Annotated in this window: 41 protein-coding genes and 1 pseudogene (1 of these 42 running past the window's edge); 26 read left to right on the forward strand and 16 right to left on the reverse strand. The window is 39.9% G+C overall.

The features are described from left to right. Nucleotides 1–36: 36 nt before the first annotated feature. The 3 genes and pseudogenes from CWB72_RS13735 to CWB72_RS13750 all read left to right on the forward strand — a co-directional run bounded on the left by CWB72_RS13735 (nucleotide 37) and on the right by CWB72_RS13750 (nucleotide 3,167). Nucleotides 37–1,115 (forward strand): annotated as a pseudogene (locus tag CWB72_RS13735) (IS3 family transposase). A gap of 394 nt (nucleotides 1,116–1,509) precedes the next feature. Continuing rightward, nucleotides 1,510–2,331: a hypothetical protein gene (locus CWB72_RS13740; RefSeq protein WP_138632364.1), complete on the forward strand. Its 822-nt coding sequence runs from the start codon at nucleotides 1,510–1,512 to the stop codon at nucleotides 2,329–2,331. A gap of 464 nt (nucleotides 2,332–2,795) precedes the next feature. After that, nucleotides 2,796–3,167, forward strand: a complete 372-nt coding sequence (locus CWB72_RS13750; protein ID WP_138632367.1) for a hypothetical protein — start codon at nucleotides 2,796–2,798, stop codon at nucleotides 3,165–3,167. A 128-nt stretch (nucleotides 3,168–3,295) separates the two neighbouring features. On the opposite strand, the gene CWB72_RS13755 is transcribed toward CWB72_RS13750, so the two are convergent. From CWB72_RS13755 to CWB72_RS13765, 3 genes are all read right to left on the reverse strand, one after another. Continuing rightward, on the reverse strand, nucleotides 3,296–4,057 hold the full coding sequence (locus tag CWB72_RS13755; RefSeq protein WP_138632370.1) for a DsbC family protein: 762 nt from the start codon (nucleotides 4,055–4,057) through the stop codon (nucleotides 3,296–3,298). 108 nt (nucleotides 4,058–4,165) lie between these two features. Then, nucleotides 4,166–5,068 carry a winged helix-turn-helix domain-containing protein gene (locus CWB72_RS13760; protein WP_138632373.1) on the reverse strand — a complete coding sequence of 301 codons (903 nt, stop codon included), beginning with the start codon at nucleotides 5,066–5,068 and terminating at the stop codon, nucleotides 4,166–4,168. Nucleotides 5,069–5,344: 276 nt separating this feature from the next. Continuing rightward, nucleotides 5,345–5,668, reverse strand: coding sequence for a helix-turn-helix transcriptional regulator (locus CWB72_RS13765; RefSeq protein ID WP_138632376.1), 324 nt, complete (start codon nucleotides 5,666–5,668; stop codon nucleotides 5,345–5,347). A 276-nt stretch (nucleotides 5,669–5,944) separates the two neighbouring features. Between CWB72_RS13765 and CWB72_RS13770 the strand changes: the two genes are divergently transcribed. Next, entirely contained in the window at nucleotides 5,945–6,649 is a 705-nt protein-coding gene (locus CWB72_RS13770) for a S24 family peptidase (RefSeq protein ID WP_138632379.1), read from the forward strand. A 125-nt stretch (nucleotides 6,650–6,774) separates the two neighbouring features. Here the strand turns inward: CWB72_RS13770 and CWB72_RS13775 are convergent, their stop codons facing one another. The 3 genes from CWB72_RS13775 to CWB72_RS13785 form a co-directional block, all read right to left on the reverse strand. Next, nucleotides 6,775–8,751, reverse strand: coding sequence for a TonB-dependent receptor plug domain-containing protein (locus CWB72_RS13775; RefSeq protein ID WP_138632382.1), 1,977 nt, complete (start codon nucleotides 8,749–8,751; stop codon nucleotides 6,775–6,777). A gap of 99 nt (nucleotides 8,752–8,850) precedes the next feature. Continuing rightward, nucleotides 8,851–9,222 (reverse strand): hypothetical protein, encoded by a 372-nt coding sequence (locus tag CWB72_RS13780; protein WP_138632385.1) that lies wholly within the window; start codon nucleotides 9,220–9,222, stop codon nucleotides 8,851–8,853. Between the two features lie 89 nt (nucleotides 9,223–9,311). Then, the gene (locus CWB72_RS13785) at nucleotides 9,312–9,776 is read right to left on the reverse strand and encodes an Lrp/AsnC family transcriptional regulator (protein WP_138568106.1); all 465 of its coding nucleotides are present in this window, start codon (nucleotides 9,774–9,776) and stop codon (nucleotides 9,312–9,314) included. Between the two features lie 140 nt (nucleotides 9,777–9,916). On the opposite strand from CWB72_RS13785, the gene CWB72_RS13790 reads away from it, so the two are divergent. Beyond that, nucleotides 9,917–11,089 carry a PrnB family protein gene (locus tag CWB72_RS13790; RefSeq protein ID WP_138632388.1) on the forward strand — a complete coding sequence of 391 codons (1,173 nt, stop codon included), beginning with the start codon at nucleotides 9,917–9,919 and terminating at the stop codon, nucleotides 11,087–11,089. 4 nt (nucleotides 11,090–11,093) lie between these two features. Beyond that, a complete protein-coding gene (locus tag CWB72_RS13795; protein ID WP_138632391.1) occupies nucleotides 11,094–12,188 on the forward strand; it encodes an aminotransferase class V-fold PLP-dependent enzyme in 1,095 nt (364 codons plus the stop codon). 81 nt (nucleotides 12,189–12,269) lie between these two features. On the opposite strand, the gene CWB72_RS13800 is transcribed toward CWB72_RS13795, so the two are convergent. Next, nucleotides 12,270–12,614 carry a hypothetical protein gene (locus CWB72_RS13800; RefSeq protein ID WP_130256660.1) on the reverse strand — a complete coding sequence of 115 codons (345 nt, stop codon included), beginning with the start codon at nucleotides 12,612–12,614 and terminating at the stop codon, nucleotides 12,270–12,272. Nucleotides 12,615–12,836: 222 nt separating this feature from the next. Here CWB72_RS13800 and CWB72_RS13805 point away from each other — a divergent pair, with 222 nt between their 5' ends. Further along, nucleotides 12,837–13,952: a serine hydrolase domain-containing protein gene (locus tag CWB72_RS13805; protein WP_138632395.1), complete on the forward strand. Its 1,116-nt coding sequence runs from the start codon at nucleotides 12,837–12,839 to the stop codon at nucleotides 13,950–13,952. 83 nt (nucleotides 13,953–14,035) lie between these two features. On the opposite strand, the gene CWB72_RS13810 is transcribed toward CWB72_RS13805, so the two are convergent. Continuing rightward, nucleotides 14,036–14,620, reverse strand: a complete 585-nt coding sequence (locus CWB72_RS13810; RefSeq protein ID WP_138632398.1) for a hypothetical protein — start codon at nucleotides 14,618–14,620, stop codon at nucleotides 14,036–14,038. A 474-nt stretch (nucleotides 14,621–15,094) separates the two neighbouring features. Then, nucleotides 15,095–15,625 (reverse strand): RNA polymerase sigma factor, encoded by a 531-nt coding sequence (locus CWB72_RS13815; RefSeq protein ID WP_138632401.1) that lies wholly within the window; start codon nucleotides 15,623–15,625, stop codon nucleotides 15,095–15,097. A 313-nt stretch (nucleotides 15,626–15,938) separates the two neighbouring features. Between CWB72_RS13815 and CWB72_RS13820 the strand changes: the two genes are divergently transcribed. The 8 genes from CWB72_RS13820 to CWB72_RS13855 are packed head-to-tail and all read left to right on the forward strand — an operon-like array spanning nucleotide 15,939 to nucleotide 28,400. After that, nucleotides 15,939–17,591, forward strand: a complete 1,653-nt coding sequence (locus CWB72_RS13820) for a (2,3-dihydroxybenzoyl)adenylate synthase (RefSeq protein ID WP_138632404.1) — start codon at nucleotides 15,939–15,941, stop codon at nucleotides 17,589–17,591. A 15-nt stretch (nucleotides 17,592–17,606) separates the two neighbouring features. After that, on the forward strand, nucleotides 17,607–18,506 hold the full coding sequence (locus tag CWB72_RS13825) for an isochorismatase family protein (RefSeq protein ID WP_138632407.1): 900 nt from the start codon (nucleotides 17,607–17,609) through the stop codon (nucleotides 18,504–18,506). After that, nucleotides 18,503–22,828: a non-ribosomal peptide synthetase gene (locus CWB72_RS13830; RefSeq protein ID WP_138632410.1), complete on the forward strand. Its 4,326-nt coding sequence runs from the start codon at nucleotides 18,503–18,505 to the stop codon at nucleotides 22,826–22,828. Before CWB72_RS13825 ends, CWB72_RS13830 begins: the two co-directional genes overlap by 4 nt. Further along, a complete protein-coding gene (locus CWB72_RS13835; protein ID WP_138632413.1) occupies nucleotides 22,825–23,646 on the forward strand; it encodes a siderophore-interacting protein in 822 nt (273 codons plus the stop codon). Before CWB72_RS13830 ends, CWB72_RS13835 begins: the two co-directional genes overlap by 4 nt. Continuing rightward, the gene (gene dhbA, locus CWB72_RS13840; RefSeq protein WP_138632416.1) at nucleotides 23,647–24,420 is read left to right on the forward strand and encodes a 2,3-dihydro-2,3-dihydroxybenzoate dehydrogenase; all 774 of its coding nucleotides are present in this window, start codon (nucleotides 23,647–23,649) and stop codon (nucleotides 24,418–24,420) included. Between the two features lie 13 nt (nucleotides 24,421–24,433). Then, nucleotides 24,434–25,687: an aminotransferase class III-fold pyridoxal phosphate-dependent enzyme gene (locus CWB72_RS13845; RefSeq protein WP_130256669.1), complete on the forward strand. Its 1,254-nt coding sequence runs from the start codon at nucleotides 24,434–24,436 to the stop codon at nucleotides 25,685–25,687. Further along, nucleotides 25,687–27,219, forward strand: a complete 1,533-nt coding sequence (locus CWB72_RS13850; RefSeq protein WP_138632419.1) for an amidohydrolase family protein — start codon at nucleotides 25,687–25,689, stop codon at nucleotides 27,217–27,219. Before CWB72_RS13845 ends, CWB72_RS13850 begins: the two co-directional genes overlap by 1 nt. Next, nucleotides 27,216–28,400 carry an MFS transporter gene (locus CWB72_RS13855; protein WP_138632422.1) on the forward strand — a complete coding sequence of 395 codons (1,185 nt, stop codon included), beginning with the start codon at nucleotides 27,216–27,218 and terminating at the stop codon, nucleotides 28,398–28,400. Before CWB72_RS13850 ends, CWB72_RS13855 begins: the two co-directional genes overlap by 4 nt. A 102-nt stretch (nucleotides 28,401–28,502) precedes the next feature. Here the strand turns inward: CWB72_RS13855 and CWB72_RS13860 are convergent, their stop codons facing one another. Both CWB72_RS13860 and CWB72_RS13865 read right to left on the reverse strand, forming a co-directional pair. Continuing rightward, nucleotides 28,503–29,729, reverse strand: a complete 1,227-nt coding sequence (locus tag CWB72_RS13860; RefSeq protein ID WP_138632425.1) for an isochorismate synthase — start codon at nucleotides 29,727–29,729, stop codon at nucleotides 28,503–28,505. 215 nt (nucleotides 29,730–29,944) lie between these two features. Continuing rightward, a complete protein-coding gene (locus tag CWB72_RS13865) occupies nucleotides 29,945–32,005 on the reverse strand; it encodes a winged helix-turn-helix domain-containing protein (protein WP_138632428.1) in 2,061 nt (686 codons plus the stop codon). A gap of 136 nt (nucleotides 32,006–32,141) precedes the next feature. Between CWB72_RS13865 and CWB72_RS13870 the strand changes: the two genes are divergently transcribed. Both CWB72_RS13870 and CWB72_RS13875 read left to right on the forward strand, forming a co-directional pair. Then, nucleotides 32,142–33,299: an alpha/beta hydrolase gene (locus tag CWB72_RS13870; protein ID WP_138632431.1), complete on the forward strand. Its 1,158-nt coding sequence runs from the start codon at nucleotides 32,142–32,144 to the stop codon at nucleotides 33,297–33,299. 165 nt (nucleotides 33,300–33,464) lie between these two features. Further along, on the forward strand, nucleotides 33,465–35,636 hold the full coding sequence (locus CWB72_RS13875; RefSeq protein WP_130256675.1) for a M3 family metallopeptidase: 2,172 nt from the start codon (nucleotides 33,465–33,467) through the stop codon (nucleotides 35,634–35,636). Nucleotides 35,637–35,700: 64 nt separating this feature from the next. Here the strand turns inward: CWB72_RS13875 and gdhA are convergent, their stop codons facing one another. Next, nucleotides 35,701–37,044, reverse strand: a complete 1,344-nt coding sequence (gene gdhA, locus CWB72_RS13880) for an NADP-specific glutamate dehydrogenase (protein ID WP_138632434.1) — start codon at nucleotides 37,042–37,044, stop codon at nucleotides 35,701–35,703. A gap of 274 nt (nucleotides 37,045–37,318) precedes the next feature. Here gdhA and CWB72_RS13885 point away from each other — a divergent pair, with 274 nt between their 5' ends. From CWB72_RS13885 to CWB72_RS13900, 4 genes are all read left to right on the forward strand, one after another. Further along, complete coding sequence (locus tag CWB72_RS13885; RefSeq protein ID WP_138632437.1) at nucleotides 37,319–38,449, forward strand: efflux RND transporter periplasmic adaptor subunit; 1,131 nt, start codon at nucleotides 37,319–37,321, stop codon at nucleotides 38,447–38,449. A gap of 24 nt (nucleotides 38,450–38,473) precedes the next feature. After that, nucleotides 38,474–41,734, forward strand: coding sequence for an efflux RND transporter permease subunit (locus CWB72_RS13890; protein WP_138632440.1), 3,261 nt, complete (start codon nucleotides 38,474–38,476; stop codon nucleotides 41,732–41,734). Further along, nucleotides 41,721–44,789, forward strand: coding sequence for an efflux RND transporter permease subunit (locus CWB72_RS13895; RefSeq protein WP_138632443.1), 3,069 nt, complete (start codon nucleotides 41,721–41,723; stop codon nucleotides 44,787–44,789). The genes CWB72_RS13890 and CWB72_RS13895 overlap by 14 nt, the downstream gene beginning before the upstream one ends. 161 nt (nucleotides 44,790–44,950) lie before the next feature. Then, nucleotides 44,951–45,280: a hypothetical protein gene (locus CWB72_RS13900; protein WP_138632446.1), complete on the forward strand. Its 330-nt coding sequence runs from the start codon at nucleotides 44,951–44,953 to the stop codon at nucleotides 45,278–45,280. Here CWB72_RS13900 and CWB72_RS13905 read toward each other — a convergent pair. The 4 genes from CWB72_RS13905 to CWB72_RS13920 all read right to left on the reverse strand — a co-directional run bounded on the left by CWB72_RS13905 (nucleotide 45,261) and on the right by CWB72_RS13920 (nucleotide 50,901). Continuing rightward, nucleotides 45,261–48,470, reverse strand: coding sequence for an SPOR domain-containing protein (locus CWB72_RS13905; protein WP_138632449.1), 3,210 nt, complete (start codon nucleotides 48,468–48,470; stop codon nucleotides 45,261–45,263). The genes CWB72_RS13900 and CWB72_RS13905 overlap by 20 nt on opposite strands. Nucleotides 48,471–48,479: 9 nt before the next feature. Continuing rightward, a complete protein-coding gene (locus CWB72_RS13910) occupies nucleotides 48,480–49,247 on the reverse strand; it encodes a hypothetical protein (protein ID WP_138632452.1) in 768 nt (255 codons plus the stop codon). A 78-nt stretch (nucleotides 49,248–49,325) separates the two neighbouring features. After that, on the reverse strand, nucleotides 49,326–49,835 hold the full coding sequence (locus tag CWB72_RS13915) for a hypothetical protein (RefSeq protein ID WP_138632455.1): 510 nt from the start codon (nucleotides 49,833–49,835) through the stop codon (nucleotides 49,326–49,328). A 259-nt stretch (nucleotides 49,836–50,094) separates the two neighbouring features. Next, nucleotides 50,095–50,901 carry an AraC family transcriptional regulator gene (locus CWB72_RS13920; RefSeq protein ID WP_130256684.1) on the reverse strand — a complete coding sequence of 269 codons (807 nt, stop codon included), beginning with the start codon at nucleotides 50,899–50,901 and terminating at the stop codon, nucleotides 50,095–50,097. A gap of 77 nt (nucleotides 50,902–50,978) precedes the next feature. Here CWB72_RS13920 and CWB72_RS13925 point away from each other — a divergent pair, with 77 nt between their 5' ends. From CWB72_RS13925 to CWB72_RS13945, 5 genes are all read left to right on the forward strand, one after another. Next, nucleotides 50,979–52,154 (forward strand): MFS transporter, encoded by a 1,176-nt coding sequence (locus tag CWB72_RS13925; RefSeq protein WP_354384667.1) that lies wholly within the window; start codon nucleotides 50,979–50,981, stop codon nucleotides 52,152–52,154. 157 nt (nucleotides 52,155–52,311) lie between these two features. Continuing rightward, nucleotides 52,312–53,250: an ABC transporter ATP-binding protein gene (locus tag CWB72_RS13930; RefSeq protein ID WP_138632458.1), complete on the forward strand. Its 939-nt coding sequence runs from the start codon at nucleotides 52,312–52,314 to the stop codon at nucleotides 53,248–53,250. After that, entirely contained in the window at nucleotides 53,247–54,440 is a 1,194-nt protein-coding gene (locus CWB72_RS13935; RefSeq protein WP_138632461.1) for an ABC transporter permease, read from the forward strand. The genes CWB72_RS13930 and CWB72_RS13935 overlap by 4 nt, the downstream gene beginning before the upstream one ends. Nucleotides 54,441–54,685: 245 nt before the next feature. After that, nucleotides 54,686–57,430: a methyl-accepting chemotaxis protein gene (locus tag CWB72_RS13940; protein ID WP_138632464.1), complete on the forward strand. Its 2,745-nt coding sequence runs from the start codon at nucleotides 54,686–54,688 to the stop codon at nucleotides 57,428–57,430. A 240-nt stretch (nucleotides 57,431–57,670) separates the two neighbouring features. Beyond that, nucleotide 57,671, forward strand: partial view of a zf-TFIIB domain-containing protein gene (locus CWB72_RS13945; RefSeq protein ID WP_138632467.1) — a 1-nt sliver only. The gene runs 557 nt beyond the window's last position; a 1-nt sliver of its 558-nt coding sequence is all that appears in the window; the start codon is cut by the window's right edge — 1 of its three bases falls inside, at nucleotide 57,671; the stop codon falls past the right edge of the window.

Genomic DNA, 57,671 nt, shown 5'->3' on the forward strand with positions numbered 1-57,671 from the left:
TTATGCGCAGCTCAGGTTAAAATAGGAAAATTTACGATGAGAAAAAGCAAGTTTACCGAAACCCAAATTGTTAGCATGATCAAAGAAGCTGAGTCAGGTATTCCTGTGCCTGAAATTTGCCGCAAACATGGCATCGGCCAAAGCACATTTTATAAATAGCGCTCAAAATATGGTGGTATGGAAGCTTCGGATGTTAAACGCCTTAAAGAACTTGAAGAAGAAAACCGTAAGCTAAAAGATATGTTTGCAACGCTGAGCTTAAAGCACTCGATGCTTGAGGATATCATCGCAAAAAAGCTGTAAAAACAAGTAGACGCAGAGCTTGGGTCGAGCATTTAAAAGTTCAATTTAACGTCAGTGTCGCATTTGCTTGTGAAGTGGCAGGGCTAAGCCGCTCAGTTTTTTATTACAAACATAAACGGCCATCAGATGATGAGGTTATAGACGCATTGCTAGCATTGGTTGAACGTCACCAAAGATGGGGGCTGCCCAAACTATTTAAAAGGCTTCGCAATAAGGGGAAACCTTGGAATAAGAAGCGTGTTGAACGAGTTTACAACATGCTAAAACTGAATTTAAGACGTAAAGGAAAACGCCGTGTACCAACGAGAACGCCAGAGCCATTAAGTGCTCCAACACAGCATAATGAGTCATGGTCAATGGACTTTATGAGTGATGCATTAAGCTATGGACATCGTTTTAGAACACTCAATGTACTCGATGACTTCAACCGACAAGCATTAGCCATTGAAGTTGATACCAGTTTAACGGCAGAAAGAGTGATTAGGACATTATAACAGATTATCGCTTGGCGAGGTAAACCAAAAAAAATTAGAGTCGATAATGGCCCTGAATTTACCTCAACGGCGCTTGAAACTTGGGCTATAGAAAACAACATCAAGTTGGAGTTTATAAAACCAGGTAGTCCTTATCAAAATGGCTTTGTGGAAAGATTTAACCGAAGTTATCGTGAAGAGGTGCTAGATTTATACTTGTTTGAGTCACTACAAGAAGTACGTTAAATCACAGATGAATGTATAGATATTTATAATTATGAGCGACCTCATGATTCAATTGGTGATATGACACCAATTGTTTACCACGAGGCTGCATAAAATTCTACAAAAGAGCTGTACTAAATTGGGTGGAGTTACATTAATGCAGCCTGAAAGCATAAAATTTTAGAGATGACAGCTCCAAAATACAGGGGGCATTTCGTGGCTAACTCAAATAAATCTTCACAGGTGCAAACAAGGTACTTTAGGCAGCATGGAGTATCTTCGCCAGCAGATATGGCAGTATTGAGTAACTTGCTAAATAGGGTCGGAATGGGCAGCTATTTTATATTGGATCTGATGCTGACTTTGTTTGGACTTGCTGCTGAAAGTGATTGGATTTTACATATGTAGGTGTAACCCTGTGTAATCGACAAATTAAAGTGTCTTAACTAGCTTTTAAGTGGATTTCAATGTGAATTCGATTTGTTTAAAAACTTAAAAGGATGATTTTATGAATGATCAAGTTTCGAACCCGGATGTACTAAAAAACACCCATCCAGCACCAATGGAAAAAATTCAGCAAGCACATGACTTTATGGACTCTTTAGAGTTGCATGAGCCAGTTGTGCCTTTGCAAGTTGCTAACTTTGTTACCTCTACCGGAGCCAGTAAAGAAATCGAATCTGACAGTAAAGGGGCGTATGTTAACAACGGTAGCTTGGTTACTTTTGTTGATGGCATCAGTGCTCAGCACAAAAAAGATGTGCTGAACTCGACGCTACTAGCGCAACTGGCGGCGACTAAAAAGCATGATAGGTACAAAGATACCGAAGCCTGGTATAAGTTTTATATTGATACCCTTGAAAAAATTGGTTGGGTTGCTCAGAGCTTTTCTTTCTCAGAATATCAAGTCTCTGGCTCTACATTTACTGTCGACAAAGTGGTTCTTGATGTATTAAAAGCTATCGCATCAGAAAACGAAATGGCGGTAGTACAAGAGACATTAAAAGCGCTAGAGGCGTTATCAGATAAAGATGGCAAGCTAGTATTATTTGATAGTAATTCGCACCATCAAGGTAACGGAAACTTTCAAATTGCAAGCGCCAGAGAGGCTGATGGCGATGTAGCTGTTAATTTGGGGGCGTTTTATTTTGATAGCACGCAAAACTCTACCAAGGTGTTGTTTTTTGAGTTTAAAAGCTCAGATACTAAAATCTTTAAAGGCACGGAAAGTGCGGTGTTAAATGAAGAAGTTTACTCTCAAGTAAGAGACAAAATAGTCACAAAACTTGGGGGAAAGATTGCACAAAATGTCGATGAAATCGAGATTTAAGTAATTGTATTGAGAATGCGCTCACAGAGCGTATTCTTTAGCCTTTTCATTGTTGTGTATTCACCCGTTATGATTAGACCATTGCGTTTGTAGTTTTCAGGTGGCACTTTATCATGTCACATTACGTGGTAATGAATGAAAAGCCATTTTAGAGATTGGCAAGATTTTGCAATTCTAATGGGGGTTTTAGGGTCGGCTTGTGACAGATTTAATTGGGCAATACACGCCTATTGTTTGATGCACAATCACTATCATTTATTAAAATACCCAAGTGCTAAATCAATGTTATTCGCCATTGAATATAGGCTACTTAGTATACCTCTAGGAGGTAAGTAGAACTGTTGCCAATGCCACACCTGACACTAGCAGTTTCTAACTGATTTGCGCTCGTTCGTTGCTAATTTTTGCTTGCTATTTGATGTCAATTAAGCGAGTAATGATATAAAGCTCAAATAGAGGTATAGATGTTGAAAAAAGTTTTTCTAGTTTTGTCAGTGTTTCTACTTGCTTCATGTACTTTAAAAACAAATTTAGGTAGTTACTTAAACTCCAAGGCTGAAACTGAAATTCGAAGCAGTGGTGTAAATGTATACGGATCGAGTGAAATTTTCAGCTATCAAACTCAATTTCTTGGACAAGTTGAAACCGACTTCTGCCAAAATGATAAATTGGGTAAGTTACCACCTAAAAGTAAATTACAGCGTACTTTAAAAGTTAAGGCACAAAAAATGGGTGGTAATGGGATTGTTTATAATCAATGTAAAGCAGCCCTGTACTACAATGGCTGCGAAAAATATTTAAGGTGCGAAGGCTCAGTTTATTCTGTAACGATGTAAGTTAGCCTTTTGGCATCCATGCTTTAAAGGTAAGTATGAACAGGTAATTTGTTTACAGTTTTGTCCTAATTACTTCTTAAAATAAACTTGAATATCAATATATAACTTAAGCTGTCATTTCTTGACGTTCAAAGCGTATTGAGCTTATTTAATATCTCTTTTATAGTCATAAGACCTGGTACTATTTCGCCGTTAGCAAATAAAATGGTCGGGGTCGCGCTAAATCCAAACGTTTGTGCCAAGGCTTGTTGCGCTTTAAGGTTGTTAACACATGTTTGGTTGGCTTGGGTGCTCGACTCAACGTTTCCGTTATGCATTGCTGAGTCCATTGCTGCTTGCGGGTTTGCTGCACACAACGCATTAACTGTTTTAATAAATGCGACGCTGCCTGCTTTTCCTCTCGGTAGCATAACGTAATCTACGGTAACGCCTTGTTGGTTTAAGTCTTTTATTTGAGTGTGGAGTTTCCGGCAAAAAGGGCAGTCAATATCGGTGAAAATAGTGAGTTTATGTTGCTCTTTTTTTGCTGTGTAGGTTAAGAGCTTTTCTCTTGGGATGGATGCAACAAGTGCTTGTCTATGTTGCTGATTTGCTAACTCAATAAGATCAGCCCGAGATGAAGTATCAATCACCTTACCCCAAAATAAGTACTGCCCATCTTTACTGGCCAGTAAAATCTGGTTGTCGATTTTTATGCGATCAAATGTGTTATTGAATTGTGTGATTTCAAACTTAGCTTGTGGGCCGAGTAGTGTGCTCAACTTTTTATCTAGCACTTGATTAGTATAAGCCGATAAATACTGAGTTGAGGCTTCTGCTGACACTATATTTGCGTAAACAAAGACTGAAGAAATTAAGGGCAGAATTGATAATGTATAAAATGCTCTCATAAGACACTCACTAAAGTTTTAAAGTAAGCGCCTTTATAAAGTAGTTATTTCCCTGAGTTGAATATAATTACCTGCAAGTTTCTATAATTATATATATTCGTAACATTTTCATGTGGTTAGTTGTGTTCTTGTTGAAAGGTGAGTACGAGCGAGCATTGCTTCATATTGACTATCTTTGCACTCTAACTTTGACGTGACAGGCTGTCTGAGTTGCTTACAAAGTTGTGCATGTTCGCCGTTTAATTGTGTGCTTTCAGGTTTTTTTGAAGTGGCTTGATGTTTTACCGCTTGAGTAACGATTGATTGTTTAAGGGGCTCTATTTGTTGTTGGTCAACCAATGCAGCAATTTGTTGATCAAACATTTGCGCACTACAAATTGCAAGTCCTTGCTCTGCGGATTTTTTACCTCGAAGAGCAAAGTCTAGTGCGTCGTTAAAGTTGTTTTCTGTCGTTGCGATCCGACTGAGTAATGAAAGTGCTTGCCCTTGGTAATAACTTTGCGCCTCATTCTCTATGAGTAGCTCTTCTGCGAGTTGTTTGGCGTGAGCAATTTGATGCTGACTGAACTTGAGCTCAGCTAACAATAATTTGGCTTCTTGTGAGTGAGGGTTTTCTTGCAAGCTGAAATACAGCCACTTTTGTGCTGTTTCGTAGTCTTGTGCGTGGTAAGCATACACAGCTTTGGTGTAGCTACCGAGCGCTGGTGGTGATGCAGGTATCAAGGCGTGATTATATTTAACAATAATTCCTGCACTTAAAAAGCTGCAAACTAATAAGCTCGCAGCAACTGCATATTTTTTTATGCTTCTAGGTGTCTTTTCAGGCAGCTTGTGAACATTGGTTTGCCAATAATAGCCTTGATTGGGCAGAGTGCGAATTAGGGGTTCATTAGGGTCAAGCTTTCGTATTTCACTGATAACTTGAAATAGACGGTAATCTTGGCTGTGCTGTTGACCCCATAATGCTCTATGTAAGGTCTCTTTTGTGACCAAAGTTTGAGGTGTATTCATAAACACCTCAATCGCTTACGCTGTTTTTGGCCGAATGTTAACAACTTTGCCTGAGCGTTCTAAATGATAGCTTTGATCGCAAAAAGTAAAATCTAAAAATTGATAAATCGCCATTTGTTATTCCCACATATTAAGAATAAATCTCTATACTTTTATAAAGCTTTAATTTTAAGTTATCAATAGTAGGTCTTAGTTAGCATCCAACCCTTTAAAATGTTAAGTCTTCAAGTCTGCAGAAAATACTTGATTGAGATAGAGGTGGAGCTTTGTTTAATACTAATGTTCAGTTCTCAGTCCCTCAAGTACCTGTATTACTTCCATCATATAGACATCTTCAATTAGTGCTACTACATCATTCCATCTAGGGTTATATTCGTTGTTTTCCCAACGCCTAAGTGTTCTTTCTTCAATGCCATAATGCGCTGCCGACTCAGCTTGAGTAAGGCCTCTAAAGTTTCTTGCATATTTTAATAAATTTGCACCTTTTGGCGTTCTAGATAATTTAGGTCTTGCTCCAGACCATATTGGTTCAGCATGTTTGTACTTTTGGTTTGTAATACGAGTTTTGCACAATAAATTCAATGTATTTACTTTTGTCATTATGTTTCTCCTTAAAATATTACGCAATTGAGAGGTGGATGTGTTATTTCCTCTCAAAAACGCTTAATTTATCGTTTTTAGATAGAATGAAATGCTTTCTATAACGTTTTAAATGTATAGTTTGCGTAATTTTTTAAATATTTTAGATCCGTTTTTTACGCATGGCAAGAGTGGAATTATGAATTTTTGCGTAATAAGTTAATTTGATAATGAAAAAAATGACTGTATAATGTCGTTCTAATTGGAGTTAGAGCAAAAAGTAGGTGATTAGCAGTAATGGAACAACATAAAACTACATTACCAGTTCTTCAGAGTTTGTTTGAGCGCGTCGAATTTGCAATTAAACCAGATAGTATTAGAAATTTTGCGTCAAAAATTGATGTTTCAGAAGGCACCTTGAGAAGAGTTTTAAAAGGTGAAGATCCAAAATTAAGTATTATTGAACGTATTGCTGATACTGCGAGTATCGATCTTATGTGGCTTATTACAGGCCAAAGCAGTACTTCGATTGAACATTCTTTTTCACCTGCACAGACGAATGTAAGGTTAGAAGACTTTAATGAAGAATTTGTACTTGTACCTGGATACCATGTCACAGTAAGTGCAGGTCATGGTGCATTTAATGATCAAACGCAAATATCTCGTCATCTTGCTTTTAGAAAAAAATGGATTGAGTATAAAAACTTAGAAAAAAGTGAATTAGCAGTTGTTTTTGCTAAAGGTGATTCAATGGAACCAACCATTCACAATAATAACTCTATTTTGGTTGATCTTAGTGATAAAAAATTAAGTGAAGGCCTCATATATGTAGTGAGACTCGGAGAAGAGCTTTATGCTAAGAGGTTACAGCAATATCTTGATGGCTCGGTAAGGCTCATAAGTGATAATAAAGAGTATGTTGAACAAGTTGTGAAACCTAATGAGCTAGAACAATTAGAGATCATAGGTAAAGTTGTTTGGATTGGGAAAGATTTGGCTTAGAAACAACAAAATTTCCAACTTTGTATTAACCTGATTATTGTGATGCTGTCGTTATTTTTTACGATCTTTTTGGATTAGAAAAAAGGGGTTCTCGTCATAGATAGCCCCTTTTGTTTTATTGTATATTATTCGCCGAATTGAATTCTTACACCGGCATTGACGGTAAAGCCATCATTACGAGACCAAATATCTGTAGTCCAGCGGCCACTTGCTGATTGCTCAGGTAAAACCAGCGGGTCGTCTTTGGTCTGACGAACATTTAGCAGGTTTTCAGCATTTACAAACCAGCTTACATTACCAAATGTAATCTGCCCTAAAAGTCCCAAATGCCAGTAGGCGTCACTCTGTGCACGATATGGGTTGTTTTCGAGTTGTTGCGTGCCCGTGTAGTAAGCTTCAAAACCAAGTAGATGGCTACCATGTTCTTCCCACATGATCACAGCTCCGGCTGAGTGCTTGGGTGTTAGTGCAAGAGGAGCGCGCGAACCCGAAATTTCATCGTACTCAGTGGCATCGGTATATAAATAGCTGGTAGTGAATTTTATATCATGCCAACGAAAGCGAAGTAATAACTCAGCACCTCGGATCTCACTTTGCCCTTGGACGTTGACAATTCTCACCGTTTTATCACAGTTGATACAGCCCGTTTCTTCTAATTTAGTGACATTATCGATGTCAGAAGCAAACAATGTCAGACTTGTTTCAATGCTATTTATGGTATAGCTAAAATCAACAGAAGCAGTCGTGGCGGTCTCTTCTTCTAAGTTATTGAGCGGCTCTAAGCGCGATAGCCCGGCGTCTTCAATGTCTTCGATAAAAGGCGTTGGGGCATAATAGCCTTTACCGAAAGAGCCACGCACTGACCAGTTTTCAGGTTTATATAGAGCGGAGACTCTTGGACTAAACTGAGTGCCATATTCACTATGCCAATCTGTTCTAGCACTTAAAGAAAGGGCTAATTCGTCAGTGGCATTATAGTCAAGCTGTGAGAATAATCCGGGGACTTCGAATTTATAATCGAATTCATTGTATTGATCTGACTCGAATTGCTCTTCTTGGTATGCAACACCCACAATCCAAGCGGCTTTATTGGTAAACCCCGTGATGGATGACTCAACTAAATAGCTGTTATGCTGGTCGTCCTCAAATTCAAGTCCGTATTGATGTTCGTGCTCTTGTTGCATCAATGAACTACGTACATTTAAGCTCAGAGTGTCATTTAAAGGTTGCTCAAATATTAAGCCGCCATCAAGGCGTAACGAATCCTGATTTTGCACAAATGCTTGACCATCGGGCATGACCGCTCCTTCATCTGTGCCGCCATTTCGTTGCTCTTTCATGGCGCCCATAGTCATATACAAATTTGCGCCATTTTCACCTGACCAATAAACACGAGGTCGCATTGTCGCTCTTTCGTAATAGGCCATATCGAGCCAGCCGTCATCGTCTAAGTCTTGTTTTTCTTGATGGTGTGCACCAGCGGTAATTGAAGCGCCTATTGAGTCAGAAACAGGTGCGGCCAAATAGGCGGTAACATCTTGACCATTTTTTGACGTGGCATTAAATAATACTTCACCTTCAAATTCGTCAGAAGGTGTACGAGAGATCAGATTGATGACCCCGCCCAGAGCTGAGCCGCCATACATAGACGATGCTGAACCTTTGATGATCTCAACACTAGCTAAGTCGGTAGGGGGGATCTGCAGTAGCCCGATAGATGCAGTCTGCCCGCCATAAAGTGGCAAACCATCACTTAGCAACTGAGTATAACGACCATAAAGGCCTTGCAAGCGAATGTTGGCACTGCCCAGAGCTGGAGAGGTATTTTGTACTCGTACACCGCCTGTTTCAGCAACAAGCATAGAAATATTACCAGGGCGCATTAACGCTTTTTCTTGAACTTCTTCACCAATAATCACTTCTGTACGAGTTGCCGACTCTGTGACTATACGACCCAATCTAGACGCGGTGACCTGAATTTTCTCTATGGCCTTTTTTTCATGACCATGATGGTCGTGTTCATGCTCTTCATGACCGCCAGCATAAGATAAGGGTGAAAATAGGATTACAGACAAAGCCAGTTTAGAAAGTTTAAATTGCATTTTTACCTCAAAGTGTACACATGACAGTATGTTCAGCTGTCATTGATAAATTTTTATTTGCTTAGTTTGTTGAACAGGTGTGTTTTGGAGGGATCTGCCCTAAGAGGTAAAAATGGGTGGTCGGTATAACGACTCGACAATATTATTTGGCATATTTAAATGCGAGTTCATAATAGAGTCTGAAAAACGCATCATTGGTTGCAAGTAACCAATATTGCTAACAAAAACAAAGGCAGCACAGGCATTTGCAGGGCAAATACAGTCTGACTCGCAGCAGTCTACTTCACAGCAATCATCTGGGGTTTCACTATCTGTGTAAAAAGCGCTATTAGCTGGGGCATAAGTTTGTGCAAGTGATGAATGCTCTGGTTCGAGCTCAAAGGAAGGCATAAAACTATAAGCCGACGCTTGCCCAATAAAGGCAATCAAAATAACCATTGTCACAAAGACTTTTGAAAATGATTTAGGCATACAGCTCTCGAGTAATTAACGGCGCTACTTTACGATAATTTCAATCGGAAGTGAATAGAGCGAGAGAGCTTTGCCATACTAAATGGGTGTTATATTTTTAAAGGTAATTGATTGCGCGAGAAAGTCTGTTTAAGCACCACGGTTGACTCAATCGCTGCAATACTACTTATTTGCCCTAAAGACTTTTTAACAAAGCTTTCGTAGTGGCTAAGGTCTTTGGCGACTATTTTCAGCAAATAATCATAACTGCCTGTGATCACCGAGCATTCCATGACTTGTTCAAGGGCTTCAACGGCACTTTCAAATTCATCGGCGAGTTTATCAGAATTAGCATTTAGCCTCACTAAGGCATATACCAAAATAGATAGGTTGAGTTTTTCACGATCTAAAATGGCCTGATAACCCTTAATAATGCCTTCTTGCTCTAACTTTTTTATCCGCCTTAAGCAGGGGGTGTCAGATAAGCTCACTTGTTGCGCTACTTCAGTTGTACTCATGCGACCACGATATTGCAGCAGGTCTAATATCGCTAAATCTTTATTATCTATACTCATATTGGAGTTATTCACTATTTTTATTCTTTTATTTATTGAATATCACTCATTTGGGGTTTAATAATCAAGTTTATTGGTGAATTTTTATCACACTGAGCTGCTAGTATTATCCTTAAATAATAAACAATGACGAAAAGAGTATGACAGCGTGTACACGAGAGTTTGATGCTTGGATCCGCAGTTCATTTTGCGAAATAAATTCACGACTCGAAGCCTTATATTGGCAACAAAAAGACAAAGCCAACGTTGAAAATGTCGGTGAAACATTAAAACAACAACTGCAAACCGAAGGCACTGAATTAATAAAAGCCTTGGTAGCTGAAGGCAATACTGACGAAGGCTTTGATAATGCTTTTGATTTACTCGGCAATGTTGGACTCTACATGGCGGCTTGCAGACGCCATGAAATAACAGAGCCGAGTCGAGAGCGAACCTCTCCACTCGTTGAAGCCTCTACGCTGGCAATGCACATTGGTGCGTCAATTGGTGTCACGCCACGTTTTGCTACTGCACATTTGACGACACACAACACTGCCGTGAACGGTGTTTATAAACGCTTTACTGATCTAGCAGATGAAAAAATCTTCGTTGATTACAATACCAAGGGGATTTTAGCTTACAAACGCGCTGCCGATGCTTTACTAAAAATTTTGCCGCTCGGTGTCTCGCATCCAATCACAGGCGATTTATTAAAAGTAGCGAAATATGCGTTGCAAGATGTTATTGAATCTAATCAACAGCTATTCGATAAACTCGACACTGAGCGATTTTTTTACTGTGTAAGACCTTATTACAAACCACATAGAGTGGGCTCTCAGGTTTATCGTGGTGCCAATGCCGGGGACTTTGCCGGTATTAATGTGATTGATATGCTACTCGGGTTATGTGTTGCTAATGAGCCCAGTTACTCGCAAATGCTGGTGGACAAATTCTTATATATGATGCCTGAAGACCAACAAATTCTGCGCGATTGTATGCGTCGCACAAGTTTAATGGATTCATTTTTAAATCTTGGAAGTCAACACGGCGCTTCTTGGTATCAAGAGAATGTTTCGTTATTTTTAGAGGTGTGCGAGTTACACGGTGAAGGCGCTACCCAGCATCATAACCAATTGGTTGAAAAGTATATTGCGCAGCCTTCAAATTCCATGGCAGAGCAGCACCTTGATAAGGTGACGGCAAGCGGCCCGCCGCTGTCAGTGTTACTAGGCTCACTCGAAAAGCTTCGTGACCGACGTGCCGCCAATCAGCGAGACGATATTTTTACTCGTTATCATGATATTCAAAAACTCAAAGCCACGTTAAGTAGATAACCAGATGAAACAAGATTTTGTATTACCGAGTGACACCTATTTATTGAATCACTCAGTTGGAAGACCACTAAAAAGTGCCGAGAATCATTTTAAACAAAGTTATTTATCGCCTTGGCAAGATTCGGGTCGAGAGCCGTGGCAAGCCTGGCTTGCAATTATTACTGAGTTTCAACAATCATTAGGGCGACTGTTTAACTCATCACCTATGCAGTTTTGCCCGCAAGTTAATTTATCGAGTGGGCTAACAAAGCTCATTATGGCTTTGCCTGAGCTAAACGAAAACAGTGTGGTGTTGATGAGTGCGCAAGACTTCCCAAGTATGGGCTTTGCGATGCAAAAAGCACTGCCTGATGGGGCGACAATTCGCTATATTCCTGAAAATGAAGACATCACGCAAATTGACGTTTGGCAGCAACATTTAACTGCTGATATCGATCTAGTCTTTGTTAGTCAAGCTTACTCAAATACCGGGCAAGTCGCGCCAATAAATGACATTGTTAAGTTTGCCAAAGCCAATCACACATTGAGCATTATTGATGTTGCGCAATCGGCGGGGGTTATTCCACTTAATTTGAATGAGCTTGATACCGATTTTATGATTGGCTCGAGTGTTAAATGGCTATGTGGAGGCCCAGGTGCGGCCTATTTGTGGCTTAACAGTAAGCATATTGAGCGATTAGCGCCAAAAGATGTGGGTTGGTTTTCTCACGAAAACCCATTTGAGTTTGACATTCATCATTTTGCCTATCACGACAGTGCTTTAAAGTTTTGGGGTGGTACACCCAGTGTTGCCCCTTATGCATTTGCCTCGCACAGCATTGACTATTTTTCTAAGCTTGGCGATAAGCTCAGAGAGCATAACCAAGGCTTAATAGATTTACTGATCCAACATTTGGGCGAACAAGTCGTTTCACCTCATGATAGAAATCGCCGCAGTGGTACAGTGATTATTAAACCTCAAATTGGAGTAGAAGCAGCTTTAACTGAATGTGAACAGGCAAGGATAAGCATTGATTCCAGAGTGCATGGATTGCGTGTTTCACCGCATATTTATAATGACGAAAGCGATATTTTAAAGCTATTGGCAGTGTTAAAGTAGAGCACTTCTTATTAAAGTTATGAATGTGTAGTTGCTCAATAAGTATAGATTTATTGAGCAACTTTCTAGAAAGCTTAAAGTTTACTCACCATGTGTTTCATGGAAGTGATTGCCATGTTGGTGGTGCCAGTGACCATCATGTTTATATTCTACTCGCCCATTTTCGATACGCTGTTTATGACCACATTCTAAACTGTGTGCATGTTTGTGCTTTTTATGCGTTTCAGTTAACGCCTCATGAGTATGTCCTGCGTGGGTGTGGTGATCATGACCATCATGGTTATAATCAAAATGGTCAATATGCCACTCTGAGGCATGCCCGCATTTGGCATTATGCATATGTTTATGGTCATTATGTTCTTTGTGCTCACCGGCTATCACAGACCCTGCTAAAAGTAATGTCGAAAACAAAATAGTATTTCTCATCCTAATTTCCTTAAGTGGTTTTCAAATACCATTTTATATTTGCTTACATGATGAAAATGTCAAATTAAACAGTATGTTATAAGGTATCACGTTTAGCTTCGAGTTGTTGAAAAAATAAATTCTTTTGCTTGCATTTTCAATACTTTGTTACAAACAATCAGTTGCTAACTACAAAAAAAAATATGTAATTTTATTTAATTTTTTAATGACTCAAGGATAGTTATGAAAAGCAAACTTATCGCATTGGCTGTATCCGGTTTAATAGCAAGTACATCTTCACAAGCGACTTCGCTTAACAAAACAGAAATCGACAATGTGTTTTCAGAGATCAAATCAACAAGCCCTGGTTGTAGTGTGGGCGTGATCAAAGATGGAAAACTCATTCACAAAGCAGGCTATGGTTTAGCAAATATGGAGCTAAATGTGCCTCTTGATGGATCACATGTTCACCGTATTGCGTCAGTTTCTAAGCAGTTTACAGGGATGGCGGTCATATTACTTGCCGATGAAGGTAAAATTGATTTAAACGCTGATATTCGTAAATATCTACCAGAGCTTAGAGATTATAAAGAATCAGTAACGATTAATGCGATGTTAGGTCACTTTTCAGGCATGGGTGATTATGACTTTGTCGATGCAGAGCTAGACAAAGATGCGCTTAAGCTTAAATCGACCATGGGTGGAGAGTTCCGCTTAGGTAAAGAAGATTATCTCACCATTGAAGAGTTTTACGATTACGTCAAAACGGTACCTTTAAGAAATAAACCTAACGAAGACTTCCGATACAGTAACTACGCATATTTTCTTTTGTCTATGCTGGTTGAACGCGTATCGGGTGAGAGCTTGAGAGACTACAGTGAAACGCGCATTTTCAGGCCTCTAGGAATGAGCAATACCTTCTTTAGTGATGAGCCAACTGAAATTGTTAGAAACCGTGCCGATGGGTACAGTAAAAATAATGAGGGTGAATACTTTACTAATATGACCAATTTATTCTGGGTTGGAGATGGTGGGTTACACACAACAGTTGAAGATATGGCTAAATGGGATGCTTATTTCTATAACCCAACATTAGGTAAGGAACCTAAAAAGCTACTTGCGCAGTTTATGCAGCCAAATAATGCTGAGATCACTATTGAGGGTCGAAAATACGCAAACGGGCAATTCATAGGTGAGAAAAGCGGGATTGAAATAGTTTATCACAGCGGTGGTTGGCTTGGCACAGTGACAAACTACGAGCGCATACCAGAGAAAAATTATGCTTCGATTGTGTTTTGTAATGATACTTCAGTAGACATAGCAGAGCTAGTTGGCGGTTTACGTAAATTAGTTTTATAAATTCGGTCACAAGGCCATTTTTATGGCCTTTCAGTTAGTTGTTTGTCCTAAATCTTAACATCATTTAGCCCCTAAATTGGTTGCTAACAGGGCTCAATGGGTTGTATTTGTTGTTCTGGTGTGGGCAAGCTGTTTAGTTTCATCTTCTTTAATAATAAGCGAATATTTTCTTTGGCATCATCATTTTGAAAAAGACGCAAAAGCAATTCAGAAAACTCTTTTGTTCTTAACTGTGTATTATCTTTGAGTTTGATGGCGGTGTAGACCATATCTAAAAAGTTAATAAAGTCAGTTTGTTCAATATGAAATTGTTTTAATTTAATCTCTATGCCTTGGCGATATTGTTTGAATGTGGGTATGTCTTTTGCCATTAATGCCGCTGTCATAATACTAAACTTTAAACGCGTTTCGTCTCTGCGCTTATTAAGCGACTTAAAAAGCTTAAGCGCTTTTTGATAGTACTTAATTGCATCTTCAGTCTTATTTAAATGCAGTGCAAAATTACCGGTGGTGATGTAAATACCCGCACGAATATTTTTATCTAAAACCGTATATTCAATAGAGTTGAGTAAGTGGTAGCCCAAAGCAGGTTGGTTTTGAATACGATAAGCGGCAGCAATATTACTCTTTAAAGCTGCAATATAATTGGCATTTTCAGTCTTGGTCATTGCACACTGGAAATGTGCAATTGCATCATCTAACTGATTATTAATAAAAAAATTCTTCCGATATCATTAATAATCTGAATCGTTTTTTCAGTTAGGAGATAAAATCCTCGCATTTGATAGCATTTAGAATATTTAGAAAGTATTCATGTATTTTGTATCTATGGCTGCTTTGATTGAAATGCGAGTATGTTGAAATGCATCTCGCTAAAACTCGTCAACACTTCATGCGTGAACAGGGGGGAGCTAGAAATTGCAAAAAGTGAGAAAAACAAGTTCAATATACCAATCAGAATAATGCTATATTCTTTTTTTTGTAAATTACATGTTATTTTTTTAAGGGGCCTAAAATCTAAGAAGTTTGATAATTAAACGTAATATTTAGATGAGCACCCAGTAATAAGTTATAAAACTGGATGCTTATTTTAAAGACAAAAATGAATGCAATGACTCAGTCTTAAAACTTTAGTTAGCAGCCTAATGTGTGATAGCTCTTTTGCAAGTGGTTACCACTTCTTGAAGTGTGAAATTGACTAACGTTGGAGAAATTGCACATATTTTAGCAATTTCGTTTTGCTTATATCCGCCTCTTTTGTATAAGCTTAATATATGCTGATGTCGATTAGATAGGCGGTTTACAGCTTGTACTATACGCTTGTTAAGTTTCTGTTTAATATAGTTTTCTTCAAGATTCTCTTGCTCATCAATAAATTGAAGGTATTCAGTATTTTCAATACTTATCCAATTCTCTTTATTTTTTTTTCTCAACATATCAATCGCAATATTTTTGGCTGTTTGATAGCAATATGCGGAGTGATTAGATACAGAGTCAACTGGTTCATACATATGAGAAAGCCTAATAAATGTTTCTTGTAGTGCATCTTCAGCTAGGTGTTGACAGTTCAATATTGAAGTTAGATAAGTTATCAATTTCCTTCTTTGTGTTTCAATTATTTTTGACCAATGTTGATCTGCTTTTGGCAAATCTTTAGTTCGAGCAACAGTCATTCTACTTCCTTAAATAAACCGATAATGTGAATTATTATCATTTAGATCCTAATTCTCATTATTTCCTTATGTCAATGAAAAAATTCATAAGTTGTTGCGGTTTTGTAACTTGTAACTCTTGATTTTGATTTTAAGAAAAAACTTTAAAAAACCTCTAAATTTTTTGTGAAATGATTCGTCTTTAGATTGTTATAAAAAATATAGCTTAGTTTTAATTATGTAACAAGTTGATCTTTATATTGTTTTTTATTTTCTTGTTCATTCTTGATTTTATTTAAAGTTATTTTTGAAATTTATTCTTGAAAGGGTTGTCATGTTAAACAGTTGTATCAAATGGTCTGATGAAGAAGCTAAGCTGTATCGTAGTCGTGGCTGTTGGATTGATGAAGAGCTATGTCAAATATTAGAGCGTCAAGTTCAAAACTTGCCAGCCAAAATAGCTGTTATAGACAATGGCATAGAAAAAACTTATGGCTGTTTAGATAAAGAATCAACTCGATTAGCTGGATATTTAGCCAAGCAGGGACTTAAAGCAGGCGATACTGCGATTGTCCAATTACCTAATTGTTACGAATTTTATGTTGTATTTTTCGCATTGCAAAAATTAGCAATTTTACCTGTAAATGCGCTTATGAATCACAATGAATTAGAGCTAGCTCACTATGCTGGTGCGCTTAATCCTTCCCTAGTCATTGCCGATGCAACACATTCATTATTTCAAAATGATTCTTTTTTTAAAAAATTGCAAAGTGATTCATCAAACCTTAGCCATGTTTTACTGAGAGGAAATACTGATTGGGCGCCCAATATCAGTAAAAAGTTATATGCATCTGCAAGCTTTGATGATTTTGAATCTGTGCCATTTCGTAAGCACAATGCTGAAAATGTTGCTTTTTTCCAACTCTCAGGTGGTAGCACCGGCACTCCCAAGTTAATCCCCAGAACACATAATGATTACTTCTATAGCGTCAGGCAGAGTGTTGAAATATGTCAATGGAATGAAAATACACGATACTTGTGTGCACTTCCTGCAGCGCACAACTTTTCATTAAGTTCACCTGGGGCGTTGGGTGTATTTTATGCCGGCGGCACTTTAATTTGTGCATCAAACCCGTCTCCAAGTAGTTGCTTCCCTTTGATCTCAGCTCACCAAGTTAACTGGACTTCACTGGTTCCGCCAGCTGTAGCACTTTGGTTGGACTCTCATGAGAGAAGTCATCATGACCTTAGTTCACTCAAAGTCATTCAAGTTGGGGGCGCAAAATTGAGTGCTACTTTGGCAATCAAGTTAGAAAATGAGTTCAAGGTAATACTTCAGCAAGTTTTTGGTATGGCTGAAGGTTTGGTTAATTATACAAGATTAAATGACAATGACTGGGTAAGACATAACACTCAGGGCAGGCCTATGAGTGAAGCTGACGTTATCAAAATTGTAGATGAAAATAATCAGCCTGTTTCCCAAAATGAGGTTGGCTTGTTAACGACAAAAGGACCATATACTTTCAAAGGGTATCTAAATGCAAAGTTGCATAATTTAACAGCCTTTACGGAAGATGGTTTTTATTGCAGTGGTGATCTCGTCAAGTTGAGTCATTGTGGGAACATCATTGTAGAAGGTCGTGATAAAGACCAAATAAATAAAGGTGGTGAAAAAATCGCCGCTGAGGAAGTTGAAAATCAATTACTCGCTCACCCTGATGTGCACGATTGTGCTGTAGTCGCAATGCCTGATCACCTTCTAGGTGAGAGAGTATGCGCATTTGTTGTTAAACGTGAAAATAATAGAGATGCATTAACCAAAGTTGCTTTGAATCGCTTTATTCGAAGCAAAGGCTTAGCAGACTATAAGTACCCTGATCGATTTGAATTTATTAGCGCTTTACCGAAAACAAAGGTTGGTAAAGTCGACAAACGTGCACTTCGCGAACATATCAAAAACCTACTTGCCCCAATTAAAAGCGTTTAATAAGGAATAGAAATTATGGCGATCCCTCGCATTCAATCATATGCGTTACCTCAATGCTGCCCAGAAAATAAGACAAATTGGCAAGTCGATCCCGATAAGGCTGTCCTATTAGTTCATGATATGCAGTCTTACTTTGTTAATTTTTACGATGTTGAAGGTGAACTCGTAAAGAAACTTGTTAAGCATATAGATGCACTGATATTGGCTGCTCGTGCAGCTAATATTCCGGTTATTTATACAGCTCAGCCTGCTGATCAAAAGCCTGAGGACAGAGCATTGCTTACTGATTTTTGGGGGAGTGGGTTAACAAATCGAGACACCAGTATTCTTTCAACGATTGCGCCAAAAGATGGTGACAAGGTGTATACCAAGTGGCGTTACAGTGCGTTCAAAAGAAGCAGTTTACTGGATGACATGAAAGCACAAGGAAGAGATCAACTGTTGATTTGTGGGATCTACGCACATATCGGAATTTTATCGACCGCATTAGATGCTTTCATGTATGACATAAAAGCATTTGTGGTTGCAGATGCAATCGCTGACTTTAGCCTTGAAGAACACCTACAGGCTATAGGGTATATTTCTTCACGATGCGGTCAAGTTGCACTTTTAGAAGACGTAACAGCAAGCTTAAGCGTTGATCATGAAGATCGAAACAATCATAGAGACCTAGTATCAATACCATCTCTACAGTGTGCGGTTGCAGAGATTTTAAATATAGAGATAGACGAGGTCGATCCTGAAGAGAATTTATTATACCTAGGTTTAGACTCTATAAGAGTAATGACTTTATTAGAGAAATGGCGTGCTCAAGGTATCAATATAACTTTAGAGCAGCTCGCTGAAGGTGCTTCAATTCGCGATTGGCATGAAATCATGCAAACTAGATCTCAGTTAGAGGCTGTGATTGCATGATAAAAAAGTCTTTAACTGCAGCACAATTAGGTATTTGGCTTGGCCAAGCTAAGCACGCTGGTAGTGTTCGGTACAATACCGCCGAGTATATTGAATTAAATACAGCTGTGAACGCTGAATTATTTCTGCTGGCAGCTGCTAGGGTTTTACAAGAAACATCATCGTTAAACGTTAGCTTCGAGCAAAACCAAGGTTTACCAGTTCAAAGCATGTTGAATGCGGTTGAACGAACGGCTAAACATGGAGATTACCTAGACCTATCAAACCAAAGTGAGCCAATTATTGCTGCAGAGCAATTTTTAGCTCAGTGGCAAATGCACCCTTATGATTTAAGTAAGGGAGATTTGTACCGTCACATCTTGATCCGTATTAATAGTAATAAGTTTTTGTGGGCTTTGGGAGCGCATCATATCGCGCTGGATGGGTTTAGTTTTTCATTAATAACTAATCGTGTGTTAAATGCTTATGAAGGGAATGAGGTTGTCTCTGACATAGCTCAATATGAGGCCTTAATAGATGAAGACATAAAATATAAAAATAGCAACGCTTACCATAGGGATGAAAATTATTGGACTGAAGAACTCAGTTTTTTTGGCAATGCAGTCACTTTGACGCAACAACCGCTTAACGGTAATGCGGAAAAGCTAAAAGTAACCGCATTTATAGATAAGTCGCAACTGAAGAGTTTAGACACGCTCGCAAAAGAAAAAAACAGTAATTGGTCAGAACTACTATTTACAGCTGTTAGTTACCTAACTTATCAACAAACAGGCGTCGAAAAAACCATTATTGGTATGCCTGTTGCCAATCGCATTGCTTCTAAAGCTGCCAATACACCTTGTATGCACATGAATATAGTACCAATTAAGGTGTTGTTTAGTGAGTGTGTTGATTTTGCTGAGTTACTCGTCCAAGTAAGTAAAAGGCTCCAAAAGGCAAGGCGACATTTTCGCTTTAGATATGAAAATCTAAGAGCTAAAAGCAATGAGGGTCTTATCCCTAAACGCCTTTTTGGTCCAGTTGTTAACATTTTACCTTTTGAGCGTAATACAACATGTGAAGGGAGTCGAGTTGTTAATCATCCATTATCTGCTGGGCCGGTTGAAGATATTGCTTTCATTTTTATTATGCAGAGTAATGGTAGTGTCCGTTTTGAAATAGAAGCAAATCAGAGCGGTTATAGCTGTGAAGATTTGATTGGGTTGAAAAAAGCATTCATAACACTTTTAGATGACCTTACATCGCAACTATCACAGCCTTTAAAAGTAACGAGATCAGATTTTGCTTTATGTTCGATTCAAAAAGCGCCAGATAAGAGGAATGTTTTAGAAAGCTTATTTGCACAAGCGAAAGCTTCACCTTCAAAAAATGCATTGCAGAATATAGAAGGGGAAAGCTTAAGTTACGGACAACTCGTTGAAAAGGTTTCGCATCTGGCAAGCAAATTAATTCAGATAACTAAGCGCTCCGATAGATGTATTTTGTTGGCCTTACCCCGTAGTCAAAATACCATAATTGCAATGTGGGCAGTCCTATTAGCTGAATGTCGCTTTGTCTTTATCGATATCGATGCACCTTTAAGTCGAAACCGAATGATTATTGAAGACGCCTCTCCAGAATTGGTTTTAGTTGATGCTTCAAGTGCACATTTGACGATTTTTGATGAATCGAACATAACAAAAGTAAGTGTTGATTCAGCTTTAATTGAAGTAAGAGAAGGTGACATACATTTGCCAACTAAACTGGCAGATTCTAAACAGGCATATTTGATTTATACATCAGGATCTACGGGTAAACCAAAAGGTGTACAAATAAGCCAAGGAGCACTCTCAGGTTTTGTAAATGGTGCTAAAACGGCTTATGGCATTAGTCAGGATGATCGCGTATTGCAGTTTGCACCATTTCATTTTGATACTTGTATTGAAGAGGTCTTTGTTACTCAAACTTTGGGTGCGACATTAATATTGCGAAATGATGAAATGCTGAATTCATTCGAGTGTTTCATTAGCGAAGTCGAAAGGTTGCAAATAACAGTCTTAGATTTACCTACCGCCTATTGGCATGAGCTTTGTCACTTTGTTTGTGAGACTAAAACGACCATGCCAGCTTCAGTACATACCATTATTATTGGTGGCGAAGCAGTTAACAGAAAACGTGTTGAGTCTTGGTGCCAGCTATTTTCTAACTCAATTAGATTGCTAAACACATATGGTCCAACAGAGGCCACTGTAGTTGCTACTTTCACCGATTTAAGTACCAATACAAATACCAGCCTTATTGGTCATCCTTTACCGGGTCGTGAGACATTAGTGGTCAGGGAACCGAGACAACTGGCAAAATTTGGAGAGCGAGGTGAGCTTTGGTTATCAGGCACAGGCTTGGCCAGTGGATATTTGGGCTTAGATAAACAAAACGAAGCGGCATTTGTAAAATTTTGGCATCCAATAAAGCAACACTATATCGATGCATATCGCACAGGTGATGTTGTTCGAATGTTACCTGACGGGCAATTAGAATATATTGGTAGAGCTGACTCTCAATTAAAAATTAGTGGTTATCGAATAGAAATAGGAGAGATAGAAGCTGTGTTGCTTGGCTTGAAAGGGATCCAAGAAGCTGCAGTGACCATTATTAAGGACCTCACTGGAAAGCCAAAAGGGCTTTGCGCTCATATTGTAAGTGAGTACGAATGGAATTTAGCTACTTTACGTGAGGCGTTGGCTTTATCTTTACCAAGTGCAATGCTCCCAGGGCAGTATCATACTCATTCATCATTGCCTAAAACACCAGCAAACAAAGTCGACCGTAAACAACTCGAAGGTTTCCAAAGTTATGAAATGCTTAATGGCTCTCTTACTGAATTAGAACAAAGCATTGCAGCAGTTTGGCAAGAAGTTTTAGGCATTGAAGTACAAAATGCTGAGGACAACTTTTTTAATATAGGGGGACAATCACTCCAATGTATTCAAGTTGCAGCTCGGCTGAGCCAGCTATTTAATAAGCAGGTTAGTGTTGCTTTCTTATTTGCGCACCCAACTTTAAAAGAGTTGAGTTTAGCATTAGAGGGTAATACTGAAGAGCAACAGCAGGGCTCAAATAGTGTCGCTGCTCAACTAGACAAAGACTTATTAGAGTTCAAAGAAGCGCTGCAATCAGTTACGCCTATTAAGGTGAGTTCACGATCTGTTAATACGGTTTTATTAACGGGCGCTACAGGCTTTGTTGGTGCGCAAATATTAAAGAGTTTATTACTTCAACCTGATTTGAAAATAGTATGTGCAGTGAGAGCAAATGACATTGCGCACGCAAAAGCTAGGCTCCAAAGTGCATTCCAGGCACAGAAAATAGGCTCGATTGATTTTTCTAGCGTAGAGTTTCTACTTACCGATATAGCTAAACCACTTTTAGGTCTTGATGAGCAAGCTTACAATTCACTCGGTCATCAAGTAACTCAAGTGTTACATAACGCCGCACACACGTCTGTTCTGCGAGATTACAAAAGTTTAAAAACAGCCAATGTAACAACGACATCGCAGCTATTGATGTTTGCAAAGAGATTTTCAGCTTCTTTTAATCAGGTATCAACTATTGCAGTAGCACCGACTGATGGTGCGCCCCTTGCTGAAGAGTTTGTTGCGCGACATTCAGGGTTAAATGACGGTTATCAACAATCAAAGTGGTTGTCTGAAGCGATGGTTGAGACGTCAATTCAACAAGGTATTACTTCAAAAATATATAGATTGGCACGTGTGACAGGGTCGCTACAAAGTGGCTATATTAACCAAAACGACTTGGTATGGCGCATTCTTAGGACTGGTTTGAAACATCTTAAATTGCCCCAACTAGCCGTTTTTGAACCCTGGACCCCGGTTGATAAGGTCGCCAAATTTGTGGCAGACCAAACACTTCATGGTACGCAAAATAGCGTGTTCAATGTCACCCCAGATACTTTGGTCTCTTTATCACAATTATATTTATGGTTACAGGAATATGGTTTTGCATTCGAAATTGTCCCTCTGGATGATTGGTTAAAAACCATTGAGCAATCGAGCGATGAAGATGATTTAGCCATAGCGAGTTTTTTCAGAGCTCAAAGCCAAAAGTCTCATGAACCAATGAAGCTTGAAGCATTTAATCGAAACTTTAAATCGGCAAGTTGTTCGAGCGAGACTCGGTTAGAGTCTCTCACCAAAAGTGATTTAGCCATTTATCTTGATTATGCGTTTGACAGCGGATTAATCAATGTGACGTCTCACTTAGTTGCTTTCCAAAATATAAAAAAATTAATTGCATTTCTAAAACTTGAAAAGGAATTGTCATGACTCAGCGACAGCCTATTAAACCAAGTGGCCCTCGACGCGTTTATTGCGTAGCAAAACGCTATATTACAAAAAACCTTTTACGTATAACTGTCTCTGGTGAGGAGTTATTGGGTTTTCCCGATGGCTATCATGGGGCACATATTAAGCTCTTTTTTGCTAATCGTGAAAGCGGCACTTTAGAGCTACCAGTGCGAGACAAAATGGGCAAAATCAAATGGCCTGACAATAAACCTATCACACGTGCATATACGGTAAGAGCGTACCGTTCTCACAGTAATGAATTGGATATTGACTTTGTAGTACATGGAGATAGTAGCCCAGCATCGGGTTGGGCTGTTAATGCCAAGGTCGGTTCTGAGATTGGTGTTGCAGGTCCAGGTGGTCCTGATCCTCTTCTTGCAAAAGCTGATTGGCACATCTTAGCTGGTGATTTGACCGCAGTTCCCGCGATAAGTGCTTTAGTTGAAGGATTCGAGTCTCATGTTACTGCGAAAGTATTTATAGAGTTAGACAGTTTAGAAGATAAGCATTTTATATCTGCCCCGAGTGGAGTTGAAATTCGTTGGTTCGAGCGCAAGAAAGGTGACTCTACTCAACTGGCAAAAGCAATAGCGAATACAGCGTTCCCAAATAATGCAACATCGATGAGTGCTTTTATCGCTGGTGAAAACAGTGCTGTACTTGCCTGTAGAAAGCAGTTGATTCAGGATTTTGGGCTGAGCAAAAAACAACTTTATGCCATTCCTTATTGGCGACGTGGGCAAGATGAGGAGACTTATCATGAACAGCGTCACGTCATTATGGATGAGGTTTACTAAATGCCTTCATCTAATGAGTTTTACGGAAAAGTAGTTTTAGTTACAGGCGCATATCAAGGAATAGGAAAGGCTGTGGTTGAACTACTGATTGCTCGTGAAGCGATTGTTGTTGCTGCAGATATTGCTTTTAGCTCGTCCGAACTTGTTGAGCAAACTGCCAATCTATTTCAAATACATTTAGACGTTTCTAGTCAAGAAAATGTAAATGATGTAGTTGGGGTGATTGAGGATAAACTGGGCCATATAGAGTATTTAGCCAGTGTCGCTGGTATTTTGCATATGGGCTCAATCTTAGAGCAGGGCAATGCTGAATGGCAAAACACCTTTGCTGTGAATTGCCATGGGCCATTTTATCTGTGCCAAGCAGTTGCAAAAAGAATGCAACAGTGCCGCCGAGGTTCAATAGTTGCTGTTGGCAGCAATGCGGCACAAACGCCTAGGGTAAACATGGGAAGCTATTGTGCTTCAAAGGCCGCATTAACTGCATTAATTAAAAATCTAGCATTAGAACTTGCGCCATATAATGTTCGTTGCAATTTAGTCGCCCCTGGGTCGACAGACACCCAAATGCAGCAACAACTCTGGCGCGATACAAACGGCGCTGCGAAAACCATCGCAGGCGATCTAGAACAATTCAAACTAGGCATACCTCTTGGTCGCATTGCGACACCTTTTGACATTGCCAATACCATTTTATTTTTACTCAGCGATCAAGCTAAGCACATTACCATGTCCAATTTATTGGTAGATGGTGGTGCAACGCTGGGACATTAATTTCGAGGATACTATGAATAATCAGCCACTTTCTTTTACCCAATCACAAAAATTGCAATCGCAGGGCGAGCAAGTGATTGCCGGTTTTACCCAATCTATGATGAAAAAGCCAGAGCAGTTTTCACCAGGGGCCTTTCCTGTTTATTTAGCAGGGGGGGAAGGAGCAGTAGTGACAGATGTAGATGGCAATCAATATATTGACTTCATTTGTGGTCTTGCTGCAAATACTTTAGGTCACAACCACCCAGTTGTGACAAAGGCTATTTCAGACAATTTAAGCAATGGATTAATTCATTCTCTCCCCACGCCTGTCGAAGTAAAAACAGCCCAAACTTTAGTCGACGTGATCCCAGGGGCTGAGATGGTTCGTTTCTTCAAAACGGGTGCAGACGCAAACTCAGCAGCTGTGAGGTTGGCTCGTCACGTTACAGGTCGCGATGAAATAATGACTGTGGGTTATAACGGTTGGCATGACCAATACATGTTTGATACCCCAGGGGTACCTTCTGCTATTGCATCTCTTACGCATAGAATGCCGCTTTTCACTCCTGCTGATGAGCCTAAAATAATTGAAAAAATTGCAGACAGAAAAGACCAGCTAGCAGTCGTTTTATTATCAGTGCCTTATAATCGGGTTCTAGAAAAAGCCTTTTTGCAACAGCTCAGAGAGACCTGTTCTGAACATGGAGTTGTGCTAGTTTTTGATGAAGTTGTAACTGGGTTTAGACTTGCACCTGGCGGGGCTCAAGAATATTTCGGGGTCAATGCTGATTTAGTCACTTTATCTAAAGGGATTGCTGCAGGTATGCCACTATCAGCTGTAGCTGGTTGTTCTAAGTTAATGTCACGTATTAATGAACTTCAAGTGTCGACCACTTTTGGTGGTGAAATGCTGTCACTAGAGGTGTGTGATGCCGTTATAAAGGAATACAAACGTACAGACTTTACTTCATATATTGCTAAATTAGGCAGTATTTTAAAATCAGAAGTCAATCAGATCTCTGAGCAACTGGGAACCCCACTTCGCGTTGTAGGCTATGATGCGATCCCTATGTTTCTATTCGCTAAAAATCCAGAAGAGCATGTGAAATTTGCAATCCCATTTTTAGCACAAATGGCAAAGCGTGGCATTTTAATGCGCAGAGAGGTCAACTTCATTTCTGGTGCACATACAATGGAGCAGATTAATGACACGATTACTGCAGTGAAAGCATCGCTAATAGAAATGCAGTCAGAAGGCGTATTTGATACTAAGGAAAATACCTAATGGCATGTTCATGTTTATCGACGCAGCGTTTTGCTGCGCTTGCCAAAGCTATGAGTGAGCAGTCTTTTGGCAGTAATCAAGTAAGTGAGCTCAATAGCCTAAAAGCGGTATGTAAGAAACCGCATAATGAAAACCTTAAGACGCTGATTGATAATGTTTTTATTTATACAGCAGACTTAAACAATACAGTGATCTCAGACGGTTGGGTTTTAATTCATGGTAAGCAGATAGTTGCATTAGGAAAACAGGGAGAGCAACCGACAGATTTTGATAAGAAAGTAGATGGCGCCGGTAAGTTGATGCTGCCGGGGTTAGTTAATCCCCATTGGCATGAAAGCTTTGTTGCGCCAAACTTTGAATCGCCTGATGACTGTAACTTAGAGCCTACCGCTTATTCGAATGGCGGCAATATTGCAGCATTAGGCTCGATGTTTGGTTTTATCTCAACAGTAGGCGATAAGTTAACGCTCGAAGAAGGGTTAGCAATTGCAAGATGGAGTATGTGGACTCAGCTTCGATCTGGCACGACTGCTTTGGGCGATCTAGGTTCAGCTAATAAAGCAGACTCAATGGCATTAGCAGCCATTGATTTGGGAATGCGATTGCGAGTAAGTCGTTGGGGTTCTGATGTGATGTTAGAAGCTGATAAAGCTTCGCCAACGATTATTGCAGACACTCAATTGCAAACTGAGGATTGGCTGTCACTTATTGAAACTTGGGATAACCATAGTTCAGGTTTAATTGGTGCGATGCCTTCTGTTATGGGCGCGTTTGGTAGTTCTGACAAGCAACTGGAGGCTTTAGCGAGTATCACTCAACAATACAAAGTTCCTTATGCAACGCACTTAGCGCCTCTAAAGAATGAACGACGAGAGGTTGAACGAGTATTCGGTCTTTCACCTATTGCTCGTTTTGATGCTATGGGGTTACTGACAGATAAACTGCTCGCAGTTCATACAGCATATGCCAGTGAAAGCGAATACCAAAGGCTTATCGAAACTGGCGTTAATATCTGTCACTCACCGGCCCATTATGGGATGCTTGGAGAGTCGACAGTCAGTGAGACCGGACAAATCGGTAGATTCTTAAAAGAGGGGGTTTGGGTCTCAAGCAGTACAGATGGAGACATCTCCTTTATAGGTGGTATGTGCGAAGCAATGAGAGGTGCTCATCTAGGCCACAATGAAGCACAAAACTGTAATACAGCTTGCCCGCCAACATTAGCACTGAAAACTGCGACCTTGTTTGGTTCTAAAGCTTTAGGGTGGGAGGATAAAATAGGTTCTATCGAGGTTGGTAAACAAGCCGACTTTGTACTGATCAATAATGATGATTATCGCTATAAGTTATCCGGGCATCCACTTAGAACGTTTATCGTAACGGGCTCTAGTAAAGATGTAGACTCGGTCATGGTTGCTGGTGATTTTGTTGTTAAAGATGGTCGAAGTACTCGCTTTAATGAAGATGAGCTATATCAAGATTATCAAAAAGCTGTTGCAAGTGCCCGTAAACGCATAGGGGGACCTGGATGAGTCATTCAAGATTAACGACTTGTTTTTTGTTACTGGCAAGCACTATGACAGTGCTTGCCAGTGCAACCTTAGCACCAGCGTTACCAGCAATGACTGCGACTTTTTCACATATAGATAATGCTGCATTTTGGGCACAAATGATACTTGCGCTACCTGGGTTAATCATTGCTGTGTGCGCACCATTAGTTGGCGCTTTAGTCGATAAATTTAATAGTCAAAAACTACTGGTCAGTGGCTTAGCACTTTTTTTAGTTAGCGGGGTATTAGGCTATATATGGCAATACTCTATTTGGCTTATTTTATTTAGTAGAGCTTTGATGGGGGTGGCCGTAGCGTTAATTATGGTCTCTGGTACCACTCTCGCAGGTAGATACTTTGAAGGTCCTCGCTTTTCTAACTATATGGGTCTTCAAGCGGCCTTTGGCGGTTTTGGTGGCGTATTATTCCTTTCTGTGGCAGGCTTTCTAGCTGAGCAGCATTGGTCATGGGTATTTGCAATTTATTCACTCTCTTTGTTGGTTTTACCTGGAGTTCTGTTATGGGTAAAAGCACCAGAGATTAAAGAGTATCAGGGTCAAGCAGCAAATCGACCTAAAGGTTGGATGAATAAAACCTTTCTACTCTGCTGTGCTTTGGCGTTAGTAGAAATAGTCGTGCTTTATGGCCTGACATTACACTTGCCATTTCACTTAGCGGAACTTGGTCACTCTGCCAGTACAATAGGGCTAGTCATTGCGGCCTTCTTGCTCGCTATGGCAAGTGTCTCAGTAAGTTATGGGAGAGTTCGAAGTCTACTTAGTGTTAAACAAACTCATGTATTTGGTTGGTTCATTGTTGCGATTGGATTCACTTTACTCAGCTTTGTTAATGGCTTAACTAATATTACAGTTTCGGGTTTGGTGATTGGCGTTGGGCTTGGATTAGTCAGACCGAATTTGGTTGTGTGGTTGTTCGAATTTGTGCCTCCTATGATGCGTGGTAAAGCTATGGGCATTATGACGACCTGTTATTTTTCAGGTCAATTTATCAGTCCTTTAGTATTTGAGCCTGCAATTTTAGCACTTGGCTTTGAAGTTTTTTGTCTTGTTTTAGCAGCCCTTATCGCGTTGGTAATATGCTTAGCCATTATTGCAAACTTCAAATTGACAAAGTCATTACATTCACGTTTGGTTGATAATTAAACATTCAAGTTTTGAATAACTAAATGTTCAGAGTACTGGTTGATATTCTTAGGAAAGTTGATAGAAATGCCCAATTTGATTGGGCATTTTTTTATTTAGGACTTAGGCAATTTCTAATTCTAAAGCGCTTGTTTCACTGAGTTCACGATAGCGCTCTGCGACTTCAAGCGCATTAAGCATTGTTGACATTTTTGCTTCTGTTTCAAGCCATTCAGCCGTAGGATCTGAAGCTGCAACAATGCCTGCACCTGCAAATAGTCTTGCGTGATTTGTATCTAATTCACCACAACGTATTACGACGACCCATTCTCCATTGCCATGTCTATCACACCAACCAATGATCCCTGAAAAATAGTCTCTATCTTCGCCTTCTAACTCTTTAATTAGAGGGTAAGCAGATGGAGTAGGTTTGCCGCAAAGTGCGGGGGTAGGATGTAACTGATTAGCAAGTGACAGAATATGCGTATTCGGATTAATAAGTTGGCCTTCAATAATAGTTGATAAATGCCACATTGTTGCGGTACTTAATAGTGAAGGTGTACTTGGTATAGTCAGTTGCTGGCACCAAGGGTTTAATACTTGAGACATTTCATCTAAAACCACAGCATGCTCATAACGGTCCTTCTGTGAGGCCAACAATGCTTGCTTGCGTTTATATTCAATTTCAAGATCTTCAACACGTTTTGTTGACCCTGCTAAGGGGTTACTCATGATTGAGTGACCTTGTTTTTTTAGAAGCAGTTCAGGGCTAACACCGACTAATGTTTTCCCTTGCTCAGTGGGAAAAGAAAAATGAAAACCACTGCTGCTTTGAGATAATAGGTTTGCTATTACATGAGTTTGATTTATGTCTTGATCAAAAAACAAGTCTGTTTGTTTGGCTAGTACTATTTTGTCTAATTTTCTTTCTGAGAAATAGCGTTTGGCTTTGAGAATTGCATCTTCATAGTGCGCCTGATCTTGTCGATGAGATACCTTGTTGAGGTTCGCTTGTTTGTTTTTAGTTAATTGACTTCTTAACTTTAAACGATGTGTGAAAGTTGCTTTATCATACTTATTTATCTGATCTGTAACTATAAACTGAGCTTGTTGAGATTTGCAAAAAGGCAATACACCAAAAGCGACAGCATCTTGCTGATCAGTGTCATTGATTGCGCTTGTTATATTTTCGACTAATTCACGATGATTACTTATATCTGTCTTTAATCTCAATAAAGTTTTTCGTGTTACAAAGCAGTTTTCACCTGCTGCGAATAATGCATTTTGTGAAGGGTCAAATGATTCTATAAATGTATCAATTTGATTCACAGATGTTTGTTCGGTCAACATTACGAGTCCTTTTTAGCGAGTATTTAACGTACTTTGTTGACGAAATTGAGTGCCAAATATTTAGTAATATTACGAAGCTATGAAAAATAGAGGGAATGTAAGAATCAAGCTAGGCACTCAAGAATGCTTTTTAATGCAGGGCTGAGGTTGAATGAAAGGTGCAACAGTGAAACAAAAGAGCTTGCACTGATAATATTGCAAAAAGTGTGATTGTTTTAGTTTTGGTAATTATCACTTTTGACTATATCAGCATCTTGGTTTCGCCAATGAGAGTAAAAGTAAACAAGATTCTCCTTGGTTGGTTCGAAAAAAGCACTCGAGATAAACTGTACATTTGTCGGAAGTACAGTTGACTCTTGAACTTCTAAATTGGTTTTTAGAATAAACAAGTTGCTTTCAATCGCATTTCGAACATGAGCCAATATTAGACCTTTAACTGAAAATGCATGAACTATCTCTCCTTGTTCAGGTTGCCATGTTTTAAGTTTAGCCAAATTTTCAAGCGTATCGTTTTGCCAAATTATTTGCTGGTCTTCATCTTTATAGAGCACAGTGCCTTGCAGGGTAAAAGGCCAAACTATTTTAGTGTCTAACTCAATAATAGCGGCAGTGTTAAGCTGTTTTGTTGTGGCAATCAATTGGTTTGTATTATTTTGCCAATAATCAACCCGAATTATATGTTGATCAGACTCTATATGTGTAAGTTGCTTATTGGTTAAGTCATATAAATACACTTGCCCGCCAACAGCAAAGGCAAACTCATTACTATGACTAGACCAAATAGCCCTAGAGATGAAGTCATGTTGATGCGGGTTGTCAAAAATAGTCGCTACACCTTTTTTACCTTTAACAAAAAGCATGGGCCGACCATGTTTATGTGAAACAAATGCAAGGTGTTCACCTGAGGGAGAAACACTTGCTTGGTAGTCTTCGTACTTGCTATTCACATGAGTGAGAGTTGCATTATTCGATGCTATATCTATGTTTTGTTGAAAAGTAGTGCCAAAGACTGCGTTTTTAGTTACCTGAATTTGAGAAAGCGGCGATGGGCTTTCGAAATTAAAAGGAAGCAACTTTATTTCGCCTTGTTGCTTGGTTTTATTTAGCTGCTGAGCACTTAATGAGAATACACCCGCCTTTAACGTATCAGACAATATCAGCTGGTTACGAAGGTAATCCCAAGCAACATGATAAATCGATGCTAAATCTTTTTTGATGATTTTAAAATTTGCTGTACCTAAATCATATTTAAGAAGCTGCTGTATGCTATGGCTTTTAGTTGCAGTGAAATAGAGTGCATTGCTTGCAACTGCTAAGTCTTGCACAAAAGTATCTTCAGGCAGTACTGATAAAGTCTTAAATTGTGTGGTTTGCTCTTTAAATGCAACCAAGAGATTTCGAGCATTGACTAGTTTTGTCTCAGTCGCAAGCATATACAAGGTATTATCATGGCCTGTTTGAAGCGCGCGCAGATCAGTTATATGAGAAGGGACTTTAATTGTCCGCTCAGACATAACTTGGTTGTCAGCTAAAGTGAGTACCTTTAAATGATTATTACCTGAGTTAGGCTCGCTGTGTGTTAGCACTACCGTGGTGTTATTTAACCAAGCAAACTCAAATGTTTTATTTTGTGTGAGAAGTGAATACTCACTTTCTTTTTCCGTTGCCTTTAAAACTAACTCAAAACGTGACCCCGTTTCGCGCAAGAACAAAAGTTGCTGCGCATTTAAAGAGAGTTTCGGCATAGATTCATTGTTAGCAGTATGCGTTAGAGCAACAGGCTTATTGAGCTTTTGATCATTTGAATTGGTATTAGAGAGAAAGAAAACACTAAAACCGGCGATAAGTAATAGGCTAAGCGCAATTACCCAAAGGGGGTGTGGTAATACATAGAAGGGCGCCTTTAAGGGAGTACTTTCAGTCAGTTTTTTTTGTTTGTTTGCGTTATCTGACCTAAGGTGTTCAGCAAATGCGGGCTGAACTTCTAAGCTATAGCCACGTTTCGCATGGGTATGAATAAATTGAGCGGCTTTGGGGTCATCTTTTAATGCTTTACGAAGTAGGGTAATTAAACGCTGTAATGAACTAGGTGAAAAGATACGATTTTGCCAAACGGCTTCAAATAGTACTTCTTGGCTTAGCACTTTATTGGGCTGCTGAGCAAAAACACATAACAAAGTCATGGCTTTGGGCTCGATTAATAGACATTCATCGCCATGAAAAACTTGATTTCTACTTGGATCGATGAAGATTTGGTTTAAATAAAATGCGTCCATTTATGCTTTTAAGTTATTGAAAAATAATAATAGAAAAAACCTAAGCGATTCTTAAGAGAAACATAGTTTAATTAACATGTTCTTCAATTTCTTAATCATTACATTAGCCAATTCAAATTAATGATAAGGAGTCGCCATGCTAAGCGTAAAACATTGGCAAGTGTTAAAAACCCTCTTGGTAATTGTGTTTTTATTTATCTCACAAAATACCCAAGCCTCATCGGCAGCAAGCATTACTAAAATAAAGTCAAAAGTCTATGGTGAGACACGAGAAATTCTTGTTTCTTTGCCCGCTAACTACCAGCAAGATAAAGACAATATCTATCCGGTTATTTATTTAACCGACGCAAATATGCAGTTACCACATGCTGCGCCTATGATCCATTATTTAGCTGGTGGAATATCAGAGTTGATTGTTGTGGGCATTCAAACCTTTGACCGTCACAATGAGCTGAGCCCTTACCATCAAGATGGCACTGAATTTAGCAAGTCTCAGGGGGCAGAAAAGCTGCTGTCTTTTATTGAAACTGAGGTAAAACCACTGATTAATCAAACCTATCGCACAGCGCCATTTGAGATATTGAGTGGTCATTCTTTAGGTGGCTTATTTACTATGTTTACATTAGCACGTCACCCGGAGAAATTTGATGCTTACTTTGCGTTGTCACCGACTTTAGCTTGGGCTGATGGCAAGCTTTTAGAGGAGATAGAGCACAGCTTAGTGAGTTTGGAAAATAATAAAATACTTGTAGCCTACAGTGAAAAAGAAACCCCGTTTGTAAAACAGTATGCTGCTTTTGAAAAATTCTTAGCATTATTGGAAACAAAAGCACCTAGCTCTCTTGATATAAGTGCTCGATTTATTTCAGGTGAAGATCATATGACGATTGCACACCTAGGGTTATACCATGCGCTTAGGTATACATTTCGAGATTGGTGGCTGTCTAGCAATACTATGGTGGGAGCACCTGAAAAGTTTGATGCTCATTATGCGCGTTTATCTAAAAGGTTAGGCTACTCTATTCGTCCTGAGTTTAACGAGTTATGGGGGTTAACAGCTTATCTGATCAGGGAGCAGCACTATGTAGAAGCGCATTATCTGATTAAAAAATGGCAGGGTTATTACCCTAACCGCTCAGCGCCATTTTATGAGTTGGCTCAATTGTATCTCGCTCAAGGTCAACCGATTGCGGCAAACCGCAGCATTTTGCAGGCCATTGAAAATGCAAAGCCTAATTCCAGACAGCAGCGCAGAAGCCAAGACTTACAGGCCAAAATCAGAGCAAAACTATAACTGGTTAAGTTAATTCGTTAAATACTGATTTCAAATATGAAAAATATGCTGTAGGTCAAATAATGCAGCATATTTACATTTAGATACTATTCTCATCGCATTTTTTATTGCACTAGGGCATTTGGCTCGTAACATAGAAGCGTTAACTAACTGGGAAAGTACAAAATGAAACTTAAAATCTCTCTATTAAGTGCAGCGGTTGTTGTTGCACTTGCTGCTTGTAGCAGCACAGAAAGTACAACACAAAAACAAGCAGAATCGGTTGTACAGAAAGTAGAAAAACAATACGACAATATCTTATTACAAAAATACGCAGGCCCTTACCAAGGTGTGCCTCAGTTCGATAAAGTTACATTAGCTGACCTTGAACCTGCACTAGATATTGCAATTGCAGATAACCTTGCTGATATTGATGCCATTGCAAATAACCCTGAAAAGCCAACCTTTGAAAATACCATCGTTGCTTTAGAAGCTTCGGGCGATGCACTTAACCGTTTATTCCCATATTACGGTATTTGGGCTAACAACAATTCAAGCCCTGAGTTCCGTAAGCTACAAGGCAAGCTACTACAAAAGTTCTCAGTGATGAGTTCTAAGATCACGCAAAACAAAGCCTTATTTGAGCGTGTTCAAGCGGTTTATAAAAGCGATGAATTCAAGTCACTAACTGCAGAAGAGCAACGTATTACTTGGATGCGCTATAACGGTTTTGCACGAAATGGTGCAACACTGTCTGGCGATGAAGCAAAGCGTTATGCTGAAATCAACATGGAGCTGTCAGGCCTTCATACAAAATTCGGTAATAACGTGCTGGCTGATGAAGAAAACTATGTGGTTTATCTTACTAAAGATCAGTTAGCTGGCTTACCTAAGTCTTACATCTCAGCAGCCGCTGCTGCAGCTAAAGCGCGCGGTCAAGAAGGCAAATACGCGGTAACAAATACGCGTTCGTCAATGGACCCATTCTTAAAGTACTCTGAAGAGCGTGAACTGCGTGAGCAAGTTTGGAACAATTACTACAACCGTGGTAATAATGCGGGCGAAAACAATAACCGTGATGTGATCAGTCAAATCTTAAAGTTACGTCATGAACGTATTCAGCTACTAGGCTACGAAAATTATGCACAGTGGCGTTTAGAAGATCGTATGGCAAAAGCACCTGAAAATGCCATCGAACTGATGAACAAAGTATGGCCTGCAGCGATTGCGCGCGTTAAAGAAGAAGTAGCAGACATGCAAGCGGTTGCTGATAAAGAAGGTGCAAAAATCACAATTGCACCTTGGGATTACCGCTTCTACGCGGAGAAAGTGCGTAAAGCGAAATACGACCTAGATTCAAATGAAGTTAAAGAATACCTTCAAGCGGATAAGCTTACCGAAGCCATGTTCTACGTAGCAGGCGAGCTTTTTGATTTCACTTTCACACCAGTCGCTGAAGGTTCAGTGCCGGTATTCCATGAAGATGTGAAAGTATGGGAAGTGAAGCGTAAGTCGAACGGTGAGCACGTAGGTTTATTCTATCTTGACCCGTTTGCACGTAAAGGCAAACGTTCAGGTGCTTGGGCAACGTCATTCCGCTCACACACGACATTTGAAGGTAAAACAAATGTACTGAGCACTAATAACTCTAACTTTGTGAAAGCACCAAATGGTGAAGCAACGCTGGTTTCTTGGGATGATGCAAATACCTACTTCCATGAATTTGGTCATGCATTACACGCACTATCTTCAAACGTGAAGTACCCAAGTTCGAATGGCGGTGTACGCGATTACACTGAGTTCCAATCTCAGCTATTAGAGCGCTGGTTATCAACTGACGAAGTAATTAATAAGTACCTTGTTCATTACAAAACAGGCAAGCCAATGCCAAAATCATTAATCGAGAAGATCCAAAAGTCTTCGACGTTTAATCAAGGCTTCTCAACAACTGAGTACTTAGCGTCTGCGATTATGGATATGAAATTCCATATGACTGATCCTGAACTAATTGGCGATCCGGTTGAGTTCGAAAAGTCAGAATTGTCTAAGCTAGGCATGCCATCTGAAATCGTCATGCGTCACCGTACAACGCATTTCGGCCATATCTTCTCTGGTGAAGGTTACTCGGCAGGCTACTATGGTTACCTGTGGGCAGAAGTTTTAACCTCTGATGCAGCTGAAGCTTTTGCACAGTCTAAAGGCGGCTTCTACGATAAAGACTTAGGTGACCGTTTAGTTAAATATCTATTCTCAGTTCGTAATGCAATGGATCCAGCAGAAGCTTATAACAAGTTCCGTGGCCGTGATGCAGAGGTTGGCGCGTTAATGCGCGACCGTGGCTTCCCAGTATCTGAGTAATTATTAGCAATTAGCTAAAAAAAGACATCAAGCCCAGCGATTGCTGGGCTTCTTTGTACTCAATCTATACAACACCATAGGCGAGCATGGCGTCTGCCACTTTAATAAAACCGGCTATGTTGGCACCTTTGACATAATCAACATGTCCTTCTTGTTCTCCATGTAGCACGCATTTATCGTGTATTTGTTCCATAATGTGGTGTAATTTCTCTTCAAGTTCCTCATGCGACCACGACATACGGATGCTGTTTTGCGACATTTCTAAAGCCGATACTGCCACGCCACCGGCATTTGCCGCTTTGCCTGGTGCATACAGCACTTTATTGTCATGAAACACTTTTACGGCCTCTGGTGTGCAAGGCATATTGGCGCCTTCAGACACCGCAATACAGCCATTATTTGCTAATTGTATTGCGTCTTCCTCAATCAACTCGTTTTGTGTTGCACAAGGAAAAGCGAGTTGTGCCTTGATATGCCAAGGCTTTTTATTTTCGAAAAACTCGCAATTAAACTCACTGGTCAATACATCGAGTCGTTTGCGTTGTTGAATCTTAATTTCTTTGATTTTATCAAGCTGTGTTTGCGTTAGACCATCTAGAATAAATAGTGTACCAATAGAATCTGAAAGGGTGAGCACTTTGGCATCTAGCTGTATCAGCTTTTCTGCACAGTGAAGCGCAACATTACCTGAGCCTGATATTAAGCAGCTTTTGTCTTTAATTTTGTGGTGATGGTGCGCAAGCATGGCTTGCATAAAAAACGCATTACCGTAGCCGGTGGCTTCGGTGCGAACAAGGCTACCACCATATTCCAGCGCTTTGCCTGTTAGCACGCTTTCTACTCTGTGGGTGATACGCTTATATTGCCCGAACAAGTAACTAATCTCTCTTGAACCAACGCCAATATCGCCTGCGGGTATATCTATATTAGGACCAATATGTTGATAAAGTTGTGTCATAAATGACTGGCAAAATCGCATGATTTCTCTGTCAGATTTGCCTTTAGGGTTAAAGTCGGCGCCGCCTTTGCCAGCGCCTATGGGTAAGGTAGTTAAGCTATTTTTAAAAGTTTGTTCGAAGCCTAGAAACTTTAACACACTTAAGCTGACAGAAGGGTCGAAGCGAAGTCCGCCTTTGTATGGCCCGATGGCATTGTTAAATTGCACTCTATAACCACGGTTAATACGAATATTACCCTCGTCATCTTCCCAAGTGACACGAAAAGACACGACCTTATCTGGCTCTGTCATTCTTTCTAGCAAGTGCGCTGTTTTGTACTTTTCATTTTGATTAATAAAAGGGATCACAGATTCAGCGACTTCTTTTACAGCTTGGTGAAATTCAGTTTCAAAAGGATTACGTCTGATCAAGCCGTCCATAAAATGTTCAAGAGTTAAATCATCGTACATAGTTACACCTTCGGTATGTGCTTGAGGTTTTTTGAACCATTCATAGCTCAAAATAAAGCACTTATATTCTATGATGTTAGTCGAATTCTCATAACTTGTTAGTAATTAGTTCTGACAGTTAAGTATTTAAGTTGTATCAAAAAAGTACCTAATCAGTGTAGATTGTAATATTTTACAATCCCTTACAAATTAACAATGGTAGCATTATTTTTTCTTAACCTTTTCGCTTATGATGTGAGCAAGTAAGTTATGGCTAGTAAAATAAGAAGGGAATATGTCGTTGCTAAATTCATTTCAAAAATCACTTTTGGCATTATCAGTGTTAGGCTTAGTGGCCTGCTCAGGCGAAGAAAGCACTGAAAAAGCGGGTAGCAAAACCGAGCAAACTGCAAAAAAAGAAGAAAAAGAAGAGTTTGCAATTCCTGTTGAGGTCACTTTTTCAAAAGTAGGTGATGTTGCCAAGTTTTATCAAACCACTGCCATTTTAGAAGCAGAGCAAGAAAGTAAAGTGGTTAATAAGGTAACAGGCATGCTTGAATCAGTGCATGCACAAGAAGGTCAGCGTGTTAGCGCTGGTGACTTACTGGCACAAATTGACCCGCGTAATTATGAATTAGATTTTGAGCGTGCCAAGATTGATTATGAATCTGCTAAATCAGAATACCAACGAAGTCAGCCTGTTAATGGTAAACAACTGATCTCTGAAAAAGATTTAGATAAACTGCGTTTTAGAGTGCAAACCACAGAAAACCAACTTGAAGTTGCCAGAATTAAACTTCGCGACAGTAAAGTTGTCTCGCCGATTGACGGTGTTATCGCTAAGCGTTCAGTCAAAGCCCATAACATGTTAAGTAATTCAGGCAATGAAATGTTTCATGTTGTGTCATTAGACTCTCTTATCGGTGTGGTTTACCTGCCAGAGTCAGAACTTAGTAAAGTTAAGCTTGGTCAAGTTGCAAAACTTCATTTTCCTGCAGAGCCAAACCTACAACTAGAAGCAACCGTGCTGCGAATTGCACCTTTGGTAGACAGCAAGTTAGGCACATTCAAAGTGACACTGACGATTGATAATCAAGAGAACATTTTAAAGCCGGGGATGTTTGCCCGTGTTGCTTTATTGCTTGATAGCAAGCAAGGCGTTACCTTAGTACCTGAAAACGCTGTGATCAAAAAAGATGGTAAAGCAACCCTGTTCGTTGCACAGAATGACAGAGCTAAAAAGCTTGAAGTAGAAACCGGTTACACTCAAGACGGCTGGGTAGAAGTCATTACCCCAATTCCGAATCAAGATGGCGTTATAACTGTAGGTCAACATGGTTTGAAAGATGATGCATTACTGAAAGTGTTAAATCATGACCAAAGTGCCATCGTGACCAATACCGAAGAAAAGCCACAACAGCTTTAATCGCGCCAGAAGTAAGGACAGAGTATGAATATTGCTAGGCTTGCGGTAAAGCGCCCAGTAACCATAACCATGTTGGTTTTGGCGGTAATGTTGTTCGGTATGGTGGGGTTCTCACGCCTTGTGGTGTCGTTATTACCTGATTTAAGTTACCCAACTTTAACAGTAAGAACAGAAAACCCCGGTGCAGCACCCGCTGAAATTGAGCAACTAATTTCAAAACCAATTGAAGAAGCGGTGGGTGTCGTTAAAGGCATTCGTAAATTACATTCTATTTCTAAACCGGGTCAGTCTGATTTAGTGATTGAGTTTCAATGGGGCACAGATATGGATCTGGCCATTATGGAACTTCGCGAAAAACTCGACATGGTGATGCTACCTGTTGAGCTGAGAAAGCCCGTCATTTTAAGGTTTAACCCTTCATTAGATCCTATTTTAAGACTAAGCATCTCAGGGGATGCACAATCATATACGCAATTAAGGTCATTGCGTACTTTCGCAGAAGAAGAGTTAAAACGCGCCCTTGAGCCTATTGATGGGGTTGCTGCAGTCCAACTCAGTGGTGGTTTAGAGCAAGAAGTACAAGTGCTTATTGACCAACAACAAGCCAATATGCGTGATGTGACTGCTGAGATGATCACTAACCGTATTAAAAACGAAAATATCAATGTGTCGGCCGGTCGAGTTTACGATGGTCAGCAAGAGTTTTTAGTTCGTACCCTTAACCAGTTTACTTATATCGAAGAAATCGGCGATGTCATTATTAAACAAGATGCCGGACAAACGATTTACTTACGTGACATTGCCACTGTGGTTGATGGTGTAAAAGAGCGCCAAGATATTACTCGAGTTAATGGTAACGAAGCAATCGAGATGGCCTTGTATAAAGAAGGCGATGCCAATACGGTGGCAGTGGCTAAACGCGTACAGGCTAAAATTGAACAACTACAAGACGAGCTTCCAGAAAATGCTGAGCTGAAAATCCTTTCTAATCAGGCTGAGTTTATTGAAAAAGCCATCGATGAAGTGAAGCAAACTGCAATTATCGGTGGTCTACTTGCGATTGTGGTTTTGTATCTTTTCTTAGGTAAGTTTAAACCGACTATCATCATCGCACTGGCTATTCCAACGTCAATCATTGCGACCTTCAACTTGATGTTTGCGAATAACATCAGCCTTAACATTATGTCTTTAGGCGGTATTGCGCTGGCGGTTGGTTTATTGGTCGATAATGCCATCGTAGTACTTGAAAACATCTACCGTAAAAAAGAGCAAGGGCAAGATGTTGAGCAAGCTGCAATCGAAGGTACTAATGAAGTATCTGGAGCAGTAACCGCCTCTACACTGACAACATTGGCGGTATTTGCACCTTTGGCATTTGTCACAGGTTTTGCTGGTGAGATTTTCAGCGACCAAGCACTGACAGTCACTTTTGCTTTACTTGCCTCTTTATTAGTGGCACTGAGCTTTATTCCTATGTTGGCGTCACGTCAGTTTTCAATTGCCTCTGGTGATGTAAACCCTGAAAGCATTAAGGCTGAAAAGCCCGTGAAAACCGGTGCAAAGAAATGGCTCAGTTTGTTATTACTGCCGTTCAAATTTGTCGCAGTTGTGATCCCATGTTTTATCGGGCGTTGGATGTTACGCATCATTATGATGCTGTCGAAAATGATTGGCTGGTGCACAAGCAAAATTACTTATCCGGCTTATGTTGCATTCAATGGTGTCTATAAAGTTTTTGCCAAAGGGTATGACAAGCTACTGAAAGGCGCGATGAAGCAGCGTGCATTGGTTATTTCAATTTCGTTAGTTTTTGCTGTGGGTGTTGCAAGTCTATTGCCTAAGTTGGGCATGGAGCTGATGCCTGAAGTAGCACAAACAGAGCTGACGCTAGAAATAACGCTTCGTCAGGGCACGCCAATTGAACAAACCGACCAACAGCTTAATTTATTGGCGCGCTCAGTCGTTGATATGCCAGGTGTGGTGCACACTTACAGTATGTCGGGTACAGGTAGTCTGATGATGAGTAGTGCGACACGCGGTGGCTCTCATTGGGGACAACTGGTTGTTAAAACTGAAACGTCAGCACAACTAAGCGCAGTACAAGACGCGTTACGTGCGCAACTATCGGGTATGGCGCAGATCAATGCAGAATTCACCCAAAGTCGTATGTTTGAGCAAGAGCGTCCTTTAGTTGTAGTGATGAGTGGTTATCAGCTCGAAGAGTTAAAACTGTATGCCGATAGATTGGTGTCACAGTTACAACAACAAAACCGCTTTGCCGATGTCACCACATCGTTAAGAGCGGGGCAGCCTGAGCTGAAAATTGAGTTTGATCATCAACGTTTAAGTAGCCTAGGTTTAACCGCAGCTGGCATTACCGATATTTTGGCAACCAAAATTGGCGGTAACGTTGCAAGCAAATATAACCTAGATGATCGTCAGGTTGATATTATGGTTCAGGTCGACCGTGATTCGCGTAACTCAGTGTCTGCGATCCGCGACTTAATTATTCATGGTGAAAATGGTCAGAGTGTACCGCTGTCAGCAGTTGCGAAAGTTACAGAGTCTATTGGCCCGAACGAAATCAATCGTTTAGATCAGGCGCGCGTTGCCATCATTACTGCCTCTGTTAAAGAAGGTGATTTAGCAACAGCTGCGCAGGTTGTGCGCAGTGAAGTCGCATCTTTAGGCTTACCTGATCGTGTTTATAGCCAAGTCATTGGCCAAAACCAGCAAATGGAAGAAGCCTATTCGTCATTAATTATGGCGCTATTGCTGGCTGTATTCTTGGTTTATTTGGTAATGGCTTCGCAGTTTGAGTCATTGTTAAATCCGTTCATCATTTTATTCAGCGTGCCACTGGCGGTTTTAGGATCAATCTTTGGTCTATTTATTACTGGCACCAGTTTAAGTGTGATCACCTTTATTGGTTTGATCATGCTAAGTGGTATCGTGGTCAATAACGCCATTGTCTTAATTGACCGTATTAATCAATTACGCACGCAAGGCTGCATGATGTTAGATGCTATTTTAGAAGCGGCCAACTCACGCTTACGCCCAATCATCATGACAACCATGACCACAATTTTAGGCCTACTACCTATGGCGATGGCAACAGGTGAGGGCGCTGAATTACGCGCGCCATTGGCGATTACTGTGATGAGCGGTTTGTTGATTGCAACTTTCTTAACTCTGATTGTTATTCCTGTTTTATATAGTGTGTTTAACCGTGATCAAGTGCAGACTAATGAGCAATTAAGTAAGGCTGATTATGAAGCAGGATAAGTCAATTAAAAACCTGACAGCACTGGCCTTAAAACGGCCAGTAACCTGTTTTATGTTGATGATTTCTATGATCGTAGCAGGGCTGATCAGCAGTAAGCTTATTCCGCTTGATAGCTGGCCAGCGGTGAATGCACCAGCTGTGTTCGTAAGAGCATCTTACCCTGGCTCCACGCCAGAAGAGGTAGAGCGTCTTATTACCAAACCACTTGAGGAAGCTTTGGCAACCATGGGTGGGGTAAACTCTGTGACTTCTCGTACCTCTTCAGGTTCGGCGTCGCTCACTTTGCAGATGAAATTTTCAACCGACTTAAATGTGGCAATTTTAGAAGCCCGAGAAAAGGTTGATATGGTTCGACACCTACTACCTGAGGACTTACAACGCGTAGATGTGATGAAGTTCTCAACCCAAGATATGCCGGTTGTTGAACTAACATTATTGAGTGAGAAATCTTTAAATAATGACTATGAGTTTTTAGAGAATAACCTAAAAATGCCACTAGAGCGGATTCAAGGGGTGGGGCGCGTAGAGCTTTATTTACGTCAGCCGAGAATTTGGATACAGCTTGACCCAGACAAACTGGCTATGCATCGCGTTGATATTCAGCAAGTGACTCGAGTGCTTCAAGAAGCGAATTTCTTAAAATCGGTAGGTGAAGTTCAAACTGATGATTATCGCTATGCGGTGACACCGCAGGGCCAATATCGTGATATCGAAGATATTCGTGCGCAGAGGATTAACGAGCGTGTGAAACTCTCTGACATTGCTAACGTGCACTACGCTTTGAGTGAACGCCAATGGCAACGCCGAGTAGATGGCCAACCCGCTGTGGGCTTAGATGTATTTCGAGAGTCAGACTCGAATGTGGTAGATGTTTCAAACCGTATTCGTGAAACTCTTGATGAAGTAATGCAAAAGCCACAACTACAACATATCGATATTCAATATGACCGAGATGATGGTAATAGTGTTGAAGTGTCTATTTCTTCGTTACTCAAGGCGGGTGCAATCGGCGCAGTATTATCATTCTTTGTATTATGGTTCTTCTTACGTAACCTTAAACTCACTGGCGTAGTCGTCCTTGCCGTCCCTGTTTCTTTAAGTATTTCACTGGCGGTTATTTACTTTATGGGTTTCAGCTTAAATATGCTGACACTGATTGGTTTGATCATCGCAATAGGTTTGCTTATCGATAACTCGGTGGTGGTGTGCGAGAGTATCTTGCAACAGCGAGCTCAAGGTGGCTCGGGTAAATCTGCGGTTATAGAGGGGGTTGATAAAGTCAGCACGGCTATTTTGAGCGCAACACTCACTACAGTGGTCATCTTTTTACCTCTGCAAATGGGCGACAGCAATTTTCTAACTGTGATGTTACAGCAAATTGCAGTGTCTATTTGTGTGCCATTGTTGGTGTCGCTACTGGTAGCGAAAACCCTTATTCCTCTTTGTATGTATCGCGTACTTCCAGATAGTGCAGCTGAAAATGAGTCTATGCCAGACAAAATTCAGCAAAAATATCGCAAAGCTTTAACTTGGGGGCTTAGTCATCCTAAGCGCGTGGGGGCACTCTTTTTAATCATGTTCGTGAGTGTCACACTCGCAAAAAGCGTAGTTGATAAGAGTTCTAGCGACGCTCAATCTCAAAAGCGCCAGCAGATTTTTTATGAGTTCAAGGGCGAACCTGATCTCGATAAAAAGCTCGCATTTTTGCAAGAGATAGAAACTTATTTATTAGAAAATAAAGAATCTTTGGGCATTAAAAAAGTATATTCAGGCGTCTATCAAAGAGGGGCATGGACCAGCATTCGCTTCGTTGAAGACTTGCCTAAGTCGATTGATGAAATAAAGAAAAACATTCGTGATAACTTTCCTGAATCAGCCTATGCCAAAGCGTCTTTGCAGCGCGAAGTAGGTTCACGCACCGCTGTTAGTGTGTATTTATTTGGTCGTTCGACTGCTCAATTGAACGATTTAGCAGAGCAACTCATTCCTGTGATGGAAGCACATCCGTATTTTGCTGATGTCAAAAACAGTTCTGAGGGCGATGTTTACGAAATGCAGTTAATCGTAGATAGACAGCGTGCTATGCAGCTAGGCGTATCGACGCAAGAAATAGCCACGAAAATTGGTAATGCCATGCGTGGCCTCAATTTGAAAACACTGAGAACTTTAGACAAAGGTGAAGTGGAGATCATCGCAGGTTACTACGAGCAAGGTGCTATTCCTATGGAAGAGCTGAAACGCTTACCTGTGATGGAGTCGAACGGTGCTATTTTAACGTTGCAACAATTGGTTGAAATCGAAACTCGCCCAGCACCTCGCACAATTTCGCGCGTTGATCGTCAAACTCAGCTTTCAATTGAAATGAACATAGAAGAGGTCAGTCATAAAGAAGCTGCAAAAGCCATTGAAGAAATGATGAATGCGATGACCTTACCGCGAGGCTATTCTTGGGGCTTAGGTCCTAAATTTGCTGAGCAAGATGAGTCAATGAAAGACATGGCTTTTAATATGGTGATTGCGCTGTTCTTGATCTTTATGATCATGGCAGCTTTATTTGAGTCTCTTTTATTACCTATCGCTATCTTGAGTTCTATAGGCCTTGGTTTTGTTGGCGTTTACTGGACGTTTGCATTACTAGGTATCGGCTTGGGTGAAACAGGCATGTTAGGCATGTTGGTACTTATGGGTATTGTGGTAAACAATGGCATAGTCTTGATTGACCAAATTAACCGCTTTAAGGGCTCAGCCGAGCACTTACAACAAGCGATTGTTGATGCCTGTTCAACGCGTTTACGCCCAATCTTAATGACGGTGGCAACGACGGTAATTGGTATGTTGCCTGTGTTATTCGATAGCAGCTCTGCTGATTCTGGCGTATTAGATTACAAACCCATGGCGATTGCCATTATTGGTGGCTTAATCTTTTCAACCATCACCAGTTTAGCTTTTGTACCTTATTGTTATTACCTGCTTTATCGTTTAGGGCAGGGGACTAGTAACAGACTTGCTGAGGCAAGGGCCTATGCCAATCATAAGTTAAGTAGGCTTAGCTAAACTTAGAAGATAAAAAGCGCGACGAGTTCGCGCTTTTTTGTGCCAGTAGGTAGATGAAAAGAAATCTTCACTTTGTTTAATCTCAATATCCCTTCTACACTCATACAGTAAATTATGTCTTAACTTAGGAAGTGAAGCCTTTATATAAGGACATATTAACCATGCGTTTACTGCTTATTTTATTGTTATTACTAATAATCATTACCTTACCTTTTCAGTCTGCTAAAGGTGCTTCGGCCAGTTTCAAAGCGAGCATCAAAGGTTGGCGCCCAGAAGTGCAAAGTAAAATTCAAGTATTGGGAGAGTTTTCCAGTTGTAGAGTGGTTAACGCCTTAAAATTTGATAACTTCAATTCGGCTTGTTTCTTGAAAAAAGAAAGTAAAGGCTGGCAGTTAGAGTCTTTTGCTAGTCAATGCGAAGTGGAATGTGTCAAGGTTTCGAACATCACTAATACCACTAATACAGTGCGTTTTAATCAAATAAATCCGTAATCTTATTAAGCTCTTTATAGCGTTTAATGATGGGAGCGCTTTTTTCATTTAGTGCAGTACTTATTTTTGTGTCACATTCTGCTTTACCAATAGATTCAAATGGCCCAGATAATACAACCGTGTAGCGCTTCCCTTGCTTGTTTATTTCAGAAAGAAATATATTTTTACTTGATTCAATGAGTGGCACATTCACAGAAGAGCGCTTTGCATAAAGTGCATATTGGCAATAGTAATGGGCTGTTTTAGGTCTAGTTTGAGTTTTGGGATTGGTAGGTAACTCAAAATTACTATCGATCCGCTGCCAATTTACAGAATCATATTTTCTGGCATCGATCATAAAACTACCAAATAAAGCTGGTTCAGAGTAAGCCTGATTAATGACGGATTGTGCCTTTTGTTTAGTTTTGTACGGACCCGCAACAAGGTAATAGTTTTCATGGTTTAAGTGTTGATAAAGTTGTAGCGGGAAGTTAAGCGCTTGAATACTGTGAGCAACGATATTTGCTGATAACCTTTTCTTAAATACACCAAGTTGAACAAAATATTGCGCTTTAGATGTGTCAGTGTGCTGTGTAAGCAACTGTGTTTTATCTTGAAGTACGATGTCTCTCAAAATAACAGTATCTCCATACTCTGGCGCGACTATCTTCTCTGGGAGGTTTTTTGTGATTAAGTTATCTACAGCAAATTGGTTTTGCTCAAGCTTGATACTGTATTCGCCAGCTTGCACTCTAGGAAAAAAATAGTAACCATCATATTCACTGATGGTTTCGTATTGAATATTGCCTTCATCATCGAGTAATAGCACAGACACGCCTGAAGCAGGCTTAGTCTTGTTATTGGTTGTATAATAAAGCGTGCCTTCAACCTCATTGACAATATTAACAGGGATTTTGATATTGGTTACGCCACCTCTGTGAGAAGACGCTTTTATGCGATTATTAACTGGCTGATAGTACGGGTTAGACAAGCTCATCAAATCTAAACTCAAAATTTGCCCGCCAGTACTGCTAGGAAGTAAAACTTGCCCGTTGGAGTTCGTTCGATGCTCTTTCCATAAATAATTTCCAGTGAAACTTGCATCCGCAATGGGTTGATCTTGTGTATCAAAAACGCCATTGTTGTTCTTATCAACAAAAGTTTCTACTGCTAGTTGCCCTGAGCTTAATGAACGAGGGGGCAAAAAGTTGATGTTATTATTGAATTGGTCGAAGCTGATTGTGCCGCTGATCCCCAAGGATACTAGCCACTCATCTTCACTATCATATTGCCCGGTAAGGCTAATATTAAATACATCATTACGGTAAGTATATTGATGGCCGAGCACAACTTTTGCTGCAGAGCGTGGGTTATAGCTTAATTGTGTTTGGTTAAACATTTGGCTGGTTTGTGGCCACCGGAGGCTGCTTCGATAATTGAGCAGCTCTTTGTCTTCAAATGGCTTCCAGTCAACAGAGTTAGTCCAATGCCATTTACCAAGATCCATAGACCAATAACTTTGATTAATTAATTCATCTTCAAGCTTGTCATATTGAAAACGACTGGACCAGTTCCCTCCTAAATAACTTGCATTGAGACCAAATTGGGTGAATTGACGCGTTTCTTTTTGTTCTCGCTTTTCATTTAAAAATCGTAAATTCCAGCTTAAATTATAAAACTGACTAAAGCGACTATTGAGGCTCAGTGAGGCACGAGACTTTAAAGGGTAATTCTGTTTTAAAAATACAGCGCTATTGAATTGATTCAGGTGGCTGTATTCAAAGTTAATATTTATATTCTCTTCAGTAAATAGTGAGGTTTCGCCACGGTAACCTGCAAAATAAGCTGAGCCAAACTCAACTTGTTTTGCACCCACAAATTTGAAACTGCCAAGCTCAGAATTGCTCTGCAAACCCGTACTTAGATAGCGACTATCTTCATCCCCAGTTAAATAATTCAAACCCATATCATAGGTGAGGTTATCTGATAAACCATAAGACACGCTGCCAGATATAGACTTACCAAAACTAGCAGCATTGTTAGATTGTCCATTTAGTAAATTACGCGTGCTATCTAATAATTCTAGCTGGTAACTCATTTGACCTTTAGCAAGTGCAGTATTACCCACAGAGATCTTTCTGGTTTTAGTGAGCTGCTCACCTTGGGGACCATAGAGTCGAATTTCAAAGATGTTGTTGCCATAAAATGTTTCCACATCTTCAAAACGCACAATATTTTCATCGGTAGACTCCGAAGACGCGACAAATTGCCCATTACGGTAGAGCTCTGCGAGCCAGCCTGGTAGCGTAGCTTCTTCTATTGTTATTGTTGAGAAGCTTTGTGAGGTGTTCGGGTTTATATTTGATAGGTATACACCACGACCTTGGCTAAAGTTCATGATGAGTGGATCTCGTTGAGACTGAATATCACCTAGTTCGTAATGTAGTTGAGTGATTAGTCCTTCTTGGTTTGAGTCCTCATATGACTTTGTGAGTTTAATGAATTGGTTAGTGCCAGTTTCATTTTGGTTAAATCTAAATTGAGCTTGGTGCTCAAATGCGTCGAAATAACTATTGAGAGTAAGTAAATTTTTGCTTTTTTCTAGTCTTGATAAATAGCTAGAAGTAATAGAATAATCAGTTACAGGATATGTAATATTTTGAAACTGATCGGTTATCTCAATATCAAACTCAGGGGTTGAAAGTTGAGAGCGTACCATGGGTAATTGAGAGTTTTTATTCTGTGTTGATTCTAGTTGGTTGGTGGTTAAACTTAATTGCATCAATGCGTAATCAAAATCTGCATCAATATTTAGTACTGCATTAATCACTTGCAGGTCAATATAATGGTCAAAATCATCTTCTGTCCAAACAGGTTCTTCCTCTGAATTAAATGAGGTTGATTCCATAGCAATAGAAAAAGTCAGCTCGCTTTTTTTAATAACTCCAGTTATTTGTTGATTCTCTATTTTTAAAGCAATACCGAGCGCATCATTTAAGGGCGATATGGGAAGTAAAAACCTTCCTGATTGAGTGTAATAACCCTCTAAGTCAGAAATTACAGAGCGACCGTTTAGCTTTACATTAACAATAACAAAGTCATCGTCCACTACTGGCCAATGGTATAAAGTGTAATTGGCTGCACTTACATTAAACGTAAAAAGTAATGTATAAAAGAAAAGTACAGCCTGAAGATGAAACCGAAGTTTCACTTTGAGAAGTTAATCATTAATATTTAACGTTTCAGTAAGAGAAACCTTACCGCCATAACGAATATTTTCTTCGTACTGGATTGTTAGAGGTCCAGAGGCGCTTTCTGTTAAAGGAATAAACACCTTACGACGAGTAAGTGGGGTATAAACGCCCAAGTTTTTTATTTCTCCAACTACTTCTTCATCTTCATTGAGAATTTTGAAGTCACCAAATAATGAACGGTTACCATTAAGTGTCTGCCAAAACATCACTGTAGGCTGGCCATTTTGCGTCACTAATTGCGGGTTCACAATATCAGACTCTACTTCCAAGCGACCATGTCGAACAATCACAGGAATGCTATAAGCCACTTTAGGTTTGATACTGATACCAGCTTCATTGGGGTCTTGGGCTTCCGAAGCAATAATCTTCAGTACAGCACGATATTCACCATGTGCTAAATTTGCTTTTTTGCGCACCGTCATTCTAATGGCTTGCATATCTTTGGCTTTTATTGTGCCTCTGCGCGGTGAATATCTTAACATTGATTTGGCAGAGCGGCCTTGTACATCTGCTTCTGAGACATTGATGAGATTACCTTCTTCGGTCATGTCTTTGTGCACAAGTACTAATCTGAAATCGAGGTTTTTATCAGAAGTGTTTCTGATCATTAAAGAGTTGTTTTTGGTACGACCATCAAAGTAAAGGCGGTATTCTGATAATGCAAGATTGGCAAATACAGATGAGCTACAGGTCACTAAAAATAATATAAAAAAGAAGAATAGGGGAAAACGCATAACATTATAACAGACTAAGAAAGTAAAAAGTGTGAGCAATGCCCACACTTTAGTTTAAAAGATTTTGACGAATAGTTCTTATTGGAAAGACACGTCAACAGTATAATCTACAGAGTAGTTACCATCTGCAGTTAGTGCATTGTCTACAGTCATTGTGCCGTATACACTGATAGTGATATCTGTTGCTGAAGCATCAGTCGTGAAAGCAGACGCTACGCCATCAGCTGTTGTTGCTGAAGATGTTCCATCTGTTGCTGTAGTTACAGGTTCAAATGTTAAGTTAGCACTTGAACTGCCTGTTACAGTAATGTTCATTGCAGAGTTTGGCGCAAGACCAGATACAGTTACGCCACCGATTTGGATGTTAGCATCAGATGCGTCACAGTCACCTGTTACCGCACCAGCGTTGTCCATAGTACAGCTTGAAGTTGCCGCCAAACGGATTTTACCGAAGTTTAGCGCACTAGTTTGTGCAAAAGTTGGTTCACTCCATCCACTGATAGTTGCTTGAAATGTGTCACTAGATGCAAAAATTGAGCTTGAAGTAGCTGCTAAAAGCGCCGCTGAGAATAGAAGTTTCTTGTTCATTAATACTTACCACTTAGTTATTAGTTTTGAACTTCCATGTATTAAGGGCTAGCTAAAAATACACAACGCCGTAATCCATTAGTATTGATTTAAACATACTTTGATACATATCAAAAATACTTTATTTACATTTGTGCATTTTTATAAATAACTGTCTTTAAATTGGGTAATGTAGGAAACTAAAGTGCTAACTAAAAAGATGCCTCCTAGTCCTTTAGTAGTTTTTTATTGTTGGTATTGTAATTAAATTGTAATGTTTCTATTTCTTCAAATATTGCCCCGGCGTGCATTTAAACACCTTTTTAAACGCGGTATTAAACGCAGAGCTAGATTCAAACCCTAATTGCTCAGCAATGGTTTGTTGTGTGTAACCTGCTTCAATCATTTCAACAGCACGAAGGCCTCGGAGCTTCTGTTTCCATTGGCTAAAGTTCATAGAGAAACTTTTATGAAAAAGTCGGTTTAGTGTGCGTGTCGAAGCGCCAACCAGTTCGCCCCATTGTTCAAGGGTTTTATTACAACCAGGGTTTGCGTGCAGTTCAGAAATAATTGGCAATAAGCGGTCGTCTTGTGCGCTAGGCATAAAGAAACTACTGGATTGCGCACACTCTAATTGGTCAATAAATACTTGGGTAAATCGTAGCTTTTTATCATCAGGTTGATAGTTTGGTGGCCAGTTACACACTTCTAAAATCATGGCTTTAAGTAATTCATTAACATGAAGAAGCTTGGCTTCACTACCAAGTATTTGAACATACTTTTCATCAATATAAACACTTCGAAAATGCCCACCGTAGCGGCAAAAGGTTTCATGAGGTAGATGGGGTGGGATCCATAAAGCCTGATCAGGGGGAATAACAAATTTACCAGCCGGGGTATGAATGCCTAATACCCCATCACTGGTATAGGCAAGTTGTCCCCAAGTATGTGAGTGGGTTTGCACATGCTGCCAAGGCGGCATTTCAGTGGCTCTTGGGTAAATGGGCTTACCTAGCTCTTTTAATTTAAAGCGGGTTTTCACACTCACCCAATTTGAAATTGTCTGATTTGATAAATTATCTGTCATAAATTTACATTTTGGTCACTATGGGCAAAGCATACAATATGCTCGCGTTTTAATCAAAGTGCTTATGTGAGGGAAAAGTGAAACAAAATAAACAGTGGCAATCACCGTTTGGATTTTTAACTATTGCAACCATTGTGATGGCAGTGACGTTTTCGGCGTGGAACGCGTTATTGAACAATTTTGCAGTAGAGGCGGCACAATTCAATGGTGCCAATATGGGAATGCTGCAGTCTCTAAGAGAGATCCCTGGCTTGTTAGCATTTACCGCAGTTTTTATTTTACTGGTATTAAAAGAGCAAACATTTGCGTTAATTAGTTTGTGTTTATTGTCTGTTGGTGTGGCGCTAACAGGCTTGTTTCCGAGTGTTTATGGGCTTTATGCCACAACGGTATTAATGTCGATTGGCTTCCATTATTTCGAAACACTCAATCAATCATTGAGCTTACAATGGTTTAGTAAAGACGAAGCACCACAAAAGTTGGGTCAGTTGATGTCGATAAAATCGATGGCGTCATTGGCAACGTTTGCCTTAATTTGGCTAGGTGTGACTTTCTTTAGCAGCGTTTATCAGGGGCTGTATTTATTCTTTGGTGGTGTAGGCCTATTACTGACTTTATTTATGATGAGTGCATTTCCTCATTTTCCTGAGAAAAACCTTCAGCATAAAAAGCTAATCGTGAGAAAAGAATATAGTTTGTACTACATTTTACTGTTTTTCTCAGGTGCACGTCGGCAAATCTTTATGGTCTTCGCGGGTTTCTTAATGGTAGAAAAGTTTGGCTTTGATGTTGCACAAATAACCATGCTGTATATGTTCAATCACTTAATCAATATTTTTGCCGCACCTGTGATAGGCAAAATGATTGGGCGCATTGGTGAGCAAAAAGCATTAACCATTGAGTACACGGGGCTAGTATTGGTATTTGTTGGTTATGCTTTAGTTGAGTCAGCAGAGTTTGCAGCAGTGCTTTATGTGGTTGACCATCTATTTTTTGCCATGGCGATTGCGCTAAAAACCTATTTTCAGAAAATAGCTCGCCCTGAAGATATTGCCGCTACGGCAGGAGTGAGTTTTACCATTAACCACATTGCTGCAGTGATTATACCGGCAAGTTTTGGCGTGGTGTGGTTATATGACAGTTCATTGGTATTTTATTTTGGTGCAGGGCTGGCTGCATGTTCATTGATTATGAGCCAGTTTATAGGCGGTCATTTGGCTCGTCATAAAGCACAAGTAGAACAAACGGCGTAAGTTGCATCTTTTCAAGCGCACTGATTGATACATGCAAAAGTGCGCTTTCTTTCTTCGGATCATTTTACATTCGTTCATAATCTGTAACGTTTCTGCCTGTCTATCGTGATTGCTATGTGGTTATAATCGAGCCAAATGTTTATTCATAGGGAACGTTATGCATATCAAAGTGGACAACATCAGCAAGCATTATAAAGAAGTGACGGCAGTTAATCGCTTAAGCTTTGAGGTCCAACAAGGTGAAGTATTCGCATTGCTTGGGCCAAATGGTGCAGGAAAGTCTTCTTTAGTGAGAATGATCGTCGGATTCACGCAGGCCGATGAAGGGCAAATTATCATTAATGTCGATGGTCAAACACATTCGTCTATCCCCGCTTCAGAACTTGGTTATTTACCTGAAGATCGTGGCCTTTATTTAGAAAAGTCGTTATTACAAAACCTTATGTACTTTGCCACCTTACGGGGCGTAAATAAAAAGACTGCGAAAGAGCGGATCGACTATTGGCTTGAGCGATTCGATTTGCTTGAACGAAAAAATGATCAATTAAAAAGCTTATCTAAGGGTAACCAGCAAAAAGTACAATTGATTAGCGCAGTATTACATAAGCCGCAATTGGTGTTACTAGACGAGCCATTTTCGGGTTTAGATCCCGTTAACCAAGAAAAGGTTGTGTCATTTTTAAAAGAATTAAAAGCGCAAAACATGACTGTGATTTTAAGTGCGCATCAGATGTCTATGGTCGAAAAACTAGCCGACAGAATGTTACTGATGAATCATGGACAAAGTGTTTTATATGGCACATTGGCTGATATTCAATCTCAAGTTGGCGTAGGCAGTGCTCTAAAAGTTACCTTTACTCACACCGTCAATTTAATTGAAGCGAATGCTAAATTAGTGCATTTTGACGTTGAGCAACTCAACGATACCACTTTGGCAATTCGCGCAGAGCGCGCAGATCAACTAAATCAATTATTAACCCATCTACCTGAATTAGGTGATATTGCATTTATCGATAGTCAAAGAATGGATTTACATCAGCTTTATTTGCACGCCATAGAGTCTGATCAGGCTGCGAAGAAAGGAGAAGCCGCATGAGTCGCTTAAATCAGACCCTAACAGTCGCTAAATGGGAATTCATGCAATTCTTTAAATGGAAGCAAGAGCTGATCGGTAAATCAATTATGTTACTTTTGGCGCTTGGTATGTATTTATGGCATAACCAAGTCTTATACCAGCCTGAGCCGCAGCAAATCGTCTCTAATATTGAATTACAGGGTCTTCAATTAGATGATGACTTTGTGCTTAGAACAGAATCAAAATCGAACGATGCACTTATTGCTGAAGTCAAAGCGGGCAATATTGATGGTGCATTGATCTTTGCTTCACAGGCGTTACCACAAAAAGTGACTTTATATTCTCAAGGTAAAATGTCTTGGCAAAATGACTTGCAAGTCCAGTTAAACGACTATGCGCGTTCAAATGCTGCCGCTTCTTTAAATCTTGGCCCAACTCAACTGGCTTTACTTGAGCAGCCACTGCAGTTTGAAACAAACTACCTAGATGAAGCAGTCAAAAATGCAATGCAACAATCTTCAATTACCGCTAATGGTTTACTATTTTTAATGGCCATTGGTGTGTTTATGACTTTCGGGCAGGTGTTTGTTGCAATTACCGGCGAAAAGCAACAACGCGTTACTGAGCAGCTTTACTCTTGCATTGATGCAAAGACGTGGATTGAAGGTAAAATCATCGGGCAAATGTTGCATGCGGTGAAAGCCATGACCACGACCGCCATTACTGCATTGTTGGGGTTTGCATTTGTACAGGTCATTTTGAAAGGTAGAGCGCTTGATTTCAGCATTTTCGACTTTACTGTTTTACCTTGGTTTATTGTGTTTGTACTCGTGGGCATTTATATGTGTACAGCATTTATAGCCGCTATTGCAGCTGCGATCGATGACCCGAACCACAGTGGTAAGTCAGCGTTTATGATGATCCCCCTGATCCCGATTGTGGCTGGTTTTATGATGATGGATAGTCCAAGTAGCTTGGCTGTGACTGTGTTAAGTTATTTCCCATTAACGGCATTTGTCTTTATGCCAATGAAAATGGCGCTGATTGATGTGGCATTTTGGCAAGTAGCCATCGCCTTCATCAGCTCATTGCTTGGCTGTATTGTTATTCGCAATATGGCTGCTCGCATGTTTAAGATGGGGATGACAATGTATGGTAAAGAGCCAAGTTTTAAGACAATGTTAAGATGGGCAATGGCCATTAGATCTTAATTGAGCCTGATTAGACAAAAAATTTAAAAGGCAGATCACGTTCTGCCTTTTTATTTTAATTAAATTGAGTTCTATAACATCGGCATTAATATTTGAATCTGAAAAAAGAAGTAGTCTTATGCGATTTGAATTTTACCTTGTAAACTTTCTTAAAAAATGACCGTATTTAGTAACTTGTGTATTGGCTTGACTCAAATCTTCTACTATTGTTTTATTTAATATAAATAGCCATAGAGCACATAGATATGTTTTTTAATGCAAGCAAAGAGCGCGAAATTTCTAATGCGCTTAAATCTAAGCTTGATCTACTCTCACATTTACACTCATTTTTAGAAATTAATGCGCATGGCCTTATCACATATGCAAGCAATCACTTTTTAAATATTACAGGTTATAGCCAAATAGATTTAGAAAGACAAGTTTATGGAGAAGTAGTTAAAGCTGATCTTGAAAAACTCAAAAATAAAAATGGCTCTATGGTTGTAAAAGTTATTTGTAAAGATAAAAGCTACAAGTGGTTTTCACTAACAGTAAGTTCCGATGCGAATAATACGATGCTGTCGTTAAATGATGTCGATAGCTATGAAGTGCAAAGTATAGATTATAGAGGTCAGCTCTCTGCAATTAGTCTCTCTCAAGCAGTTATAGAGTTTGACTTAAATGGCTATATTTTAAATGCCAATGACAACTTTTTAGATGTCATGGGATACAGTTTAAGCGAGGTTGTAGGCCAGCATCACAGTATGTTTGCTGAGCCAGATTATGCGAAAAGTGAAGAATATGCCAATTTTTGGTCTGCACTTAATCGTGGTGAGTTTAGTTCAGGTGAGTATAAACGCTTAGGTAAAGGAGGCAAAGAGGTTTGGATTCAAGCGACCTACAACCCAATTTTTGATAAAGATAACAAGCCTTTTAAAGTCGTTAAATACGCTTCTGATATTACTCAAAGAAAACTGCAAGCGGCTGACTTTCAAGGTCAACTTGACGCTATCAGCAAATCGCAAGCAGTTATCGAGTTTAATATGGATGGCACCATCTTGACTGCCAATGATAACTTTTTAGCGGCCATGGGCTATGCGTTAAATGAAATTCAAGGTAAGCATCATAGTATGTTTGCCGAGCCAGAGTATGCAAAGAGTGAGGAGTATCGAGCATTTTGGGCGCATCTAAACGCGGGCAAGTTTAGCTCTGGCGAATATAAACGGTTGGCTAAAGGGGCCCGAGAAATTTGGATACAAGCCTCGTATAACCCAATTTTTGATTTAAATGGTAAGCCGATTAAAGTGGTTAAGTATGCCACAGACATCACGCAACAAAAGTTACAAAGTGCCAATTACGAAGGTCAGCTGCAAGCCATTAGCAAATCTCAAGCGGTCATCGAATTTAATATGGACGGCACCATCATTAATGCCAATGAAAACTTTTTGAATGCGATGGGTTATAGTCTCGATGAAATTAAAGGCCAACATCATAGTATGTTTGCAGAAGCAGACTATGCAAATAGCCATGAGTATCGAGAGTTTTGGAAGAAATTAAATCAAGGTTTATTCGATTCTGGTGAATACAAGCGAGTTGCGAAAGGCGGTCGTGAGATATGGATACAAGCAACTTATAATCCGATTGTTGATGCCAGTGGTAAACCTATAAAAGTCGTTAAATTCGCCTCAGATATCACAGAGCAAAAGCAGCAGAGCGCAAACTTTGCAGGCCAATTGCAAGCAATCGATAAATCTCAAGCTGTGATTGAGTTTAACCTTGATGGTACCATTATTACTGCCAATGAAAACTTTTTAAATGCAGTGGGTTATACGTTGAAAGAGGTTCAAGGTGCCCATCATAGTATGTTTGCTGAGCCAGAATATGCTCAAAGTTCTGAGTATGTGGAGTTTTGGCAAAAGTTAAACCAAGGTTTATATGACACTGGGGAATACAAGCGTATTGCAAAAGGTGGCAGTGAAATCTGGATTCAGGCCTCTTACAACCCGATTTTAGACAGTGACGGTAGACCTTACAAAGTCGTTAAGTACGCAACAGATATTACTGCTAGAAAGCAGGCCATTCGCAGCATAAAACAAGCCATTATTTCTTTAGCCAATGGCAATTTAACTCACAGTATTGATAATAATTTGGGGGACGAATTTAATATTTTAAGAGATGCCATGAATGGTCTAATGCAAAACCTTAATAACATGGTGTTAGATATCACCCAAGCATCTGAGCGAGTGAATAACGGCGCGCAGAAAATAGCATCAGGTAATGAAGAGCTTAGCAAGAGAACTGAGAGTCAAGCGGCCAGCCTTGAGGAAACTGCATCGACCATGGAAGAACTCACATCAACTGTACAGCAAAATGCCCGAAGTGCCAATGATGTATCTATTCGAGCTGCTGAGGCTATGAGCAATGCGGAGCAGGGAGGAGAGACAGTTTCATCAGCCGTCACAGCGATGTCTGATATTGAAGACTGTAGTAAACGCATTTCAGATATAATTAGTGTCATTGATGAGATAGCATTCCAAACGAATTTATTGGCGTTAAATGCCTCTGTAGAAGCCGCACGTGCAGGAGAGGCTGGGCGTGGTTTTGCAGTGGTAGCCAGTGAAGTACGTAACCTTGCTCAGCGAAGTGCTTCTGCAGCTAAAGAGATTAAAATTTTAATCAAAGACAGTAGCGAGGCTGTTCATAATGGCAGTGCTTTAGTAGCGGAATCAGGCGGTAAGTTCAAAGAACTGATTTTAGTTGTTGGTGAAGTGAACAAAATGATCTCTGAAATTACTAAGGCTAGTAAAGAGCAGTCTGATGCTATTTCAGCGGTATCTTCAACTGTTGCGCAGCTTGATAACTTAACGCAGAAGAATATGCAATTGGTCGCACAATCCACTAGTTCGAGCAAAGAGATGCGTGAGCAGGCGAGTCATTTACTCGGCCATGTATCTAATTTTGAGACTTCAACATCACAAGATTTACTTCAGCTGAAATCGTTTTCAGCCTAACCACGAAAAGTTAAAGGGAAGCCATGCTTCCCTTTAGTCTATTTTCTATCTTATCTGTTAATAATCTAGTTATCACATGAATTTACTCGCATATGAGTAATGATACAGCTGTACTTTTTATACTTAGCCTGATTTGTTTTAAACCGATTTTTATTATAGTGTTGTTGGCGTAAAGACATTCGAACATACCTCATAAGACGTTCAAGTTATTGATGAAGTGTAAGGGTTTAAGGGATAAATA

Source organism: Pseudoalteromonas phenolica, assembly GCF_005886345.1.
GTDB lineage: Bacteria > Pseudomonadota > Gammaproteobacteria > Enterobacterales > Alteromonadaceae > Pseudoalteromonas > Pseudoalteromonas phenolica_A.

Bases quoted from the DNA above. Each gene is read 5' to 3' on its own strand.
- CWB72_RS13740 (WP_138632364.1), top strand. From the start codon at position 1,510: ATGAATGATCAAGTTTCGAACCCGGATGTACTAAAAAACACCCATCCA.
- CWB72_RS13750 (WP_138632367.1), top strand. From the start codon at position 2,796: ATGTTGAAAAAAGTTTTTCTAGTTTTGTCAGTGTTTCTACTTGCTTCA.
- CWB72_RS13755 (WP_138632370.1), bottom strand. From the start codon at position 4,057: ATGAGAGCATTTTATACATTATCAATTCTGCCCTTAATTTCTTCAGTC.
- CWB72_RS13760 (WP_138632373.1), bottom strand. From the start codon at position 5,068: ATGAATACACCTCAAACTTTGGTCACAAAAGAGACCTTACATAGAGCA.
- CWB72_RS13765 (WP_138632376.1), bottom strand. From the start codon at position 5,668: ATGACAAAAGTAAATACATTGAATTTATTGTGCAAAACTCGTATTACA.
- CWB72_RS13770 (WP_138632379.1), top strand. From the start codon at position 5,945: ATGGAACAACATAAAACTACATTACCAGTTCTTCAGAGTTTGTTTGAG.
- CWB72_RS13775 (WP_138632382.1), bottom strand. From the start codon at position 8,751: ATGCAATTTAAACTTTCTAAACTGGCTTTGTCTGTAATCCTATTTTCA.
- CWB72_RS13780 (WP_138632385.1), bottom strand. From the start codon at position 9,222: ATGCCTAAATCATTTTCAAAAGTCTTTGTGACAATGGTTATTTTGATT.
- CWB72_RS13785 (WP_138568106.1), bottom strand. From the start codon at position 9,776: ATGAGTATAGATAATAAAGATTTAGCGATATTAGACCTGCTGCAATAT.
- CWB72_RS13790 (WP_138632388.1), top strand. From the start codon at position 9,917: ATGACAGCGTGTACACGAGAGTTTGATGCTTGGATCCGCAGTTCATTT.
- CWB72_RS13795 (WP_138632391.1), top strand. From the start codon at position 11,094: ATGAAACAAGATTTTGTATTACCGAGTGACACCTATTTATTGAATCAC.
- CWB72_RS13800 (WP_130256660.1), bottom strand. From the start codon at position 12,614: ATGAGAAATACTATTTTGTTTTCGACATTACTTTTAGCAGGGTCTGTG.
- CWB72_RS13805 (WP_138632395.1), top strand. From the start codon at position 12,837: ATGAAAAGCAAACTTATCGCATTGGCTGTATCCGGTTTAATAGCAAGT.
- CWB72_RS13810 (WP_138632398.1), bottom strand. From the start codon at position 14,620: ATGACCAAGACTGAAAATGCCAATTATATTGCAGCTTTAAAGAGTAAT.
- CWB72_RS13815 (WP_138632401.1), bottom strand. From the start codon at position 15,625: ATGACTGTTGCTCGAACTAAAGATTTGCCAAAAGCAGATCAACATTGG.
- CWB72_RS13820 (WP_138632404.1), top strand. From the start codon at position 15,939: ATGTTAAACAGTTGTATCAAATGGTCTGATGAAGAAGCTAAGCTGTAT.
- CWB72_RS13825 (WP_138632407.1), top strand. From the start codon at position 17,607: ATGGCGATCCCTCGCATTCAATCATATGCGTTACCTCAATGCTGCCCA.
- CWB72_RS13830 (WP_138632410.1), top strand. From the start codon at position 18,503: ATGATAAAAAAGTCTTTAACTGCAGCACAATTAGGTATTTGGCTTGGC.
- CWB72_RS13835 (WP_138632413.1), top strand. From the start codon at position 22,825: ATGACTCAGCGACAGCCTATTAAACCAAGTGGCCCTCGACGCGTTTAT.
- dhbA (WP_138632416.1), top strand. From the start codon at position 23,647: ATGCCTTCATCTAATGAGTTTTACGGAAAAGTAGTTTTAGTTACAGGC.
- CWB72_RS13845 (WP_130256669.1), top strand. From the start codon at position 24,434: ATGAATAATCAGCCACTTTCTTTTACCCAATCACAAAAATTGCAATCG.
- CWB72_RS13850 (WP_138632419.1), top strand. From the start codon at position 25,687: ATGGCATGTTCATGTTTATCGACGCAGCGTTTTGCTGCGCTTGCCAAA.
- CWB72_RS13855 (WP_138632422.1), top strand. From the start codon at position 27,216: ATGAGTCATTCAAGATTAACGACTTGTTTTTTGTTACTGGCAAGCACT.
- CWB72_RS13860 (WP_138632425.1), bottom strand. From the start codon at position 29,729: ATGTTGACCGAACAAACATCTGTGAATCAAATTGATACATTTATAGAA.
- CWB72_RS13865 (WP_138632428.1), bottom strand. From the start codon at position 32,005: ATGGACGCATTTTATTTAAACCAAATCTTCATCGATCCAAGTAGAAAT.
- CWB72_RS13870 (WP_138632431.1), top strand. From the start codon at position 32,142: ATGCTAAGCGTAAAACATTGGCAAGTGTTAAAAACCCTCTTGGTAATT.
- CWB72_RS13875 (WP_130256675.1), top strand. From the start codon at position 33,465: ATGAAACTTAAAATCTCTCTATTAAGTGCAGCGGTTGTTGTTGCACTT.
- gdhA (WP_138632434.1), bottom strand. From the start codon at position 37,044: ATGTACGATGATTTAACTCTTGAACATTTTATGGACGGCTTGATCAGA.
- CWB72_RS13885 (WP_138632437.1), top strand. From the start codon at position 37,319: ATGTCGTTGCTAAATTCATTTCAAAAATCACTTTTGGCATTATCAGTG.
- CWB72_RS13890 (WP_138632440.1), top strand. From the start codon at position 38,474: ATGAATATTGCTAGGCTTGCGGTAAAGCGCCCAGTAACCATAACCATG.
- CWB72_RS13895 (WP_138632443.1), top strand. From the start codon at position 41,721: ATGAAGCAGGATAAGTCAATTAAAAACCTGACAGCACTGGCCTTAAAA.
- CWB72_RS13900 (WP_138632446.1), top strand. From the start codon at position 44,951: ATGCGTTTACTGCTTATTTTATTGTTATTACTAATAATCATTACCTTA.
- CWB72_RS13910 (WP_138632452.1), bottom strand. From the start codon at position 49,247: ATGCGTTTTCCCCTATTCTTCTTTTTTATATTATTTTTAGTGACCTGT.
- CWB72_RS13915 (WP_138632455.1), bottom strand. From the start codon at position 49,835: ATGAACAAGAAACTTCTATTCTCAGCGGCGCTTTTAGCAGCTACTTCA.
- CWB72_RS13920 (WP_130256684.1), bottom strand. From the start codon at position 50,901: ATGACAGATAATTTATCAAATCAGACAATTTCAAATTGGGTGAGTGTG.
- CWB72_RS13930 (WP_138632458.1), top strand. From the start codon at position 52,312: ATGCATATCAAAGTGGACAACATCAGCAAGCATTATAAAGAAGTGACG.
- CWB72_RS13935 (WP_138632461.1), top strand. From the start codon at position 53,247: ATGAGTCGCTTAAATCAGACCCTAACAGTCGCTAAATGGGAATTCATG.
- CWB72_RS13940 (WP_138632464.1), top strand. From the start codon at position 54,686: ATGTTTTTTAATGCAAGCAAAGAGCGCGAAATTTCTAATGCGCTTAAA.